This is a genomic window from Stenotrophomonas maltophilia (genome assembly GCF_002799245.1).
Taxonomy (GTDB): domain Bacteria; phylum Pseudomonadota; class Gammaproteobacteria; order Xanthomonadales; family Xanthomonadaceae; genus Stenotrophomonas; species Stenotrophomonas maltophilia_S.
The window spans coordinates 169,650-226,601 of the sequence record NZ_NEQV01000007.1 but is presented as its reverse complement, the minus strand read 5'-3'; the positions used below and the strand labels follow the sequence as shown (position 1 = coordinate 226,601).

The window sequence follows — 56,952 nt, the reverse complement described above, 5'->3', positions numbered from 1 at the left end:
CTGCCGGGACGCGCCGCGGGCCAGGTTGGCGAAGTTGGTGGTGATGCGCGTGCCCTCGGCCGGCTGGTAATCCTCGTTGAAGGGGATGCGCGTGATGCTGAAGGTGAAGGTGTCGGTCGTCATGGGCGGCGTTCCGGTTTGCGGGGTCACATCCAAATGCAGGTCGGTGGCATTTGGCATTCAAAGGGCTGCGGTGGCCTCGGCGACGGCGGGCGCGGCACGCTGGGGCAGCGCCAGCAACGGCATTGCCCGCTGCACCGCCAGCCGCGCGCGTTGGATCAGTGCTTCGTTGTGCACGCGTCCCTCGGCGAAATCGCGGTCGGTGGCGTACACGCCCAGGGGCAGGGTGCGGGCCTGGAAGAAGCTGAAGAGCGGCCGCAGCTGGTGGTCGATCACCAGTGCGTGGCGCTCACTGCCGCCGGTAGCGGCCAGCAGGATCGGGGTATCGACCAGTGCATCCTGGTCGATGAAGTCGAAGAAGTGCTTGAACAGGCCGGTGTAGGAGCCGCGGTAGACCGGCGTGGCCACCACCAGCACGTCGGCCTGTTCAACGGCGACCAGCTGCCGCTCGACCGCTTCGGGCAGCTGCGAGCGCCACAGCGCGCCAGCCAGCTGTGGTGCCAGCTGGCCCAGCTCGATCAGGTGCGGTTCGCTGGGCGTGCATTCGCCGATCAGGTCGAGCAGGTGCTCGCACAGGGTGGCGGCGCGTGAGGGGCGCTGCAGTCCGCCGGAAACGGCGACGATACGAAGGGAGCGGGTGGGTGAAAGCATGACCCGATGCTAGTCATGCCTTTCCATGACGTAAAATGGTATTACTTCACCAATCCATGAGCAGGATTCATCGTCATGCTGGAACGCATCCACCTCAGCATCGTGCAGCAGGTCGAGCAGCAGGGGTCGCTCACCGCCGCCGCCGGCGTGCTCAACCTGACCCAGTCGGCCCTGAGTCACAGCATGAAGAAGCTCGAGCAGCAGCTCGGCACCGATGTCTGGCTGCGCGAAGGCCGCAGTCTGCGGCTGACCCAGGCCGGGCAGTACCTGCTGGCCGTCGCCAACCGGGTGCTGCCGCAGCTGGACCTGGCCGAGGAACGGCTGGGCCAGTTCGCCCAGGGCGAGCGTGGTGCGCTGCGCATCGGCATGGAATGCCATCCCTGCTACCAGTGGCTGCTGAAGATCGTCTCGCCCTACCTGGCCGCCTGGCCGGATGTGGATGTGGACGTCAAGCAGAAGTTCCAGTTCGGCGGCATCGGCGCGCTGTTCGGCTACGAGATCGACCTGCTGGTCACGCCCGACCCACTGCTGAAGCCGGGCCTGAAGTTCATCCCCGTGTTCGACTACGAGCAGGTGCTGGTGGTGGCCAAGGGCCACGCCCTGGCCAAGGTAGACCACGTAAAGCCGCGCCAGCTCAGCCAGGAAGTGCTGATCAGCTACCCGGTGCCCTTCGAGCGCCTGGACATCTACAACCAGTTCCTGCTGCCGGCCGGCATCACGCCGCGGCGCCACAAGGCCATTGAAACCACCGACATCATGATGCAGATGGTGGCCAGCGGGCGGGGAGTCGCCGCCATGCCGCGCTGGCTGGTGGAAGAGTACGCCGCGCGCATGGACGTGGTGCCGGTGCGGCTGGGCGCGAAGGGCATCCCCAAGCAGATCTACCTGGGCGCGCGCGAGGCGGATACCGGCATCGACTACCTGCAGGCCTTCATCGAACTGGCCCGCAACAGCTCGCCGCTGGCCGGCACTGTGGGCGGAGCGCGTTGATGTCGGCAGGCACCTCACTTCGGGCGCAAGCCTTCATCAACGCCTTCTCGCTGGAAGTCAGCGCGAAAGCCATGCCGGCACTGCGCGCCGAGGCGGCCCGCATACCACCTGGCACGATCATCTCCATTCCCTACCTGGCCAGCGAGGACGACGACGCGCGACTGGTCGCCGCGCGCACGGTGCGCGGGCTTGGCTTCGAGCCGATGCCGCATCTCTCTGCCCGCCGCATCGCATCGCGCACTGCGCTTGAGCGTTTCATGGGCCGCGCCGCCAGCGAAGCCGGGGTGGAGCGCTGCCTGCTGATCGCTGGCGATCTGGCCACGCCTGCCGGACCGTTTGCCGACAGCGCTTCGATCATCGACACCGGCCTTCTGGAGCAGTCCGGCATCAAGGCCGTCGCCATCGGCGGGCACCCGGAAGGTCACCCGGTGATGGGCAGCGACGAACGCTGGCAGGCACTCCAGCGCAAGTGCCAGGGCATCGAAGCACGCGGCATGGCGCCCTCGATCGTCACCCAGTTCGCGTTCGATGCCGATCTCGTGCTGGCCTGGCTGGAGGCACTGCGCGCGCGTGGCATCACGGTTCCCGTGCTGGTCGGCGTGCCGGGGCCGGCCAGCATCCCCCGGCTGCTGCGTTACGCCGCGATGTGCGGCGTGGGCGCCAGTGCATCGATGCTGGCCCGCTATGGCGTCTCGATCGGCCGGCTGCTCGGCACGGCAGGGCCGGAGGTGTTCGTGGATCGCCTGGTGCAGGGGCTGACAGATGCCCATGGCGAGGTCAGCCCGCACCTGTTCCCGTTCGGCGGCATTGCGCCGTCGCTGGAGTGGGTGGAGCGGTATCGGGCAGGTGTGCGGGCTGCCCGGGTCTGAGTGCCCGCTCATGGCCACGAAAGCCGGGATGTTTACCGCTGCCATGCAGCGCGAATCGACATGAAGCTCCGTGGTGTACGATCGCCATGGCGCAAGGATCGGCAAGATCATAACCACGGAGATTCAGCATGGAAGATCAGGTAGAAGGCTACTTGAACGCGTACATCGAAGGTCATGTCGACCCGGGCACGGCCGTACTTATCACTGGGCCCTGGGGCTGCGGGAAGACTCGATTCATCAAGAACTATTTCGGTCTGACAGCTGCCAAGCAGCCTGAGCGCCCCAAAGCACTGATCGCAAGCTTCTTTGGTGCAGATTCCCATCAGGATCTGATCAATCAGTTTGCCGCTCAGCGGCACCCCAAACTGACGTCTCCAGAAATGCAGGCCATGGGCGCGCTGATGATGCGCGGCCTGCGCTTTGCGGACGGCAAGTTTACCGGGGGCTCCCTCCTGAGCGGCAATGAGGGCAGCGGGCTTCTCAAGTGGCTGGGGGAGCCGGGAAGTCACGTGCTCGTGTTCGACGATTTCGAAAGATCAAGCATGCCCCTGGCCGAAAGATTGGCCGTCGTCAATCGCTATGTCGAGGGCGTGGGACTGAAGGTGATCGTGATCGCCAACGAAAGTGAGCTTGGCGAGGACCCCGTCTACCAGCGCTGGAAGGAAAAAGTAATCGGCAAGACGTTGCGGGTTGGCGCCGAAGCTGAGCAGGTCTTGCGTGAGGTGGCTTCTGAACTTTCAGTCCAATCGCTTCGAGACTGCGTCCTGGGCAATCTGAAATTGCTTGCCGGCGTGCTGAAAGCGCTTGATAGCGTGAACTATCGAAGTGTGCGCGCGCTCATCTTTGATGTGCAACGATTGGTCGTCGCCGCGCCCAGGCTTGAGCGATCGAGCAAAGTCATGCTCTCACTGCTTTCCTTCTCGGTGGCGGTGGGGTCGCTATTGCGTAGTGACACCATTGGCAGGGCGCAGGTGGACCTGGCTGAGACAGTAAAAGCGTTGGGGTCGAATGCCAAGCGCAGCGAGAAAGATCGCAGATTGATCGAAGTGCATGGTCGACTTTCGACGATGGGGGCACTGGACCCCATCATTTCACCTGCAATGATGGCAAGGTTGTGGTGCGATGGTGAAATAGATGATCAGTACCTTGAGCAGGTTCTTTCCACCCACCGCCTGATCGTTGGAGATCAGGCGCAACCCGCATGGCAATGGCTGCGCGAACCAGGGAAGATAGGTGTAGCGCGCTTCCGGGAGCAGAAGAGCAGGCTGCTGGACGAAATCCACAACGGGCGGATCTACGACGCCGGCATTCTGCTGCATGTCGTGGATATTCACCTCCAGTTGTTTGAGCTCGGAGACGGCCTGCTGCCAAGGGAAACCCAGGTGAAAGCCTGGCTGGAAGCCTATCTGAAGACGTACCAGGTGCGTTTGACGGACGAGGACTTGGGAGGCGGGCGGGAGCTGTCCACCATGCAGTACGCTGGCTACATCTATCACTCATCAGGCAAGACGTTCAATGCAGCGGCAGATGTGATCCGCGAGCACATTGCCCGTAAACGCACGGATGAACTCCAGGGCGAGACGCGCAAGTGGATGCAGGATATTTCCGAGGGGCGGCTGGATGCCCTGCAATTCAATGAAAACGAGCAGCCAGGAGAGCAACCATGGCTGCATCTGGTGGATGCCCAGGAATTTGCCGCGCTTCTTCTTGACGACGGCTGTGTACGCTCAAGGCTTCTGGATGCCCTGACGCATCGATATGCGCGTGACGGAAGAGGAGTGCTGGAGAGCGAATGGCCCTGGCTCAAGCGGCTGAAGGAGGTCCTGATGAGTATGGCTGGAGAATTGGCTCCTCCGCACCAGAAGCTGGCCAGCAACGCTTTCACGGGAGCCTTCAACTATATCGAGAGTGAACTGGGGGTCGCCCGGAGGCACCTGGATGAACGCCTTGAGTTTGATAGAAAGATGCTCGCACCGGAAGGAACATGAGTTTCAGGCCGGATGACCGCTGAGGTTGCCTGGAGCTTGGGGGCGCAGGCCCGGCCGATGCCGTGGGTATCCGCACGATCTCCGCATCGGCGGCTACCCCGTAATATCCGACACCTGACAGCTGTCACTGGCTGCAACCCGGGCGGAAGCGAATAGTGAGCGCCAAGGCGAGGGCACCTCGCCACCACTCACCAAGGGGACCGCTCATGAACATGCTCCAGCAACTCGCCTCGCAGACCCCGGTCTGGGTCTGGCTGCTCCTGGCCTTCCTGATCACCCGGGGCATCGCCGCCATGAAGCCGGGTGAGACCTCGCTGCAGAAGCTGGCGATCGTGCCGGCCCTGTTCGCCGTGTGGGGGGCGTGGTCGATCAGTCATCGCTTCGGCGCGTCGCTGGCCGCCTGGAGCGAATGGCTGGCCGGTATCGGCACCGGGGCCGCGCTGGCCTGGCTGCTGCTGAACCGGTTGAAGCTGACGCTGGACCGCAGCACCGGCAAGCTCTGGCGCAGCGCGGACTTCAGCCTGCTGCCGCTGCTGCTGATCACCTTCGTGGTGAAGTACGGCTTCGAAGTCGCATTTGCGGTGTCGCCGTCGCTGGTTGCCCATGCCGGCTTCAGTGCCGCCTACCTGCTGCTGGCGGGCGGGTTCACCGGCATTTTCGTGGGCAAGTACTGCCGGTACCTGGCCTCGCTGCGGATGGATGCGGCAGGCAAGGGGCTGGAAGCCGCAGGCTGATCGCCCGGGTCGTGCCAGCCGCTGGCCGGCTCCGCCAGTCACCGGCAGCCCAGCCCGGCGCTATCATCGGGGCGGCTGCAGAGGGCGGCAGTGCGGCCAACGCAATCCGCAACGATAGTCAGCTGGTCACAGCCAACATGAAGGAGGGGCGCCATTGAAAAGGACTTCACGCCGGATGGCCGCGATCGCCGGGTGGACGCTCGGCGCAGTGGCGATCACGGGGGCGGTCGCCTCCTACTTCATCAGCACCTGGCAGCTGCAGCACGCACCCCTGGTCCCGAACGCGGGCACGGGTGAAGTCCACCCGTACTTCATCCGCGGCACGACAATCTTCCTGGGCAGCGTCGATCTTGCCATCGAAACCTGGCTGCTCCCATCGATGGTGGTACTGGGCCTGCTTGCCAGCGCGCTATTGGCCTACGCTCAGCGCAACCGCACAACTCCCTAGCGCAACGCTCCGCTGGATCGCGGGCCCGCCCGTATATCGTCCAGGCATTCGCCTGGATCGCGCAATCGCGATGTGGGGAACCGTACTTTCAGCTCCTGGCCCTTCTTCTCGAACTCCCACGCGAAAATTCCGCCGTGGGTCGGCAGGCGGATGGTGATGCAGTTGTGCCGGGTCAGGTCGTGCGGTGATTTCGGCTTTGGATGGCGCTGGAAGTAGCCAGGCGAACCGACCACGGCCATGCGCAGGTCAGGCCCAACACGCACGGCAATCATGTCCCTGGCCACCTGCTCGCCCATGCGGATGCCGGCGTCGAAGCCCTCGGCCACGATGTCGGTCAGCCCGTAGTCGACGATCACTTCGATGTTCAGGTCGGGGTTGGCTGGCAGCAACTTGCCCAGCACGGGCTGCATCACGGTCAGTGCAGCGTGTTCTCCTGCGGTGATGCGAAGGCGCCCGGCGGGTTTGTCGCGATACGCATTGAGCTGGGCAAGCTCCGAATCGATCTCCTCGAAACGCGGGGCAATCACCCGCAGCAGTTGTTCTCCGGCCTCGGTGGGCGAAACGCTGCGGGTGGTCCGGGCAAGCAGGCGCACGCCCAGGCGCTCCTCCAGCTGACGCATCGATCGGCTGAGGGCAGGCTGGGACATGCCCAACTGGGCAGCGGCCCGGGTGAAGCTGCGCTCCCGCGCCACCAGGGCGAACAGGGCCAACTGATCGTAGTTCTCGACGCTCATTGATGCGCCCCGGATATAAGCGATACCCGATTATGCCCCTGCAGGAATGTGTTTTGGGGGGCGTAGATTGGCGCCTTGGCACGTCCGCCTGGTTGACCGCTGCACACACTGCCCGATGAGGATTCGGCCAGGCATTCCGCCAGCCCCCCTGTAGCCGAGCCATGCTCGGCTGCTGCATGCCACATCGCGCTTCATCAGGCCCCATGATCCGGGGGGCGGCGCAGTGCTCCAACTCACCGTTCTCGCGGGCACGGCCGATGCGGCCGGCCGAGTCGCTCTGGGCTGCAGGTACTTTTGAGCCCTGTCCTATGGGGAGGGTTGGCATCCCTGTCTAGGATGGCCCCCAGTTCCACGTCTCCGCCCTGCCGGATGTGGCTTCACGATGGAGGATGGTCAATGAAGATGCGCGCAATGCTGGCTACGGCCTTGCTGGCGATGATGCCTGCCGCTTGGGCGCAGGAAGCCCAGGTGACATTCAGTGGCGAAATGATTGGAAGCAGCTGCGCCATCACCGTGAACCGCGGCTCCAGCACGGACGGCACGGTACAGCTGGTCTCGGTGCCCAGTTCGGACCTCCATGCGGCGGGCGAGCGCAGCCGGGCATCAACCTTCTACATCACCGTGGGTTCGGTAGCGAAACCCTGCCTGCAGGAAAAGGTGCAGGTGGAATTTTCCGGCCCGAACATCAATCCGGAAGGGCGCCTTGCCAATACAGGAACCGCCCGCAATGTCGACGTTGTGGTGATGTACAACGAGGGCGGCGGCACCTTCTCGGACATCAATCTGCTGACCAATGCCGGCTCCCCTGTCATCGATGTTCCGGACAGTACCGGGTGGGCGCGAATCAGCCTGGCGGCGGCCATGCATGCCACCGCCGCCGCGCGGGGCGGCAGCGTCAGCACTACCGTGGGTTACACCATCATCTATCCCTGAGTTTCACTTCGGACAGTGTGTCCGGGCGCCGAAAGGCGCCTTTTTTATTTGGCTGTTCGCGCCATGGCCTGCTGATTTCAGCCATGTCCTATGTTTCGCCATTGGCAGCAACCGCACCATTTGCGCAAGGAAGGGCGATGTCCTTCTGGATGCGGCGCGAAGAGCCGATGCAGCAGTAACTCCCTCAACCTCACTAAAGAATCCAACACCATGAAGAAGATCACATTCGCACTGTCGGCCGCCCTGGCAGCCATTGCTGCCTCCGCGTCGGCCCAGGCCCAGGACGGCACCATCACCTTCACCGGCTCGGTGCTGGCGGAAAGCTGTGCCATCAACGTGAACGGCGGTGGTGCCGCAAACGGCACCGTCATCCTGCCGAGTGTATCGACCGGCGGCCTGAATGTTGCCGGCCTGACCTTGGGCGCCACGCCTTTCAGCATCGTCATCGGCACGTCCGACGAGGACGGACAGTGCGATCACGACAACGTGCAGCTCGAGTTCCGCAACAGCGGCCGCGTCAACGCTGCCGGCCGCCTGACCAACGGCACCGGTGAAGACGATGCGACCAACGTGGAAGTGGCCGTGCTGAACGGTGATCGCGAAGTGATCGACCTGAGCAACAACACCAACTCCAAGACGGTCGCCATTACCGACGGTGTGGCCACCATTCCCATGTACGCCCAGTACCACTCCACCGGTGCGGCTACTGCAGGTGATGTCAGCACCAGCGTCCAGTACGCGGTTACCTACCCGTAATCATCGTTTTACCTGTACCGGAATGACCGGAGCCTTGGCCCCGGTCATTCCCGCCCTTTCTCGGAGATAGCCCCCATGTCGCTTCTGATTCGCGCCGCCGCAACTGGCCTGGCACTGCTTTCGGCAGCGCTGTACATCCCTGCTGCCGCCGCACAGGTGACCGTGGAAGGCACCCGGGTGATCTTCCCAGGCAGTCAGAGTGAAGTCAGCCTGCGCCTGCAGAACGGCCCCAAGGGCCCGGTTCTGGTGCAGGTCTGGCTGGACGACGGCGATAGTGATTCGACGCCAGAAACGGCCAGTGCCCCGTTCGTGGTCCGCCCACCGTTGTTCCGCCTGGAAGGCGGCAAAAGCCAGGTGATACGTATTCACTTCACCGGCGCGCCGCTGCCGCAGGACCGTGAATCGCTGTACTGGATCAATGTCCTGGAGATCCCGCCAAAACCGTCGGCGGGCGCCGCGAGCAGCAACTACCTGCAATTGAGCGGAAGGACGCGGCTGAAGGTGCTGTACCGGCCCAAGGGGCTGGACGCGCGTGGTGCGGCCGACGCGCCACGGCAGCTGGAGTGGTCATTGGTGTCGCAGACCGGCAACGGCTACGCGCTGCAGGCATACAACCCAACGCCCTACTACGTGAACTTCAGTTCGGTGGGGCTGCGCAGCGGAGGCACGACCTATTCCCATGGGGGTATCGGTCTGGTGGCGCCTGGAGATACGGCGCAGTTCCCGCTGCAGGGCCTGAGTACCCGGCCTTCCGGTAGCGCCAACGTGCAGTTCCGCTACGTCAACGACCAAAGCGGCGTGCGTGCCATGTCGATGCCGCTGCACACCCCCTGATCTGAACGCGGCCGGCCAACCCGGCACTCGCATGTCCACCTCTTCATGCCACGCCCGAGAGCGGGCGTGCCGGTAAAGCTCGTCCTGGAGTTCCTGTCATGAATCGCCGTGAACGTCATTCCACGCCCATGCATCATCGCTGCCGTCTCAGTGCGGCGGTGGTGGGCGCGTTGCTGTCGACCACGGTATTGGCGGCCCCGAAGGTCGAGTTCAACACGGAATTCATTATCGGCGGCAGTGAGGGCATGGACCTCAGCCGCTTCGAGACAGATGGCGTGCTGCCGGGCACCTACAGCGCCGACGTACGCATCAACAGTACCCTGGTCGGGCGACGTGACGTTGAAATGCGGGTCACCGAAGGAGAGCAGGTTCGCCTGTGCCTGCCGCAGGCTGTGATCGAGCTGATTCCGCTGGACCGTGAAAAGCTCGGCCGCCTGCTGGTGCAGGGTGCCACTGGCGGCGATGGCCAGCGCCTGCGTTCGCTGGATGAGACTCCGCTGTGCTACGACCTGGGCGAGTACGTGCCCGATGCCCGTGCGGAGTTCGATCCCGGCGAGCAGGTGCTGGACATCAGCATTCCCCATGCCTTGCTGAAGAGCGATCCGCGCGGCTGGGTCAGCCGTGACCAGTGGGATGACGGCATCAATGCTCTCATCCTGGGGTACTCGGCTACCCATCAACGCGTGCAGTCACGAGGCAGGTCCAGTGATGGCACCGGCGTGCTCCTCAACGCCGGTGTGAACCTGGGCGCCTGGCGCTTTCGTCACGATGGCTATGCCACCCACGGCAATGACGGCATGCACTACAGCAGCGGGCGCAGTTTCGCCCAGCGCAACCTGCCCGGCTGGAACGCGCAGCTGACCCTGGGCGATGCCAATACCAATGGCGATCTGTTCGACTCGGTGGCCTACCGTGGTGCCAGCGTACAGACCGATCCACGCATGCTGCCGGACTCGGTGCGCGAGTTCGCGCCGGTGGTGCGTGGCGTGGCCCGCACCAATGCACGCGTGACGATTCGCCAGAATGGTCGCGTGCTGCAGGACATCAACGTCGCGCCCGGCCCCTACGAGATCGATGACCTGCTCGGTACCGCCTATGCCGGTGACCTTGACGTGGAAGTGACCGAGGCCGATGGCCAGGTGGAGCGTTTCTCGGTGCCATTCTCGGCGGTGCCGCAGTTGCTGCGGCCGGGCCAGCATCGTTTCACCGCAACTGCGGGCGAGCTGCGCGACGCGCGCCTGCACGACGCCCCGCGGTTTCTGGAGGGCACGCTGCGCAAGGGCATCAACAGCCGCCTGACGGTCTACGGGGGCGTGACCGCAGCCGATGGCTACACTGCGGCCCTGGCTGGCGCGGCTGTCAACACCTCAATGGGCGCCATCTCCGGCGACATCACCCATTCACGCACCCGCCTGCACGGTGAGGTTGCCGGTTTTGGCGACCGCATGAGCGGACAGTCGCTGCGCCTGACCTACAGCAAGAACCTGCTGTCCACCAAGACCAACATCGCGGTGGCGGCCTATCGCTACTCCACTGATGGCTACCTGTCGCTGCGTGATGCGGCACAGCTGCGCGACGATACCTGGCGCGGCCTTGATGGCCAGCGCCTGGCGCGCCAGCGCAGCCGCGCCGATGCCACCTTGAGCCAGCGCCTGGGCAGCACCGGCGGCTCGCTGTTTGTCAGCGCCAGCACCATCGACTACTGGAACCGCGAACAGCGTTCCACCAGCTTCTCTGCCGGTTACAGTGGCAGCTTTGGCGCGGCAAGCTACAGCGTATCGGCCCAGCGCCGTTCGGAGCGCTCGCTGTTCGGCGGCCCATCCCGGCAAAGCAACAGCATCAATCTCAACATCAGCGTGCCGCTGGGGCGGTCGGATGGGCCGCGCATGAACACCAACGTGGACCGTGCCGGCGACGGCCGCAGCACAGCGCGTGCCGGCATCAACGGCGTGTTCGGCGACCGCCGCCAGGGCGACTACAACATCGGTGCCAGCCGCAGCGCGGCAGGCCACACCCAGGTCGGTGCCGGCGCCAGCTACGCGCTGCCAGGTGCCAATGTCAATGCCTCGGTCAGCAGCGGACAGGGGGTGCACCAGCAATCGCTGGGGGCCTCCGGTGGCGTAGTACTGCATGCCGGTGGCGTGGTCTTGTCGCAGCAGCTCAACGATACCATCGGCATCCTGGAAGTACCTGGCGCCGCAGGCGCGCGGGTGCACAACGCGCCGGGCCTGAAAACCAACGCCCGGGGCATGGCCGTGGTGCCGTACCTCACTCCGTACCGTCGCAATGAGATCGGCGTGGACCCGACCGGGCTGCATCGCGATGTGGAGCTGGACGCCGCCTCGGTCAGTACGGTCCCCACCGCTGGCGCGGTGGTGAAGGTGGTGCTCGCAACCACCCATGGCCGCAGTGCGCTGATCGAGGCACCAATGATCAATGGCCGCCCCTTGCCGTTTGGCGTGGACGTTACCAATTCGGCCGGCGAAGCGGTGGGCGTGGTGGGCCAGGCCAGTCGCCTGTGGGTGCGCGGCATCGAAGAGCAGGGCCAGTTGTTCGTGCGCTGGGGCGAAGGCGACGCCCAGCGCTGTGTGATCAACTACGATCTGGCCGATGCCGACCACGAAGGCAGGCTGGCCAGTGAATGTCATTTCGACCCGGCCCCGGCGCTGCTCAGCCGCCGTGCCGCGCGATGAACCTGGAGCACACGATAATGAATGGCATCCTTCACCGGTCCCGCCCATGGCTGGCGCGCTGCGCGCTGCTGGCGCCGCTGGCACTGGCAGCGCAGGTCGCGCAGGCCTGCGGCAACGGGGGGCAGCAATGGCACACGTTTGCGGCCGTCTCCCTGGGCGGCAGCGCCGCTGCGCGAACGGGTGAACTGTTGGGTAGCTGGCATACCACCACCGGGCAGGAAAGCGTGGCGGTGGCCTCGGCTGACGCCTGTGCAGCCGACGCCCCGCCGGTTGTGGCCATCAATGGCGGCCAGTTGGGCACGTTGCCCGCCGTCGACGGCGCCGTCGGCGGAGAACAGGGCATCTACAGCACCGGTGTACCCGGCCTGGGCATGATCGTGCAGGTGCGGGGGGGCGATGGGCGGTGGACGGCCGTGCGTGATGGCCAGAAGATCGTCATGGCAAGCGCCGAAACCAGCCCGGCAGCATCCATGCGCGTGCGCCTGGTGCGTACCGGGGCGGTTGCCCCAGGCCAGTACACGACCACGCGCCGTCCCTTGGGGCAGCGTGAAACCACCGGTGGCAACGAAATCCTGGGGGTGGCGGGCATGCCGGTGGCAGTGATGGCTACGCCCTGCACGATCGACCTGGGCAGCGACGCAACGGTCAATCTGGGCCAGGTGACCGCCGAGGAGTTCGAGAGCATCGGCAGCACCAGTACCGCCAAGGCGTTCAGCTGGACCACCCAGTGCGATCCCTCCACGCCGCAGACGGTGGATGTCACCTACACCTCGTTGACGGCGGTGACCGATGCCCAGCTGGGCCGTGCGGCGGTCAGTGGCGGCGCCCGTGGCATCGAGTTCGAAGTGCGGCGCGGCGTTACCTTGGGCACCCCCGACGGCACGCCGGTGGCCTTTGGCAGCGCATACGATCTCGGCAGCAGCACCGCCAACCCGGGTGAGACCCTGAGCGTGCGCTATGTGCGCACCGGTGCGCTGTCGTCCGGGCGCGCCGATGGCGGCATTACCATCAAGCTTGATTACCGTTGAGGCGGGGCGCGGGTTACTGCGCCGCCCTGGAGAGATCCCATGCGCCTGTTGCTCTGCTGTCTGCTGGCCCTGTTGCTGCCACCGCCCCTGGCACATGCCGGCCTGGACCTGGGCGCCACCCGCCTGATCTACACGGCGGGGCAGGGCAGTGTCGCCCTGCGCGTCAGCAACCCGGATGCGCACCCGGTACTGGTGCAGGCCTGGGTGGACGCGGGCGATGCCGGGGCCCTGCCTGAGACCATCCAGACCCCCTTCGTCGTGACCCCGCCGCTGCAGCGCATTGATGCCGGTCGCGACCGCAACCTGCTGGTACGGGTGGCCGACCCAGCCGCGCTGCCGGACGACCGCGAGGTGATCTACCGGCTGAACATCGTGGAGATTCCGGCGCTGCCGGACACGCAGGGCGCGCGCTTCCAGGTGAACACCCATTCGCGCATCAAGCTGCTGTACCGCCCAGCGGGGCTGCGCGGTCAGCCGGGCGCAGCCCCGGGTCAACTGCGCTGGTCGCTGCAACCCACCGCAGCCGGCGACTGGCAGCTGAAGGTGCACAACCCCGGCCCGTATGGGGTCAACATCGCGTCACTGTCTCTGGAAGACGGTGCACGGCGACTGGATCTGGCCCACGACTATCTGTCGCCCTTGGCCGATACGTTGATTGCCCTGCCGGCAGGCACCGGCATACCTTCGCGTGCCCTGAAGATCGATCTGCAATGGATCGACGATGTCGGCGCCGTGCACCCGCTGACGGCCACTGCCGGCGGCTGAAGCGCCTGCCGGCAGCAATGGATGGGGCCTGCCCTGTTTGCCGCTAATGGCCTGCGCGATGCTTTTTGCCTCGGCCCGAGGCGTGCGTCGCGCGCAAAGACAATCGCATTTTAGGACCTGACCTATGGGGAGGCGATGGCGCGGTTGCGACCATTCCGCCACGGCTGCCATTGCGTGCCGCCGACTCCATCACCCCGCGCGACCGCGTTGTCGCGATCAATCAGGACCGACACCATGAATGCTGTCTACAAACTCATCTGGAATGTTTCCACAGGTACATGGGCGGTAGCCCACGAACTTGCCACGGCGCGGGGCAAGAAAACCTCCGGCCGCAGCCGCCTGGCCGGCGCGCTGGCGGTCGCCCTGAGCCTGCCTGCCGGCAGTGCGCTGGCGGAGAACGAGCCGCTGCTCTGCGGTTTCGGCGAGCAGCTGGCGGCCGACGGCCTGCGCTGCGAGCGCCCGCAGATGGGGGCCATGTCGTCGGGAATCGGGACCATGGCGACGACCGACGAGCTCGCCAGGCTTGTAAAGTTTGGCGGGGTCTACGGTGGCGTCGGTGCCGATGCCAGTGTAAGTGGGGCAGGAGCGGTCGCAGTTGGTCGTGCCGCGACCGCCGCAGCTCAAGGCGCTGCTTTCGGGAGTGGCGCGGCTGCAGGCTGGTACGCCACAGCATTGGGTGATCAAGCTCATGCAACGGCTGACGACTCGGTAGCGATAGGTTTTCAATCGAGGTCGTTGAATGTAGCCTCGATTGCCGTGGGTCGTTCTGCCACCGCAGCAGGTGTCGACGCCATCGCGATGGGTCGTACTGCCACCGCAGCAGGTGCCGACGCCATCGCGATGGGGCGGTCGGCCTCGGCGTCCGTCGCCAACAGCACCGCGCTGGGCTACGGCGCCAGCGCCTCCGGCAGGGACAGCGTTGCTCTGGGCTCTGGCTCCATCGCCACCGTAGCCGGGACCGTTTCGGTCGGCAATGCCACCACCAAGCGCCGCATCATGAACGTCGGCAACGCCGTCGACGACAATGATGCGGTGACTTACAGCCAGCTGAAGGCACATGCCTACGATGCCACCTTCGTGAAGGTCAATGGAACTACCGGTGGCGATTCGTCTGCCGCAGGGGGCCGCGCCATTGCCATTGGCAACGCGGCGTCGGCGGCGGGCCTCAGGGCCATCGCGCTGGGTAACCAGACCGTGGCGCTTGCGGAAAATGCGGTCGCGATGGGCAGCATTGCCAAGGCCTATGGAGACTCGTCGCTTGCCATTGGCCGTGGCGCAGAAACCGGCGTTCTGGGAACGGACGGGACAACGGTTACCGGCGGGGGCAGTGCCATTGCCATGGGCCATAGAGCGAAGGCGCTGGCGGAAAACAGCATTGCGCTGGGCTCGGGGGCGAATACCACTGCAACGGCATTGAACAGCGTGGCCATCGGTTCCGGCTCGACCGCCAGCGCTGCCAACACGGTTTCGGTGGGTGGTACCACCGCCGCATCCCGGCGCCGTATCGTCAACGTCGCTGACGGCACTGCCGCGAATGACGTTGCCACTTATGGCCAGTTGACCACCACGGTGAGCGGCAAGGTTGATACGACGTTTGTGAAGGTCAATGGAACTACCGGTGGCGATTCGTCTGCCGCAGGGGTCCGCGCCATTGCCATTGGCAACGCGGCGTCGGCGGCGGGCCTCAGGGCCATCGCGCTGGGCAATCAGACCGTCGCACTTTCGGAAACCGCAGTGGCGATGGGCAGCCTTGCCAAGGCCTACGGAAATTCGTCGCTCGCCCTTGGCCGTGGCGCAGAAACCGGTGTTCTGGGCACGGACGGAACAACGGTTACGGGCGGTGGCAATGCCATTGCCATGGGCAATGGCGCCAAGGCCCTGGCCGACAACAGTACCGCACTGGGCACCGGCGCCAACACCACGGCCACTGCGCTGAACAGCGTCGCATTGGGCGCAGGCTCGACGGCCACGGCCGCCAACACCGTTTCGGTCGGTGGCACCACTGCCGCAACCCGGCGCCGTATCGTCAACGTCGCAGATGGCACTGCCGCGAGTGACGTTGCCACCGTGGGTCAGCTGAACACTGGGCTGGGTACCAAAGTGGACACTATGTTGGTCAAGGTCAACGGTATTGTTGCATCGACGGCGGCGGGTGCGCGAGCCCTGGCCGTTGGTCATCAGGCCTCCGCTGCAGGGAACAGCGCTGTGGCAATCGGCCAGCAATCCAGTGCTGCGAATGAAGGGTCGGTGGCCTATGGCAGTCTGGCCACATCAACAGCCGACTCGGCGATTGCGCTGGGCCGTAGTGCCGAGGCGTCCGCTGCGAACGCCATTGCCCTGGGCTATGGCGCAGCCGCGAGTGGTGCTGGCAGCATCGCGCTGGGCAGGGGGGCGATTGCAACAGAAGCGAACACCGTTTCGGTCGGTGGCACCACTGCCGCAACCCGGCGCCGTATCGTCAACGTCGCAGATGGCACTGCCGCGAGTGACGTTGCCACCGTGGGTCAGCTGAACACTGGGCTGGGTACCAAAGTGGACACTATGTTGGTCAAGGTCAACGGTATTGTTGCATCGACGGCGGCGGGTGCGCGAGCCCTGGCCGTTGGTCATCAGGCCTCCGCTGCAGGGAACAGCGCTGTGGCAATCGGCCAGCAATCCAGTGCTGCGAATGAAGGGTCGGTGGCCTATGGCAGTCTGGCCACATCAACAGCCGACTCGGCGATTGCGCTGGGCCGTAGTGCCGAGGCGTCCGCTGCGAACGCCATTGCCCTGGGCTATGGCGCAGCCGCGAGTGGTGCTGGCAGCATCGCGCTGGGCAGGGGGGCGATTGCAACAGAAGCGAACACCGTTTCGGTCGGCAACGAAAACACCCGGCGTCGCATCGTCAACGTTGCCGACGGCACCGCCGCCAACGACGTTGCCACCTTTGGCCAGCTGAGCAGCACCAACACCGCACTGGCAACGCTGACCACCAACGTCAATGGCTTGGCGGCGGGCACGGCCGGCCTGCTGCTGCGCGATGCAGACACCGGCAAGCTGACCGTGGCCAAGGACAGTGACGGCGACGAGTTGGACATCAGCGGCTCCGACGGCAGGCGCCGCCTGACCGGCCTGGCCAACGGCAAGGCCAATGACGAGGCAGTGACGGTGGGGCAGCTGAAGGCCGCTGGCGCGCTGGACCCGACCACCGGCGAAATGCTGGCGGTACTGACCTACACGGACCACACCCTGAACCGCGTCAACCTGGGCGGTACCCAGGGCACGGTGATCGGAAACCTGGCCAATGGCCTGATCGGCTCTGGCAGCCGCGAGGCCGTCAACGGCGGGCAGCTGCATGACGTTCGTCAAGCGTTGCAGAGCAGCGTGGATGCATTGGGCAACCGCGTGGACGCCCTGGACGGAGCTGCCGCCAGCACCGCAGGTGTGGTGGCAACATCCAGCACCTCCATCGCGGATGCCGCGGCCGACGTTGGCATGATGGGCGCCCTGTCCACTGAGGGCGATGACGCCATCGCCGCCGTCGCCCAGGTATCCGACAGTGATGTGGCACATGACGCGCAGCCCTCGGCCAGTGATGAATCGGCGGCATCGCCGTCGTTGGCGCAGGCCCCGGCTCCGGCTCCGGCTCCGGCTGCCCCGGTTGCTCCCGCTGCTGCGGACGCACAGGCACAGACCCCAGCCCCGAGCTTGACCGGCACCGGCGAGGCCTCGGTGGCCATTGGCGGTGGTGATGCCAGCGGCAGCGGTGCCGTCGCCATTGGTGAGGGCGCCGTCGCCTCGGGCAGCAACTCGGTGGCCATCGGCAAGGGCTCGAATGCAGATCGTGCGAACGAGTTCTCGGTGGGCGCCGAGGGCAGCGAGCGTGTGGTCAGCAATGTCTCTGCCGGCACCCGCGACACCGACGCGGTGAACGTGAAGCAGTTGAACGACCGCTTTGAGGATGCCCGTGACTACACCGACAGCCGCGTCAATGTGCTGGACCGCCGCATCGACCGGATGGCGGCAATCAGTGCGGCCTATGCCGGCATGGCGCAGAACACCGCCGGCCTGTCCGGTGACAACCGCCTGGGTGCGGGTGTGGGTGCGCAGAATGGCCGTGCGGCACTGGCGGTCGGTTATCAGCGCATCCTCGGCGAGAAGAAGAATGTCTCGGTCTCGCTGGGCGGCGCCTTCAGTGGCAACGAGAAGAGCGTCTCTGCCGGTGCTGGCATGAGCTGGTAAAAGGCGCTGCGCCGGCAACGGGGGTTGCCGGCCGATCGCATCGCATGCAGCCCGCGGTCAGCAATGGCCGCGGGCTTCGTGCATCTGTCCGTCGCGTGGCGAAACATGGATGACGCGTTTTGGGCCCTGTCCTAGGGAACTGCACGCTGGGCCACCGCATGCTGCTGCTCTGGTCCTCCATCGCACCGGGCTCCTCCCGGCTTCCTACTGAATGATGCGCCGCGCTTCCACTTCCGACTCCGTTCATCGCTCGGCACAGCCTGCCGGTGCAGATGCCGAGTGGCCGCTGGTTCAGACGCTGCGCCGCTGCCACCGCCGCCTGCTGTTCACCAGCGCGCTGATCATCAGCATTGCAGGCCTGGCCACGCTGCTGGCCATCGTTGCGCTGCAGGTGGACCATTACCGCAACGTCACCCTGGAAGCCTTCCAGAACACCCGCCAGACCCTGGGCGAAGAGCTTCGGCAGCAGCAGGACAACCACGACCGTTGGGTGAAGATGGCTGACTACTCCTGGAGCCAGCGGACGCTGCGCGCGGATGGCGATGCGTTGCGCACCCGATATCTCGCCGGTGGCGAGCGCCTGGTGCTGGCGGCCGACGAACGCAGCGCCCCGCAGATGATGCTGGGGCTGGGTACACGGAACTGGGATGCCGCACAGCTCGAGCGTTACCTGCAGTTGAGCCTTTCGGTGTCGTTGATCAATCGCCTGACGGCCGTGGACGATGCGGGTGACGAAGCCGCCATCCTGTACTTCTTCGACCCGAGTGGCCATTACCTTTCGCTGGGGCAGGGCATCACCGAGCAGGCGCTGAAACAGGCACTGCGCGTGCAGTCCCGCGACGCCGTGTTTGCCGAGTTGCGCGAGCGGGCGCAGCTGGTACGGCCAGCATCGGAAGAGGATCGCGTGCCGATGTTGCAGGGCATGGGCACGCGTGACCAGACGCGGGTACGTATTGGCCGCCACCCGGTGAACCAGCGCCCGGGCCTGTATTCCACGTTCTACGTGCACGATGGAGAACAACCCATCGCGGCGTTCGTGGCCTTCTCGTCCAGCGAGCACATTCTTGGGCTGCTGCGCGGTGCCGGTGATGCGCAGCGGGTGCTGCTGGGGCCCGACGGCGATCGCCTGCTGGCCACCGGCAACGCAAAGGACGGTGCAGTGGCGCTGGACCTGGCCGGGCTGGACCCGGTGGACCCGGCCAGCGCCCTCCCTGCATCCCGGTTCGTGGACGGCACGTTGCGCCTGGTGGGCGGGGTGCCTGGAACGCCCTGGTTGCTGGTCGAGTCGCACGGTTGGCGTGCGATCGCGGCAGGCGCACTGCCGTGGTTGATGGTCGCAGCGTTGGCCTATGCCATCCTGGCCGCGGGGCTGTGGATGCTGGCGCACCGGCTCGGCAAGCGTTGGCTGGAACCGCTGTACCGGAACATCGCACAGGTGTTCGACAGCGAACGTCGCCTGGCGAACGCAGTCTCGGGGGGTACCACCGGCCTGTATGTGCTTGACGCCGCCACCGGCAGCGTGGTGTTCCAGAACAATGCACTGGCACGCTGCACGGGCGCTACGGCACAGGGGCTTGAAGCGTTGCCCACCCGGCTGTGGCAGGCGTTCCAGCAGCAGGGTGCACGCAACGCCTGCTGCCTGGATACCGAATTCGAACTGGACCTGGTGGGCGGCGAGGGTGGGGCGCAGGGACAGTTGCTGGTCCACGCCCGCATGGGCGCCTTCGACGGCCAGCAGCGGTTGCACCTGGCGCTGACCGACATCACGGCGCGGGGCGCTCGGGAGCGGCAGCAAGCGCAGGCGCTGCGTGATGCCGACGCGCAGAGCCTGGCCAAGTCCAATTTCCTGGCGGCAATGGTGCACGAGATCCGCACGCCGCTGTACGGCATGCTGGGGCACCTGGAGCTGCTGGATCGATCGCGACTGGATTCGGCGCAGCAGAACCGTGCGCACCGGATCCGGGAGTCGGCCGATTCACTGCTGGGCATTGTCAACGATGTACTGGACTTGAGCCGGCTGGAAGCGGGCCAGATGAACCTGTCCACCAGCGGCTTCGACCCGGGCGAACTGGTTGAGCGGGTGGCCATGCTGTACGCCCCGCTTGCGTTGGCCAAAGGCCTGGACCTGGACTATCGCATCCAGGCGGACATGCCAACGCAGTGCCAGGGTGCGGTGGATGCCCTGGAACGCATCCTGCGCAACCTGACCAGCAATGCGGTGAAGTTCACCGCATCGGGTCGCGTGGAGCTGCGTGCGGAGTGGCTTGCAACCCCTGAGGGCAGCCGCCTGAAACTGGAAGTAGCCGATTCGGGCATGGGCCTGGACGCCTGGCAGCAGGCCCGGTTGTTCCAGCCCTTCGTGCAGGCGGATGATTCGATCGGCGAGCGCTTCGGCGGCTCAGGCCTGGGGCTGTCCCTGTGCCGGCAATTGTGTGATGCACTGCGCGGATCAATCGCAGTGGACAGCACCCATGGAGTGGGAAGTGTCTTCACGGTCGAGTTTCCGATGGCGGCGGCGGCAGGCGAGCCCTCCGCCAGCCCGCTGCAGGGCCGGGTGATCGGCATTCTGTCGCCGTCGCGCACATGGCGGGGCGAACTGGAGCGCCGGCTGCTGCGCTGGGGCGCGACCGTCCGCAATCTAAGCGTTGGGGAAGACGTGTCCACGTTGGATCTGGCCGATGTGGATGCCCTGCTGCTGTTCAAGCTGCCGATGATTCAAGATCGCTGGTCAAGGCAACGCTTCAGGCGATCCATGTTGAAGTCCGAACTGTGCACAGGCTCTATGAGCTAACTATGACGGTTCGCATTGAACAACTACCCGAGGGTCAACCGCTCCAGATTCACTATCCGATCGCCGAGGACTACTTCACCGTATTTCGGGAGAACGCCGACCATATTGGGCACGTTCCTGATGTTGAACTACGCACCGCGATCATAGAGTGCTACGCGCTTACCAAATCACTGATTGACACGTATCGCTTCAACAACGAATTGGTGGGACTGCATGAAGCGGCTCATCTGGAATTTATGCGAAATCCCTTGGAGGCCAATCGTGTAGAGCTTCAACAGCGCGTCGAAGCCATGGTCTTGTATACAGACTCAATTCGGGCTTCACATAGGCGTGCGGTTGATAGTTTCCGAAGGCTGGACGTGATGCTCATAGCGGCGCTTGCGAAGCCGGTCGCCTAATGGGGTGTAGGGGCAGAGCCCCTACGGTTGTCTGCCGCACCGAAAACGCCCGGCCTCTAACGCATTGATTTTAGAAGATATGGATGGGGTGAGCTTAGCCTCTTCCTGGCAGCTTCCGTCCACCAAAGATGCCCGATATTTCCGGAAGTCCACCAAAGATGCCCGATATTCCCGGAAGTTCACCAAAGACGCCCGGCATTTCCAGAAGTACATAAATAACGCCCAACAGTTCCGGAAGCCCATAAAACACGCCCACGACTGCCGGGGGTTCATTAGAATTGCCAATTAGCCCACGCGGCGGCAAAGCCTCCCCTTGTGTTGCGTACTCGCATGAAGGCTACTGCCGTTCGCAGTCCGGCACGAGACAGTGCCGTTGCCCCAATGATGGCAAAAATTGCTAAGAACTGCCTGCCTTAGGATTTCTGCTGGATTCTAGCTGTTTTTCGAGGTGTCACCCAGGCGACCCGGACTTCTCTCAAGGAACGGGCGGAACCCTGAAGCTCGATGACCGGATACCCACCTGAAGGCAGTACATCCTTCGGATTCAGCTTGAACACCCTTGCAAGCGTCAACGCCAAGCCTTCCTCATAAGCGGTTGCCAGAACCCACACAAGCGCGTCGACCAAGGCGGATCTTCCCTTAATGCTGTCCAATACCGAAGCGACGATTACGGAAGGGGACCTATCCGGCTTGTCGTTCGCGATACCAAAGGCCGCAGCGGCCAGCTCCAGCGCTGTGCCGCACGCTAACGTTACCATCGGGTCGACAACCGAGAGATTGAGCCAAGTCGCGCCGCTGGCAGAAACACCATAGGGAGCTAGGAACGACTCGTGCCGCTCTACCTCAGTGGGTCCTTGGGTGTCGTAGTGCGTTGAGCGGAAGCTCAGGACAGATAGGCCTTCAAGTCCGACCCTGGCGCATGCCGCTGCAGTGGCCCGCGTCAAAGCATCGTAGGCCATCAATGGGAGCGGAGCGCACATGAGGCCCGAGTTGCCGCCAATCATTGCCCAGCCCCAGAACGCCCCTGGCTCCGGATCGTCAGCGGATGGCTGGAAAGCCTCATACCTTACGTGAGCATTGCCATCGTCCTGGTGGACGGGCGGCATAGGAGTCGTTCTATCAATCAGGCGCGCCAGAGCTGAAGGCCAGCTTTGCGCATCACTGGGGAAGTGAATCACTCGGCCTGCCCGCTGGCGTGATGCCCAATGAAGGTAGTCATCCACCCACTGCGACACTTCACGAGCGGGAAATTGCCTGACGTCCAGTAGCGCTGTGTGGGCGTCGATTGGCTGAAATCCACAAGTACAAGTCCCGAGACCACCGGAGTGGTCAAAACTGGTGCCCAGCGTCCTTCCGCATGCCTCGCAGTGGCTGATGAGCTTCTCGCCATGCCAAGGGCACGCAGAGATGGAAGGAAGGAGAAATAGTGAACAATGGTAGCCGTGAAGTGCGCATGCGGGGCACCGCATATATGGAAGCTCACTACCCGCGAGAAGTCGAAGTGATTGAACTGGAAGCCACGCGGCCGGATTCCATAGATTCTTCGTTGTGACGTCACGGACTTCGATGGCTGACGCAAAAGTATCCTGCACCCGGCCCGGCAGAAGCAAAGGGCGGAGCATGGAGCGCCCAGTCTTACGCCTCACCCCCATGATCATGAGTTGCTCACTTGTTGGCATGCCCAGTGCAACGATCCGCTGCAGCACGCCGTAGCCCGATATGTATGGATAGAACTCATGCTCTGCGCCGACAATCCGAGGCGTAGAAGGATTTACGGCGCGAGAGCTATTCATTGCTTCCCCCTACCTGGTTTGCCGTATTCTGTATCTTCTCAATGATGGCGATTGCCTTGTCGGACATCTTCTCGCGCATGCGAATGAACTCGGTTCGCAGGTACCCGACATGCACAAGCGCAGCACGGACGTCAGATGGAGTGAAGCGTTCGAAACTCTGCTGAAACCAAGCGTTCGTTAGCAGATTCCGCACGGTCGATGTGAAGGAGCACATCGGCCAGCCACTATGTTCGGGAAGTCCCACCTCCCTCCGGAGGGCGGACACAGCATCGCAAATCATCTCCGTTTCAGATTCCAGCCGCCATCCGCGATCAAATGCGTCGGTGGCGAAGTATCTAGAAAATGGCATGTCCTCTGTCGGCCACCATGCTGCGCCGTCGTAGCGCGACAGGGCATGCCTGACCTCATCTCGCGCCGCAAGAGGAAGAAATGGGGCTGAGTCCAGAAACCACCGGCGAACAACATGTGACGGATGGTGCTGCCACATGTCGCCAAGCTCGATGCCCTGCTGGTCACTTTGGTACACAAAGACCAAAAAGAGAGTAAGCCTGTCCTTGCTCATCAAGTTATCAAGATCTTCTAAGCACTGAAACTCAAGATTGGTGAGCCGTTGAGCACTGTCGATGAACAATACGTACCTGCGTACGTCGGCGTGCCCACACGCGGCGCGCATGTGATTGTGTATTCGTGCCCTCAGCTCGTGAGGCCTGGCCGATGACCAGCGCGGCATTCCCAGTTGATGTGAAAGCGCGTGCCAGAAGCTCAGCGGGCTCCTGCATGCATCTGAGGTTGCGACGATTGCCCTGGCCACACCTGCGCGGCGTCCGTCCTCCACGAGCCAGCGCCAGTCGGTTTCGACTAGATAGTCTTGCGCCGTGGATTTGCCAACCCCGCTCTCTGAATAAAGAGAGCACCCATGATGACCCTGCTGAATGTTGTACAGAACGAAATCCGCCATGCGTTCGACAGGCTTCGTGTTGATACGGTAGCCAGACTCAATGAAAAGTGGATGGTCGGGGTCAAGGCGACGGACGGCCATGATGGCCTCCGCAAGGTCCGATCTAGTCATCAAGATTCACCTTGCCTCCCCGGGGGACTCTTACCGGGATGTGAGCTGGCTGGGACCGAATGTCGGGCAGACGGCCGAAGTGCAACTGCTGCAAGCGCGCAAGTTGGTCGACTGCGGGTTGGGACGTGTCTGCAGTAGATCGAAGATGCGCTATGAAGGCTTCAATTGCACACTCCACGCCAGCGATTGAGAAATCACTGCGCTGTTTGGACCAACGACAGATGATCCTTCGCGTCCTCTCGTCATGCGGCGCGCGCGACCAAGGCGCTCGCGCGGTAGCCACTCCGAATGGCACGGTGGCACTTTGAAGTAGCACGATTGAACGAAGATCGCGCCTATTCACGCGCGCAAGAATCCTGGTGCCAATCAGTCCCCATTTATCGTTAAGGGAAGGGGATCGGTAGTCCGCATACAAGTAGGTGACATGGGGCAACTCCCCATTATCCTTGTTGCCTTTTACGGGCAGGCTTACGATTGTCGAAGCCATATCTGCAGCATCCAGGCCACAGGTTTCCGGCGCAAACGCAAACGCTGACTCTTTGCGATTCGTGAGATACGCTAGCGGCGTCATCTGTCCGAGTGCGGAGTGAGGCGTCGCGTTGTAGTTGGCTATGATGACGTCCAGGAGCTCCTCGAGAAGGTGCATCTGGATGGGATGGGCATCCGGAGAGAAGTTGCTGATCCTGATCTTGTTTTCCCCCAGCCGTTTGGCGGGCTCAAAACCGCCGGGGATCTTACGCAGCGCACCACGTTCCAAGCGCGAGAAGAATTGCTCTACAATGGGTCGTGAGCGCGGTGTGTGCGACTTTCCGAAGATCATCACACCTCCCCGAGCCCTGCAGAATGCTGCTTCGAGTGCATGGGCCGAGTGCGCAAGGAAGTTGTCCAGTGCGACAGCGGCCGAGCGCGTGACTATCGGCGTTGCTGCCTGATAGACGGGCATTCCAGCGCCAGGTGCGTAGAAGAGGTCCGGGATCGTCAGGTCCCTGGGAGCCCAGGGTTCCATTGACTTGGACAAGCAGAGCGCTACATCAAGATTGTCATAGCTCTGGCCGACACAGAGAAGCCATCCCGTTACCGCCCTGGATTCAGTCTCTATTTCGATGAGAAGCCATAGCCGTGACACTTTGCGCGTAACACGCGCGCCATTGGGCATATCGATGGAGATCTTGCATTCAACATCGATTTGGTGCGCGTCAAACTCCGTTCTGGCGAACAGGCCCATCCGTACTGCTTGCTCCAAAGCGACAGGAGCGTTCGATGCCGATTGAGGTTCATAAAGGTCCACGTCGGCTACTGCCGACTGCCGCCGCTTGAGCAAAGCAAGCAGCGAGCGCTTCCCCTTGCCAGGATCGTTCAGGGGGAATTTGTCCTCCAGGTTGTGCTGCTTCAGCTCCGCAAGGACTCGTTGGTGCAATTTTACGAACGCGCTTGGAGGGCGGCCCGGCGGCAGATGGGTTGCAAAGCCATCGATCAAGGCTTTAACACTCGGCACAGCTTCGGAGACTTTGTGCCACGCAAATCTTCCTGGAACCAGCGGCAATTCCGCGGGTTCGAAGGAAAGCTCAGTCGAGTAACTGCCCCATGGAATGCATACGCGAAATCCGTGCGGCATGCCATCGTGGGCTATCGTGGGCGCTTTCATTGCCATGCGCTTCAGGCGTTTGTGGCAGATTCCATATCTCCGGGATATAGCGGTGATGGTGGAACGGCCCAGAAGCAAGGCGGTGAGTGCTTCCTTAGCCACGCGGAACTTGGAGAGATGATCTGGTGCAATATCAACCGGATGTGGGGAGTACCACTCGTCGAGTGTCGCCTGATCATAGATTTCGTACCTAGCCATGACGCACCTCCACGAGGGCATCCGGATCCCCTGGGCGATAGTCCACGAGTTGTACGCGGCCGGTGTAGACGAGGCTTGCCACTGCGCAAGCCACTGCGAACCGGGCCTGGCCCGTCTGCAGTTGTAATGCGCTCATGGTGAGGCGCTCAACGTTCTGGAGCATGTCCTCAATCCTCACTTCCAACTGCCTGGCCCCCGCGATCTTTGCATTGGCCCAGACAAGCGGAAGTAGTTCGTAGGCAACAGCGACCTCGCTGGCGCGAGATGCCAGAGAGTTTTCGTGGACAAGTCGCAATACGAGCCCTTGATTCAAGGCCATGTGGATGAGCTCGTCATCTGCGGGAAGCTTGACTAAGCCAACGCTCAGTGAAGCCACCCGTTTTGTAGGGATTACAAACTGGTAGTGCTGGGTGCCATCCCTCCGCCCGACCCAGAAGCTCAACTCAAGGTCGCGCTTCTCGCCTACCGTGATTCGACGCGGCCTCTCAACATACATCTCCACCTGGGGGTCAAATTCGAGCATCAGCGCCTGGCAAAAGTTGACCAGGTCGGCCACCGTTACGGTCCGCCCATTCTTCGGGGACTGAAATACAAAGATTTCGCGGCGGTCGCGCTTGCCGCGTGCTAGCTCGAGAGGGGAATGGGGCAGATGCCCCTCACGGCGGTCTTCGTCCGTCGGTTTGGCGGTCGCGCTTTTTCCTGCGGTCATCATCCTGCTCCTCAGCCGTCGGCTTGCGAACGTCTGCCCGGTCTCGAGATTGGAACAAGGTGCCCATTCAGGTTCGCCTCCGCCATATGAGATGGGGAGGAAATGGGCGCACCCCTCCGCGCGAACGGGAAGTCGCTTGACTTTGTCAAGGAAAAGGGTGAGCCTCAGGGTACAGGCTGAGTTTCACCACCATCTGCTCCAACAGATGTCACTTGCCCCCGCGCCAACGGGGGCAAGTCATTTCCAGGGTTCGGAGATGTTAGTTTCCGGCTCTTGGTACTCTCCTCGGCGCTCGGCGAGCGCATCTTCGGGGACGTCTTGAGTCTGTTCTTGAAACGCTACAAGCCCGGCCCCTTGAGTTTGGGTTGTGGGGCGTCATTCCTGGTTGGGCTTCAGAGCAGCCGCTTCATCTTGCGGGGTGCCAGATACTGCCGGCGGACTGATTGCGGCCCTCAGCCCAACCATCCAGTCGGCGATGTCCATCGCAAAGGCAAATTTGCCGCGGCGGCCGGGCACTTTGAATATCTTCACGGGCAAGGTTCCGCGTGCCTCTGCTTGGCGGAGCGCGTGGCTGGAGCGATAGCCAAGAGCTCGCGGCAAGTTTTCATAGCCGATGAGAGGCCCGAAATGAAAGGTCAATTCTCTTTCGATCTCACGGCGTTCCGGGGCCAGGATTGATTCGTTGGTCCGCTCCGTCATGGCGTGGTCACACCCCGTCGCTTGTGTCCTCCTGATTCTGCCCCTCTAATACGGATGGTGGAAGGAGTAACAAACTCGCGTTTCGTTACCCATCAAAGGTGAATGGGGAGGGGCACGGCCATGGCGCTCAAAGAGATACCCTTTTACGGCGAGGCGCGACTTGCCCGCATGCGTGCAAGCACGAGCATACTTCCCGCCAACCGAGCCGTGCCGTACTGCCTGCGATCACTCAGTGTCGGATTGTGGTTTGAATGCTTGCGAAGCCGAATGGGCCTATCCAGCGCATACGCGCTCGGACAGTCGATATCCCCGGAGCGTCCCGGCTGCCACTCCAATGTGTGGGTGAAATATGCCCATGCGGAACACGTCCCGTCCCAGGCGACGCAGGCAGCAGCCGAGGCGCGCTATCCCGGCTCCCGCATGGTTCTATGTTCACCGGTCTGGGCCGCTCTGAATGTCCACGAGGCACTTGGCGGTTGTGGAGAATCAATACTCATGTCGCTCAGTGCACCTGTGCAACTGGAAGTGTTCAGCGGAGCGAGCTTGCGAGCCGGCATGTTTGTCCGCCGAGACCGTCGGTTACGAGAGATCACCGAGGGCTTGTGCGGGCTGGGCACTCTGGATAGCCTGGCGGCACTAGTGGTGATGTTGAGGGTCGCCCATGAGCAGGGCAGACGGCATGACTGCTTTGCCTTGGGGCGTGCACTGCACGATTGCCTGCTACTGGTGGGGCAGGATAGTCCCATCCAGCTTATTGCCGAAGAGCTGTTCTGGTACTTCAGCCATTTCGTGCTTCCTTTCACAGGGTGCCGGGGTGTTCGGATTGCATCGTCGCGACGCCGCTTGCTCCTGCAGCATGAGGTTCTCTCCCGCCTCGTACTTGAGCTTGAAGACAGCGGGTTCGACTATCTCCCAGGCATGCGTCACCCGCTCTTGCGGGTAGTCCGCAATCAGCAGCATGCTCCGTCTTCGCGCTTCTTCTCGCCCGGCGTCGGACCCTGCAGCGCAACATCGCGGCAGATGGCGCGGTAGCGCTATCAATACAGAGTCTTGTTGAGACGAGGAGGCATCCAGGATGGTGAGCGCAGAGACTAAAGGCTCGACCGATTACGAAATGAGCCGCTTGTGGTGGGCGGCACGGCTGTCGCAGTCGAGTAGAGGCTCAAGATGATTGCCTATCTTGGTTGGGGGTCGCTGGTATGGCAACCCGACGGTCTACCGGTTCGTGGACAGTGGCTGGCAGACGGGCCAACGGTTTGCGTAGAGTTTTTAAGGCAATCCGGCAATGGACGGCTTACGTTGGTCATGCATGCGGCCGCGTCTGCTGTCACCTCCTTCTGGGTTGAGGCTGGTACCGACGACGAGGGCGACGCCAAGCGAGCCTTGCGTGAGCGGGAAGCCATTCCCTCAAAGAACATGGAGCGACACTTGGGGGTCTGGACACATGGCTGTCCAGCACCGGCGAGTATTCCTGGGCTCGCTGACTGGGCCGCTGCTCGCGGGATTACCACTGTGCTATGGACGGCGCTGCCACCGAAGTTCAACGGGGAAGATCAACGCGTCCCATCAGTGGAAGAAGCAGTTGCCTACCTCGCAAGCCTCTCAGGGCAAACTGCGACGCTCGCAGAAGAGTACGTCCGGCGAGCCCCGCCCCAGATTGACACCGTCTATCGTCGTGAGTTTGCTGCACGTCTAGGCTGGCATCCCCTTCCGAAAGGGAGCTAACTGCGACGTGCGTGTGATAGCCGATGGCCAAACTCCGGCAATGGCCAGCACCGTTTCTCACCTTGGGCCGACTTGGGCCGGAAGGCCCGGCCCTGTCAGCGCTGCCCGGGGCTCCGGCTCAACAACTGGATGAGCAGAAGCCACTTGTGTGTCACTTTGCCGGCGGAGGCAGCACAACGATGAGTGCCATCCATGGGGCGATTGCCAGAACAGTGGCAATGTACGCGTACTTCAAACAGCTGAATTTTGACGAGAGAATCTTGGAATTGCGCCAACATTGACCCAGGAGGTCTTCCTCGAACTCCATCAGCGTACGCTCCGCGCACTTCTGCAAGAACTCGTGCTCGGCCATGCTCGACACCCGTTCAAAGAAGATGAGCGAATTTGACCCGCCTCGCAGTTCCGGAAAATATCCGTACCACAGGTGCCAGAAGCTAACAGTAAGCGGTGTAAGGAACAAAACGCCCGCAACCGAGATCAGGGCCGTTAGTTCATCAAGTTTCGGCAGCCGCGTCGCGATCATGGCAAGCATGCCCAGGTTGATACCCAGGCCGACCGAGAGTTTTGTGTCTACACGGGAGAAGAAGCCCAAGACCAAATTCAGCTGCTGCCAAGCGGCACTAACGCGGTCGCTTTGATTTGGCGGGTGGCCGCCAGAATTTTGAGGTTCTTGCACGGGGTGAGTTCTCTGTCTTGAGGGATACGGTTTGTGTTCGTTTGATGGCAGATCGAAGACCGCAGATGTCCAGCGTTCCGCAGCAGCGCGCTCCTGCAGCCGCACAATCCTCAAGGAAAGCTGTGTCGGCCAGCGCACATCGGTGCTGTTCCAAGATGAAAGTGACCAGGGCCGCAGCGTGGTCGCCACATGCAGTGATCGCACCGTCAGGATCGCGGCCACATGGGCAGACTGGGGGTCTCCCGACCAAGGTTTCAGTGCGCGTCGACACCCGAGCAAGGAGTAGTTTGCCGTGCCAGAGCTCGAGCCTCCGCTTCTGAGGGCGCGAATCCTTGCGGACCATGAACTGCCCCGCGAGCACATCTGCCTTGAATGCCGGACCCAGTCGTTCGGCTGCCTGCTCAGCATTGGCCTGATGCTGCGCAGCACGACCGTGCGCGCGGCCGTTCTCCGCTCCAGGAAAGACCCGGCGGGCGTTCGCGCCGATCTGGTAGGTCAGGTACTGGTAGACCGTGGCCCACCAATGCCTCGCTGCTGCTTCGTCTTGGATCCGGCTCGGATTGTCTTCTCCCCAGCCGAGGCAGAAGCTACGGTCACCGTTGATATGCCGATCGGGACAGAACCCCGGCAGCATGCCGGGGTCGGCGATCTCGCGCACTGAGACGTGCTCGCCTGCAACGGAGACGAGCAATCTAAATGCGTACTCGGCTCCGCCGGCCCGAACCACTGTGATCCCAACCAGCCCCCCGACAGGGTCTACGATCAACGTGGCACCGTAGTCCGGTGCCACGCGCTGCAGCAGCTCCAAAGGCCTTGGCGTCACGTCGCGGCCACATGAGGACGGATCGGCTGCGCGAGCGCAGGAGCCACTGCGGGTGCCACTTCAGCGTAGTGTGCCTCCAGTGTTGCCTTCGCCACGCGGTCCCCGGATGCGGCGAGTTCCTCCACCGCTGCGGCATAGTCTAGGTTCGCCGCCTTTCGCTTGTCGGTAAAGACGGTCCGTATCGCGGCGCTGGCGGCCTTGTAGGCATTTTCACCAATGGCCGTCTCCACACCGTCGCAGAGTCGTTGTTGGGCTTCAGATTCCAACACCGCTCGCCCCGTGGCACACCGCAGAAGGCTCCCCTTCATGCCCAGGCGGGAAATGGCAAGGGGGCCAAGTTCGAAGCCAATGGCCAATCCCAGCTCTGCCACTTCCGCGCCTTCGGCGCTCAGTTGCTCCAGGGCAGTGGAGAAACTGCTGCGCAATGCACCCGCGCACTGGGCAGCGGTGCTGACCGTGTCCTGCGCATCTGTCGTCTGTGACGTGCCCTCCAGCAGCACCCCATGAAGGCAGTCGCCAATAAAACGGACACGACGCCCTCCAAAATCCTCGTGTACGACCGCATCCAGCTCAGAGCGCAATACGTGCAGTGTTCGAACCAGATGTTCGGGATCCTCCTCTAAGTGCTTGTCCACGAAGTCGGTGAATCCGTCAATGTCGGCATAGATCGAAACGCCATCAAATCGCCTTGAGTTCGCCGCGCTGAGCAGGGAGAAGTCCAGATCAGAAAGCGGAGGCGTCGGTCGACTGAACTTGAATTCGCCGATAGGGAGCTCGGCCTGTTCATCTTTCCAGAGTTCGATGATGCGCGACTTGGAAATGCCGAGTGCAGCGGCCTCGACGCATGCGGAAATCTGAGCATCGGTCAGCGAAGTGGTGCGGTCCTTGTTGCCGGTCAAGGTAGGCAGTTCAAGCACGGCACGTGCGCCGTGCGTCAGGTAGATGCCTTCAGCCCCTCCATGCCCGGCACACTTGGCCGCCTGATTGGCTGGGGAGCCTAAGAAAAGAGGTTCTCGGCTGGCGCGACGACCATTGTTGACGGCCAACGCCATCCCGCTGTCAATGCCGACACGAACCTGGGCATTGGGGATGTGCGCGTCCGAGTCGCCCGTTTCAGCCAGCACATCGATGGCGAGCTGGGCGATCGCAACCGCGCGCTCGATCCGGGCGCGTTCGTTGGCATCGCCGTACGGCTTGGTCACAACCGCATGCAGCCGCTGGTTGTGAAAGTCCACACGGATGGCATCACTTTCAACGAGGATGCGATGGACGGCGCGGTAGTGCTGATTCAGGAATCGAAGGGCCCGCTTGTGGCAGGTTTCGCCTTCGATGTCAGTGCAGCTAAGCATGTCCGCCAGATTGACGATGTCGATGTAGACATGCGCCCCTTGGACGCGATAGGCGCGATTGACTGGAATATCCACCAGCGAGGTTTCCCGCTTGTAATCGCGGATGTCCACGTCGCGGACTTCGGCGTAACGGGTGGCAATGCGCTTCTTGGTGCGATCTTTTTTCCAGCTGTGTCCCATCGTGCTACTCCCTGCGCCCAAGAGGAGGCCAGGCCGGGCGGGTCGCGTCGCCTACGGCGTGGCTGGCAGCCGGATTCATTCCAGCTCCTTTGGGCGTATATTGGGACCCAGTTCACACTTTCAAGGGGGCAGTATGGGGACTGGGATCGTCGAGCGCCTCGCGGCGGATGATGGCAGGCGACTGATCGCCGCCTTGGCTGAGTTCCGCCTGCTGGCCGGCTTGGACGCGGCCGCAGCCCAGCTGGCACAGGCCGGGGAATTGCTCGACGTGGGGACAGGGCAGGCCTTTATCACTCAGGGCGCCCCAGAGACCGACGTTTTCTTCATTGTCTCCGGCTCCGTGGACGTGCTGGTCAACGGCAAAGTGGTTAATACCCGAAGGGCTGGGGACCACGTCGGCGAAATGGCAGCCATCGAACCGGCGCAACTGCGGGCGGCAACTGTTACTGCACGCGAGCCGACCGTAGTGCTAAAGGTGCCGGAAATCGATTTCAGCAGGATTGCGGATTCACACCCCGTCATCTGGCGGCGGCTGGCCGCGACCCTTTCGCGCCGTCTAAAAGAGCGCAATCACATGATTACCCAACCTCGCGGACAGGTCCGGGTCTTTGTGATGTCGTCGGTGGAGGCGCTCCCTGTCACGCGGTTGCTGGTACAGCACTTCGAGCACGACCCGTTCCTGACGGTGGTATGGGACCACGGGGTGTTCCGCGCCGCCAACTACACACTTGACGAGCTCGAGCGCCAGCTGGAACAGGCAGACTTTGCCATTGCCGTGGCCCACGCGGATGACATGGTCATCAGCCGCGGTGACGAGTGGCCTGTCATGCGCGACAACGTCGTCTTTGAACTGGGTATGTTCATTGGATTCCTGGGGCGTCGGCGCGCCTTCTTGATGGAGCCGCGCGAAGACAAGCTGAAGCTTCCCAGTGATCTCACGGGGCTCACGACCGTCCCCTACCGATACACCCCTGGCCCGGACGCCCGGGCTTTGATTGCACCGGCATGCGAACAAATTCGCTCCCGCATTCTCGAAGCTGGGCCGAGGGACTGACGGTGGCACTGCTGGAAGAGATGACGGCCGCCGTGCAGGCGATAGCACAAACCCGATGGTCTACACGGAGAGGTCAAGTTGTACCCGATCCAGAAGATCTGCGATTGGGCAATGACGCAGTGGAGTTTGATCGTGCCACTGTTTTGTACGCGGACCTGAACGGCTCAACGAATATGGTCGACACCGAAGCCTGGCAGTTGAGTGCAGAGATCTACAAAGCGTTCCTGCACTGTGCAGCGACGATCATCAGGAAAGAGGGCGGCAAGATCACCTCCTACGACGGAGATCGTGTCATGGGCATCTGGGTGGGTGACCGGCAAGCCACGCCGGCGGCTAAGGCCGGGTTGAAAATCAACTATGCGGTCAAGATGATCGTCATGCCAGCGTTGAAACAGCAGTACCCCGACTGGACAGGTACCGTGAGGCATGTCGTCGGAATCGACAGCAGCCCAATCCGAGCTGCTCGCACGGGTATTCGAGGCGGCAACGACATCGTCTGGGTTGGACGCGCGGCCAATCATGCGGCCAAGCTCACGGACCTGGACCTTGCCCCGTCAACCTGGATTACCGATGAGGTGTTCATCCGGTTGGCTGATGAGTTGAAGTACGGTGGAACGCCGCCGACTCTGATGTGGGAGGCGTTCCGCTGGAACCGGCAGGGTGGTCGCCGCATTCACGGATCAGACTGGGCTTGGCGCGTCTAAAGCGCCCTCTGCGGACCCGGCATTCGCAGGGCCAGCATGGCAGGGAAAGGGCGCACTGTTAGAGGCCGATTTCATGGCGCGGGAGTCAGGCAGCCGAGTCCTGCCCTCCGATGAGTGCGCGCCGGGAGAGGAACCCGCTGCCATTGCGGAGCTCTGGCAGAGGTTCATCTACGCACCGGCCCCTAGCGCCGCATTGATCTCAGCGAAGGCCTTCTCAAAGCGCTCCAGCGTTTCATTGATGGCCGTAGTTTCCGCGGCCAGCACGTGCTGATTCTGGATGAGCCAGTTGGCGGGAGTGAAATGATCCAGGGGCGGAACGGAAGCCCCCATGACATTAAACAGTGCTTCGGCCTGTTTGACCTGGCGCGTCAGGGCACCGTCTTGGCTGAACTGCCGGGCGGAAATTTGCCCTTTTCCCTTCAGACCGTAGGCACCGTTGAGGATGTCGGCGAAGACGGCGGGTGCGAAGAAGTCCTCAATGTCGCTCTCCGCCTTTCCGGTGAAATCCGTGGCTACCAAGACGCCGGAAGTCTTCATGATCTGAGACTCCCTCAGCCGCTGCACCTTGCCTTTATCGCCATTGCCGTAGTCACACAAGGCGACCATGTGGATGCCCTTGCCAGAGAAGAGCGAGGCGAACGATTGCACTTTGTCTATGCCGCCTGTGGGGCAGATCACCCACCGGCTGTCCAAGCCTTGGCGCTTGCGTTGCTTGAGCGCGTGCGATGCCGCCTGAAGATAGAGCACATCCGAAGGTCCTTCGACCAACAGGGTATGCGCTCCCACAAACAGGCTTTGGGTAACCTCGTAACCGAGATGGGCCTGAAGGGGGAACAGCGTGTCCTGATCGACGCTCAGGACGTCCGCGGAGACCTGTGTGCCCTTAACGGTGGGGCGGCGACGCTGGTCGTAGGTGACAACGTCCTCGACGACGCGAACGTCCGCAAGACGATCGGCCGGCACCATAAAGGGCGAGTGGGTGCTGTAGATGACCTGGGGGTCGGGGAGTAGACGCTCAATGATGTAGCGGAGCAGATCAGCTTGCGCCTTTCCATGTAGCGTCAATCCAGGCTCATCCAGAAGGATGATCGCACCGGGGTTCCTCTTTCGCATCTGCTTGAACTGCGACAGGAAGGAGAAGAACCAGACGAATCCGGCGCTGCGCTCAGACAGGGGCACCGAAACCTTGTGGTTGTCATTCCGAATGCGGATTTTGGCAACAGTCCCGCTATTGAAGGGGGCGGGATCCTCGGAGAGGCCTTGGGCAAGCGCTATCTCTACACTGAGCGCGTCGTTCTGACTCCAAAACTCGAAGATCTCATCGGTAATTTCATTGGAGGCGGCTTGGCAACGTGCGTTGAGCTCTTCCAGGCGTGTGCTGGACTGCAATTCGCTGACCGACGTCCCGGCGTACTCGAGGAAGTCGAGGAAAATCTGGTCACCCGGGGAGATCGTCGCGCCGCTTTGGGTGTCACGAGACAGCTTGTCCAGCGATATCTCCCCGGACATGCGATCAAAGTGAGAGGTATAGAAGAACGCCGGCATCCTTTTCTGCAGGATATCGATGGCCGCCAGCACTGGTTTCCCCTTGCGGAAGCCGCTGATGGACCGCTTGACCGCCTGCAATTGGTCAGACGGCTCGGGGTGCGCATCTATCTCGACCACGAGTCGATCCAGCAATATCTTGGAAAACTTCTCCCGCTCCTCGCCTGCCACACCGTGCTGGTCGAGCAGAAACGCGCGCACCACGTTGGGATCGACGTGAATGCTCCAAGTGCTGTGGCCACTGTAATCTGTCGTTACGTCAACGGTCGTACTACTTAACGCGCCGGCACCCAGGACGTCGGCGACCGCCTTTTGGTCTTCGTGGCTGAGCTCCCAGGTCAGGGTGGCAACCGGTGCGGGTTCGTCGTCGTGGCGTTCCTCATACCGCGTGAGGAAGCGGCGGGGGTAATCGTGCACCGTGTCGTAAGCAAACTGGTCGGCGATGGGACGGGTACCAAACAACGCCGTCAGAATTGCAGTCTTGCCCGCCTCGTTCTTACCGACCAAGCAGGTCAGCTCTCCGACATCGAACGTTCCGGAATCCTCTGCAGAACGGAAGTTTCGGATCCGTGCCTTGACTAGCTTCATGCTGCCCCCTGATTCCTGCCGTGGATGGTGCGCGTCTTGTGCAGGATAGGGCCCGAGCGGGGCACATTCAACGCGCACTGCTGGCCGCTCGGGCCGGAGGCTCAGTCCTCATCCATCAGGCGCGCGGCGGGGTTGCTGCCGACGCCGCCCTGCTGGAAATATCCGATCACGCTGGCCACGGAGCGGTGATCGGTCATCGCCATCAGCGCCGGCAGGGCCACCCCACGCCGCGCACCTTCGGTAACAAAGCCCGAGCGCAGGCTGTGGCCGGCAAAGTCCCCGTCCAGACCGGCCAACCGCGCCCGGTCCTTAACGATGGCGGCGACCGCCTTGCCGCTGAGCGCGCCGCCCAATGACCGTGGCCAGACGCGCCGGAACAGGGGGCCGTCGGTAATCTCGGCCATGTCCAGCCAGTCCTGCAGTGCGGTGGCTGCCTCTCCCAGGATGGGCTTGTCGGGGCTGCTGCCAACCACTGGCCCGGACTGCAAGGTTTTTCCGTGATCCAAGCGATAGGTGTAGCCGCCTTCGGGCAGTCGGGTGAGGTGATTCACCGTCGCCTCGGCGACTTCGCTGCGGCGGCGCCCGCCGCTAGCAAAGGCAAAGTAGAGCAGGGCGCGATCGCGCTTCCCCTTGAGCGAGGTGTCGCAGGTGGCCGCCATTGCGCGCAGATCTGCGGCTGACAGCGCGGTCTTCTTGGCCGGGCGCTCGCCTCGTTTGTGAGAAGCCCTGCGCCCCTTGGACAGTAGGGTCCTCACGGCGCGATCCTCGCAAGGGTTGTCTTGGCGGGCCTGCTTGTGGGCCGCCGACAAGACCGCCACCCGGTGGACCAGGCTGGAGAACGCCAGCGGCCCAGGCTTCTTCTTCAGGCCCGCATGCACCAAGGCACTATCCAAGTCTGCAGGCAGATCCCAACGAAGCCCCAAATCGCCTGAGCGCCCCATGTGATCCACGATGAACTGAACCACTGCCGCCGGGGGGACGGGTAGGGCGATGGGCCTGCCATAGCGCCCTTCGAACCAGCCCGCCCAATAGCGCAGGGCGCCGGCGTAGCTGCGAATGGTGTTAGGCGCTTCGGCCTCCTGCAGGATGTCTCGCACCGCTTCTGCGGCGGAAGTGGCCAGCCGCTCCGGAACCAGCCCCGAAACGAGTTCCCCTGACGCAGCAGTGATATTATTCATATGTACTATGTATTGTGCACTATGATTAGGTTGAGCTACATCTGATAAATATGCCTTATCAGACATGGCCTGCCAATTCTCACCGTTCCGCAGAAGGACACCCAATGGCCAAGGGCATCAGCGAACTGGATGTGCACCAGGCAGCGGACGACATCATCGCCGCCGGCGAACGTCCCACCGTCGAGCGAATCCGAGCCCACTTGGGCACCGGCTCGCCCAACACCGTCACGCGTTGGCTGGAGACCTGGTGGCAGACCGTAGGCTTTCGCCTGCGCCAGCGCGCCATTGAGGCGGCGGTTCCAGGCATCCCAGAGCGGGTAGCTCACCTGAGCCAGCGTTTGTGGCAGGCCGCGCTGCAGGATGCCGGCGAGCTCGCTCAGACCCAGCTGGAGTCGACAAGGCACGCACTGGAGGAACGCGAGCGCCTGCTGGAGGAGGACCGGGTGGCCCTGACGCTGGCGATTGAGGCCAGCCAGAAGCGCGAAAGGGAGGCTCAGGTCCAGACTCAGGCCGCCGCCACCACCGCGGAGCAGTTGGCGGCACAGGTCTCCCAGATGACGGCACAAGTACAAGACCTGCTGCGCCAACGCGATGGAGCCTATGGACGGGCGGAGCGACTCGAGCAGGAACTGGATGCCGTACGCCGCAGTCTGGGCGAGGCCGCGGCCGCTCACGAAGAAGAGAGGAGGGCGCTCCAGGCGCACGTCAGGGCAGTGGAGGATCGTGCCCATACGGAGGTTGACCGGCATCGCCAGGCGTTGCGGTCAGCCGAGCAGGAGTGGGGGCGGGAGCGCATGGCCTTGGCCACCTCATTGCGAGAGAGCGAGCAACAAGCCATTGCTGCTGCCAACCGCGAGCAACAGGCATTGCGCCGACTGGAAGGCGTGAACGCGCGGGCTGATGGCTTGGAGGCGCAGCTGACGTCACTGAAGGAAACCACTCGGCAAGTTACCGAGGCACTCCGACAAGGGAGAGCGAACACGGCAACGCCAAGCAGGCAAAGCAAGCCACGCCGCACCGCGCCCAGAAGAGTGGGCGAGCCGACACAAGAACCCAATAGCAGGAAATCTAAGACTTGAGGCCATCCATTCGATCAAGGCTTCTTTCCCCGAAAGACTTGGAGGACGTACACGCCCCCCCCAAAGTTCATCCTCGACCGCGCCCGAGAGCACGGCGCGACAGGCCCCGTACGAACGGTAGAAACCAGCACGCCGGAGGAGGAACGCCATGAAGCAGGGAAGAACTGACAGAGATTGGGCGGTGGTCGCTGTGATGACCTTTGCCGCAGGAGCCGTCTTGACTTGGGCACTCATGAGCAAGCCGAGTCCCAAATCCGCCACGTTAGCGCTTGACTGGCCGGCGTGGGTGCAAGCGATCGGCAGCATCGCAGCCATCATCGCCGCGGGACTGATCCCCCTTTGGCACGCCAGAGTCAGGAGACGGGAGGTCACACAGTCCCTCATAGAGCTGATTTCCTATGCGCGATTTCCAGCGACACTGATGCTGGCGCAGTTCGAGGGAGGATTCGGCGGCCCCCGGCTGATCTTGGCGCATCTGATCCAGCTTCATAAGGCTTTCGATTCAGTCAACTATGTTGACGTGCCGAACCGATCCTTGGCGATTGCGCTGCAGCAATCAGCAACGGCTGTGAGTGCACTTAAGGAGATCCAGGAACTCTTTCTGAGAAAAGAAGAGATGAAAAAGGGGCGGGGGAGCGAGATCGTTAAAAAGTACCTGCTCATGCTCGATAGAGCCGTCGAAGAAGCAATCAAGGCAACCGGTCAGCGGCCTCGAGACTTCAACTACGACACAATCGTGCTGCCTAATGAATAGCCCATGCAAATGCTGTTCGTTACAACTACGCGGTAATAGTCACAAACCTCTCTCTAGTAATCCACTGCCGAGGGCTATCCGGCAAATCGTGCGGAGTCGGAGGGAGTAGCTGGCGTCTGAACGGGGGAACTCGCCTGGCGATGTAGCAGGGGCCTGGTGCACTGGACTGTAACAGAGCAGTTTCACTGTCACCGCGCCTTGTTACGGTAAAGAACCTCCGTTACATTCGCTGCTATGAACGACCTCGACGCCGCAGCCCGCTATCTTCAGGGTCTACTACCCGACATGGTCGGTGAGCTCGAGCCCTGGCCCAGCTCCAAGACGCGCGGCTTACCCCACTTCCTCGCCACCCTATTCGGCCTGGCCGAGCTTGACCTGCTCGGCCACAGGGTGCTGCTGGCCACCGTCCCGGCGCAGACGGAACCGTTGCCACCTTTGCGGCTGATCGCGCAGGTGCATCGATTGGCGGAAAAGGCCGGCTTGAGGGTCATTCTCGTGCTCTCCGGCGTTTCGCCCTACATTCGCTCCAAGCTCATCGAGTCTCGGGTGGATTTCGTTGTGCCTGGTAGCCAACTGTTCGCTCCGAGCTTCCTGATGAGCTTACGCGAGCGCGATTCGTCTCCAAGGGTGCTCACATCCGCTGGGGAGCGGTTGAGCCATCCGGCACAAGCGGTTCTGATCGCGGCCCTGTTGCGGCCCGACTTGGAGGAGCGCGGCATCCCTGGCAGCGTCCCGTGGGTGCCGCTCGACCTGGCGCGCGAGGCAGGCTACTCACGCATGACTGCCTCGCGGGTCGCCCGTGAACTGGTGGCGGCTAACCTCGTCAGCGCCCAGCGCGAGGGGCGGGAGACGAAGCTACGGTTCTTGAAAGCGCGCCGCTCCTTGTGGGCGGTCGCGCTGCCGCGGCTGCGCTCGCCGGTGCTGCGCACCACTTGCATCGGCAAAAGTGGCTTGGACATGCTGCTGGCCGATCATTGTCGTGCTGCGGGAGAAACCGGCCTGTCCGTTCTCACCGAACTGGCGGCGCCATCGCGTCCGATCGCTGCGATCGGACGAGACTGCTTCCGTCGGCATCCGGAGCCGGAATGGTTTCCCGTGGCCGGCGAGGGCTATGCAGACGTGCAGCATTGGGCGTACTCCACCCGCCTGGGTGGCGCGGGCACCGTCGTGGACCCGTTGTCGCTGTACCTGTCCTTGCAGGGACAGGGCGACCCGAGGCTGAACGGCGCGCTGCGGGACCTGCTCGATGAGGTCTTCGTCTGATCGCAGGCGCGCGGGAGCTCGGCGAGTGGTGCCTGAACTCCGGTACCAGTCCGCGGTCATCGGGGCCGTTGCGCTGGCCGTCGTAACGCAGGAAGCGAAGCGGCAAGTGGGGCCACGAAGGATCTGGAACGTGGTGCTGAGCGTGGAGGCGCTGACGCTTGCGTTCGGCCAGCGGTTCTCGGGGGGATATCGAGGCAGCGGCTACGAGGTGCGCCAGCCCTCGGACCGACACTCAACGTTCTATCGCTTCCGGCGGCCTGCGCCCAGAAACTGCAGGAGTGGCCGACGGGTCGTTTCGACCTGATCGTCTGCAGCGGGATGGACGACTAACCCGGGCCGGATGCCCTGCTCGAACTGCGTGACGGTGCGCATGGGGCGACGAAGGACGGTAGCCTGCTGGTGGCTTGCCAATGGCTGCCCATCCTTCAAGTAGCAATGCCTTGGGCGCATGCGCTGGCTAGGATTGTGCCGCGCTGAATCTGCTTCTGGCCGGCAGACGATCACCCTCGAAGTCGCAGGGCTAGGACAACTGATCTCAATCATGGAGGGATAGATGTGGCCTAACCCTTAACAACTCCGTGAGGGCGGCTTACATCGCATCCACAGTGATGCCATGAAGGATCATTGAAGCATGCTGGGACGCAAGTTTGTCCAGCGCAGGTGCATGCGGACTCGAGGTCCCGAACAGCTCGTGGAACAGCACACCCATTACGATCGGAGCCATGATTGAAAAGGCCATGAGATTTGAGTCGCCGGCGCGGACGGTCCCCTTGGCCTGCGCCCGCTCGACAGCGCTTGCCACCAGCCGGATCATGCGAGATGCAACTTCGTCATGCCAGATCCTCGCAAGCTCAGGAAACATTCGGCTCTCCGATAGCACCATTCGCAATGCTGCAGACAAGCGGGCATCGCCACCTGATGAGACCGCTCGCTGGAGGAGCGTCGGGATTAGCTCCTCAATCGACCCGTCGAAGGTCGCCTGTGCCGTCTCAAGGCCTTCCAGATTTGTGGAGATCAACTGGCGCGCTGCGGCTCGAAACAGCTCTTCCTTGGTTTCAAAGTAGAGGTAGATCGTGCCCTTCGCGACTCGTGCGCGCTTCGCGATATCAGAGAGCTTTGCGGCAGCAAAGCCGTTCTCAAGGAAAACATCTACCGCAGCGTCTACAATCTCGAGCGGCCGCGCCTCCTTGCGACGACTCCACTTAGGTTGCATCTCGCTCACGTGCTCAATCTCTTGCCCATGCGGGAATCCCAATAGCGCTGCAGCTCGTCTAGGGACTGCGTTGGCTGTGCCAATCCCACCCAAGTGTCAGGCCGCAGAACGTAGACAGCGTCCTGCTGACGTCCAGCGCGGCCATGTTCTTCGTGCCAGGTAAACTCGCGAAGAGCCATGCCGCGGCTGTCGCACCAGCCCTTTAGTTCAGTACTGGCTCGTCCATAGACATGGACCTGCCAGCCGATTTGCTCTGAGATCGCGTAGTTGTCCTCACCACGCGTCTTCACCCAGGGCAGGCGATCGCCGCCTTCAATCTTTCCAGCCTTGCCCTGGCTCAAGGGGCTATGCGATCTACAGCATCATCATGATCAACGTTGTCTTCCACGTGATCCCGCTGATTCTCGGGGTCGGCTACGGCGCGGGAACGCTAACTGCGATCATCATCTTCATCCCCCTCTGCGCTTGGATGATCTACACATCCTTTGGCGCGGGTCGTATGAGCTATCGAGCACTAGCCCTTTTGGTTGGTGCGGGAGTGTTGTTCCATGCCCTACTCACTATTCCGATGATTCTCCTGCTGCAAGGTGCAATCTCAGAGACGTCCGTAGTCATGATTCAGGTAGCCAACCCCTTTGTGCTGATGGTCATCTTGTCGGCGGCGGAGCGCTCGCGCTTGAGCATGCCGGCAAGGCAGCGTCGGCCAAGTGCCTCTCGCTAGCTCGAGTCTTCTTCGGCGCCTAGTCAGACCTCCCATCCCGTCTCGCTCACGCAGCCGCTTCGGTGACCCCTGGCGGACAAGGCGGAGCAACTTTAATGGTGCCTGTCCCCGCCTGTGTTGAGGCGGGGTAGCAGCTTGCAATGGCGTTAGGGATTCTCGATGGGAGCCAGATCATTTGCCCCTATTGCTCGATGGAGGAGGGGGCTGGCTCGCTCCTATTGAGCCGACGCCTTGCCCGGGCCTTTGTATCTGCTCAGCCAATAGCTGTAAGGCGTGGGTAGCACGCTGGCTGGGAGCTCCTGGCCAAGCGCAATGGCCATTTGGTACGGATAGTGCGGATTGGATAGGTGGGCCCGCCCGATCATCACTAGGTCAACCTGACAGTCCGCTACAACGCGCTCGGCAGTCTGTGGATCATCGATGCACCAACCTGTGGCCACCGGAAGCCCAGTTTCATTAGCAAATCGCTCAGCAAGGGGTGCCAGGAACGCCTGTGTACCCCATGGGACGCGGCCACCAAGAGCACTGAAGCCAATGCTCACGTTGAGCAGATCAAGCCCCAACTCTCGCATTTCTTTGCCAATCTCAATGGAGTCGACCAGTGCTTGGCCATCGCGCGAGTTGTACTCCACAACTCCAAAGCGCGCGGTCAGCGGCAGATGCTCGGGCCAAACCTTACGGACGGCCGCCAATGTCTCCAGCAGGAAGCGTGCTCTGTTCTCCGCACTGCCACCGTAGCGATCCTCCCGCTTGTTGCTGTCGGGGCTGAAGAAGCTCTGCGCCAGATAGCCATGAGCGAAGTGAAGCTCCAGCCATTCAAATCCTGCAGCAAGCGCACGCTTGGCTGCAGCGACGAAATCCGCTTGAACGCGATGAATGTCCTCAACCGTCATCTCGTTGGGAACTCTATCGAGCGAGCCGCCAAAGGCGATCGGCGAGGGACCAAGGATCGCCCATCCTGCGGGATCATCGGCTGCGATGTGGTCATCGCCTTGCCATGGCCGATTTGCACTAGCCTTGCGCCCTGCGTGGCCGATCTGGATGCCAGCTACGGCACCGCCTTGCTTGATGGCAGAAGCGATGGCTGCCATTCCTGGAATTTGCTCATCACCCCACAGGCCAGCACATCCCGGGGTGATGCGTCCTTCCGGAGACACGGCGGTAGCCTCGACAATCACGAGCCCAGCGCCTCCGCGCGCAAGCGCGGCATAGTGGCTGAGATGCCAATCGTTGATACGGCCGTCCTCCGCACTGTACTGGCACATGGGCGGCACCGCGATACGATTCTTAAGAGTGACACCTTTGAGCTCGAATGGGCTAAACAGGGCAGACATAAACGGGGCTTTGGGGAGAGCAAGAGGAGCAAGCACGGGGATTTACTCCGGCTTAGGACGTTGACTTGGCGGCTCGAGCTGCTTCCACCAGGCCGTCCAGCCAATCCTGGTGACCATTGATCATTGGATTCGGCTTGGCCAGACGCAGGGCTTCTGCAGGCTGTCCCTTCTGCGTCTCCTGCGTGAGGATCCGCACTCGGCCACCATCAAGGTCTTCGACAATCCACGCATGATGAACGTCAAGTCGATCGGCAGACCCGGGCTCACCGGCCCAGCCATGCCAAGCGATCCGGCCCGGACCCTCGGAGGTAGGAGCCTCATGCTCGACGCATTGAGCCTCCACGGGGAAGCCAAAGGTTTCAAAGTAGAATCGATCCCCGTTTCGCAACAGAGGGCCGGCGCCATCGTGGAAGCGCACATTGGCTGAATTTCCGTAGTAGGTCGGCCACAGACGTGGCTCTTCAAGCAACGGCCAAACATCAGCTGCGGCAAGGCCGAGGACGATCAGCTCATTCGAGACAAAGTTTTCGGTGTAACCAGGAAGGTAGCCTTCCGGCCAACGAATGCCGTTCATTTTCATCATATGCTCCTTAGGGCTAGCGGCGCGGCTCGCCGATGAATCGTTAAAATTACGTTCGCCAGCTTCTAACTTGCAGACCTCTGACTTCTACAGCCGAGACACTTGCTCCGTACCGTCGTGTCTCAGTTTGGCGAGGACTGCCTGGCAGTCGAAAGCTGGCTGAGGGTGTGCGTGGAGCTAGACGTACGCGCCAGCTGAATACGTAAGCTCGTAGCTGTGGCTGTAGATCTCCAGGATGTTGCCCAGCGGATCCTCCATGTAAACCATCCGATAGGGCTTCTCCCCTGGGAAGTACTCTCGAACCGGCATTCGCTGCTTTCCACCAGCTGCCACAATCCGAGCGGCCAGGCCTTCAACGTCCGGATCCTGAATACAGAAGTGGAAGACGCCCGACTTCCAGTACTCGAAGTTGTTCGCGGGACGCTCGGCGTTATTGAACTGGAAGATTTCGACTCCAACCCGGTCACCAGTGGATAGATGTGCAATGCGGAAGCTGCCCCATCCAGGCCCAAACACATCCGTGCACATCACGCCAATTGCGCTTTCGTCTTCAGCAATCCTGGTCGGCGGCATGACGAGGTACCAGCCCAAGACTTCTGTATAGAAGGAAACCGCGGCATCGAGATCGGTAACAGACAGGCCGATGTGGGAGAAGGCGCGAGGGTAGGGAGGGGGTAGGGCAGGCACGGCACACCACTGAAGAGAGGGGTAGCCGCAAGATTAGACCCTGCAACTCAACCATGATCTGATCCATTTTTATCAGATTGATAAAATATTCTTATGCTGAATGAGCATTGGCTCCGATCCTTTCGGGCTATCGCAGAGGTCGGGAGCTTTACCAGGGCCGCAGGCCAGCTGCAGCTCACCCAGGCTGCGGTCAGTCAGCATGTACGTCATCTTGAGCAACAGCTGGGTGCCCTGTTTCTGCGCAGACCACGATTTATTGAGCTGACGCCGGCGGGAATGGCTCTATTGCAGTACTGCCAAGAGATGGATTCGGCCGATCGCCGGCTTCAAGCCAAGCTCGCGAGCGCGGACAGCGATCAGGGGGAGTTTGCGCTGATAACCCCCGGGAGTGTTGGCCTTGCTCTTTACCCGGTGTTGCTGGACTTCCAGCGCACCCATCCCGGCTTGATCATTCGTCATCGCTTCTCGCCGGACCCAGAAATCCTATCGGCGGTACTGGAGAAGAAGTACGAGGTGGGTCTACTTGCACTTCGGCCGGATGACCCTCGGCTGCGGGCTGAGCCCTTCACCGAGGAGGCGCTTGAGCTGGTAGTTCCGAGAGGTGCCTGCGCGGACAGCTGGGCGGATCTTCAAAAGTTGGGTTTCGTTGATCATCCAGATGGCCAGGCTATGGCCACCCGCCTTCTCGCCCGCAAGTTCCCAGGAAATCCAGGCGTACGCGCGCTTCCTATACACGGCTTCACCAATCAGGTTGCGCTCATCCTTGAGCCGGTATCGCTCGGGCTGGGATTCACTGTCATTCCGCGACACGCCCGTGAATCCTTCGCTCGGCAAGACGCAATTGAGGTGGTTGACTGTGGATCTCCGGTGGTTGACACCCTCTGGATGATCCATCGATCCGAATGGCCACTGTCTGGGCCAGCTAAATGGTTGACCCAACAGCTTCGAGGCCTGCCTCGATTCAGCGGGAGGAGGGCTCCACCTCTCGCTGGAGCGGACTGAGGCCCCTTCTATACTGGTCTGGGGTCCGGCCAGAGTGTCGCTTGAACATCTCACTGAAAGACGTTGAGTTTGCATAGCCCAGATCGTCTGCAATCTGCGTAATTGATCGGTCTGAACCCAAGGCATCAATTGCCCTCAGAAAACGAAGCCGACTGCGCCACTCTCCGAACCCCATCCCTAGCTCGCGCTTTGCCAAGCGCTCAAGTGATCGAACACTAATGTGGTGGCGCTCTGCGACCTCAAGTGCCGACGGAGAGTCCTGAAGGGAGGTCTCGGCATAGCTCAGAATCCGCTTTAGCACGTCACCGCTGGCCAGCGGCAGGAAGCTCGACATCACCGGCGCGGCCAGAATCAGGTCAAGGGCGACCGCGGAGAGTCGCCGGTCTTCTGGCTTAACGGCCTCGCCGATGTCACGACGGGCCAGTTCGTCCAAGATCTCCCTAAGCAACGAGCTAACCGCTAACGCAGTCGGAATGCTGGGCATCTGCGCCGACGCGCCGACCGAAAGGTATGCGGATCGATAAGCAACCGCACCACGGTTTCGGGATGAGTGGTGAACACCAGGCGGAATCCATATCGCATAGTGGGTAGGGGACACCATCCAGTCCTCGCCTACCTGTAACTCCATGACACCCTGCGCAACATAGTTGAACTGCCCCCACGGATGCACACGAGCATCCCAGTCGGAGGGAGGCAAAGTCCCTTGCCGAACGTAGATGTCTCCAGGGATGGAGCTGAACGAGGGGACGGGGTCCATTGCCATGTCGCATTCAAGATGAAGATTGGCGCAAATTATGGATGTAACGAAATTCCGCCAAGTCTACGCTACTGGCTGTTGATATCCAGTATCTGAGGATGCCATGTACTACCTGCTCCCCCTCCTGGCCTGCCTTCTCTGGGGCGCCAACACCATCGTTACAAAGCTCGCTGCAGGGACCGTCGGCCCGGTCGATATTAGCTTCTGGCGATGGCTTGCTGCGGCCATCATCTTGCTCCCATTCGCCCTGCCGCGCCTGAAGTCGAACCTAGCGGTCCTGAAAGCCAATTGGGCACGCTTCCTCGTGCTCGGTGCTTTGGGCGGTGTCATGTTCCAATGCCTGGCGTACTACGCCGCACATTTCACTTCTGCGACCAACATGGGCGTTATCCAGGCACTCATCCCGTTGATCGCTCTTGCCTTGTCGCGCATCTTCATGGGTCACGCAGTCCGCGGTGGCGCAGTGATTGGTTCGATCATCTCCTTGGTTGGGGTGATAGCGGTAGTGTCCCATGGTGACTTTGAAGCCTTGGTTTCCCATGGAATCAACAAAGGTGACGCCCTGATGCTGCTGGGCGCTTTGGCTTTTGCCACCTACAATTTGCTGATGCACAAGTGGCGCATTCCCGTAACGCTGATCGAATCCCTGTTTCTTCAAGCCATGTCTGCAACGATCCTGCTGCTACCTCTTTTCCTTGTCGCAGGCACTGGCGTCCAGGGTGGCGCAGCCATCGGCTGCATTGCATTCGCAGCAATCGGCGCTTCGATCATGGCACCGTTGGCATGGATGACCGGCCTGCATCGGCTGGGCTCTGCTCGCGTGGCCGGGTTCTTCAATCTCGTCCCGATCGTCACTGCATTGCTTGCGGTGGTGGTCCTCAAAGAGTCTCTGAGCACCTGGGTCGTGGGTGGCGGTTTGATGGCAGTATTTGGTGTGGTACTGGCGGAGTACGCAGCTCGCAAGAAGCCTGACGAGGTCATGGTCGTGGATGACACCTCGACCAAGCGCTGAAAGACAATTGCATAGCTGCAGTTCAAATGAAAACGGGCCGCTTGAGGCCCGTTCTCCTTGTTCGGGGAACGCTTCTTCGGCTAGCCAGGTTCAAAGGGCCCTCTCCTCAAGGTGAAGTTGCATCTAGACAGCGCTCTTCAGCTGAGTTGGGCACATGCCGGTTAGTCGGCGAAACATTGCAATAAAAGGGGAGGGGCCGCTATAGCCCAGCCGCTTGGCAACATCACCAACTTTGCAGTCGCTCTGGAGGAGAGGGAGGGACGCAGCAAGCTTCAGCCTCTGGCGCCACTCACAACATCCCAGGCCAGTAGCGGCAACCCAGCGTCTTGCAGGAGTCCGAGAGGATACGCCAGCAACTTCTGCCCATTGAACTAGTGACTGGCCACTTCCTGGATCGGCTTGTAGCGCATCGATGATGGGGGCTAACAAGCGCGAAAACGCCAAGAATGCGCGGCCAAAGCTTCTGTTCCGGTAACTCAGCGAATGACCGGGGATCACCCCAAAGCGGAAAGGCTAACAGTAGGAACCGGGGATGCTTCGCGGCCCAGCTGCGCATCTTGCGCTGCCGCCGCCAAGCGATAGCCTTTGCGTCTCGAAGCTTGTGTAGGGCGCAATCCTCCACGTCAGACAGTCGCGCCGAAAGGGTATAGGCCCCGCGACAAGCCCATCGGAGGCATTTAGGGGTTCGCTTTAGCGACCTGTGGAGCTGCTGTGGAGTGGGCCGGAGAAATGTCTTCACATCAACAACTGTAAAGACGTCGCTTCACCCGGATCTACACGAGGGTTCAGACCCCACGGTTCCACAAAACAGCCTAAAGTTTCGACCCGGCACGCCGAGGCCGATCTACGTCACGGATTTCCGGCAGGGCGTGCCCCTTCCATCCGGTTGGCCGTCTGTCACTGGCGTGTGCGCCTGGTCCCGACCGGCCGGCAAGAAGCGCGAACCTACCGCTACACCCTAAGGGGCTTTAGTCTTTGATTCGCTTCTCAAAGTTTGTGATCAACTTGCCCAGCGAAAGGCCTGTCAGGCGGGCGATATCTCTCAGCTCCACCACATCAACCCTTCTCTTGCCTGTTTCGACGTCGCTGATGAATGACTGGCTGCGGCCCAGCATGCTGGACACCTGGGCCTGGGTCAGACCGGCAGCTAGCCGCGCCTCGCGAACAGCCTCAATGAGGGCAGCGTACTCTTTTCGATGGATGGACTTCGACACGACCGCGCCTTGGCTGAGCGGCCTAGAAAGCTATATCCAGTTCTCCGATATCTAAAAACCAGATATTCTGTCTTCTTCATTGACAGGGGGACGCATGAGCGAACAGCCATACCGCTTCATCACCGCGGCCAGAAGCAGAGCAACACTGATCCTGGCAGCATCAGCACTGCTAGCTGCCTGCAGCGGTCCGACAGACAAGAAGATGGTTACGAATGGAACCCAGCAGCAATACCGGCAGTCAATTGACGCTATCGACGCGGAACTCAATGCCCACGAAAGAGCGGCCTTCAACTGGGCAGTCGCTGGGATGAACCTTGAAGAGGGTCGGCAGGGAATCATTACGTACAGGGCCAAAAGCTGCCTAAGCGACTGAATTTCAAAGTTGATTGCTCGTCTCTCGATCAGGTTCTCCCCATCTATGGGGTCTGTTCAAGCACCTTGGCTGTGTAGCTCAGCGGCGCCACTTCCCTTTCAAGATCCAGGTGGTAGTCGCCGAAGCGATTGATGTGGCTGGTCCGATAAGGCGACAGGCCGGCCAGGATCTCGGGCGTCAGTTCAATCCCCTCCTTCCTCATCTCGGCCAAGGTCCGGCTCATGCCTTCCACGTTGTGGAGGATGATCATGTTGGCCACCAGCTGGCTGTACTTGATGATCTTGCGCTGCTCGTGTTGGACGTTCTCAGCAATGATCCCCTGGCTGCCAAAGAACACCCATTTCACGAAGCCGTTGTATTCCTCGCTCTTGTTGGTGGCAGCATGGATCGTTTTGCGGATCTCATTGTCATCAATGTAGCGCAGCAAGAACAGCGTTCGAACGGCCTTGCCAAGTTCCCGGAAGGCGAAGTACAGCTTGTTCTTCCGGCTGTAGGTGCCCAGCCGGCGCAGGATCGAGGACGCGGTGATCTTGCCCAATCGGATTGAGATCACCACCCGCAGCATGTCGTGGAGATGGGTGGCGATCAGTTGCCAGTCGATGCTGTCCCCGAACAGTGCCTGGATGTTCTTATAAGCCCTACCCGGTTCGGGCCGAAAGAATGTCAGGTCCTTGATGTTCCGGATCCGGGGCATCAGCTGGATGCCCAGCATGTGGGCCAGGCCGAAGACCGGATAGCTTTGGGCCTGCGTGTCGCCATGGACGATCTCAGGCTGGATGTCGGAAGTGTTGGCCAACAGACCGTCGAGGATGTAGATGCCCTCGTGCACGCCACAGGGAATGAAGTGGCTGAACGGCGCTACGTATTTGTCGGACACGTGGCAGTAGCCGATGCCACCGTAGCCGCCGTAGCGGATGTGATACTCCGACAGCAGGTTGTCCTCGTAGACGCTCCACTTCGTGCCATCAGCTGATGCGCTCTTGCCGCTGCCCCAATAGCCAGGCAGGTCGAATCTGTTGTAGGTATTGATGACCTCCACGATGGCCTTCTCAAGCACATCCTCGGTCACGTATTTCAGGTTGAGCCAAGCGACTTGGCGCCGGCTGAAGCCCTTGATCGACCGCGCCGTCTGCGTCGGCCCCAGGTTGCAGCCATAGCAGAATAGCGTGGTGATCACACGTCGGGGCAGATCTTCGACCTGGCTCTCGGTGCCGGCGATCGGGCGGAAGAAACGGTGCAGATCCAGCCATTGGCTGGCATCGATCAGGACATCGACGATGCTGGATTCTGGAAGCCGTTCGGCGATGAGGCGATCCACCGTGGTAATCGCGCTGGAGACTTCGGCGCGTTGCCCCTTCCGCAGCACCAGGCGCCCATCCAGGATGTCCGCATGTACGTTCTCCGGGAAACGCGCGTCGACCTCATCGGCCAGGGAGGTCAGTTGTGCACGTAATCCCGCCACGAAAGACTCGGCGTCGGTGGGCAGGCCTGACACCTGGCCGTAGGCTTCCAGTTCCTGGGCCAAGGTGGCTTCATCGACCAGCTGCTCACGGTAGTCATCAAACCGTTCGCTGCTGGGAATGAAGAGATCTCCGGACTTCAGTTCGTCCTTGACCTGCACCAGCACGGCCAGCTCGAAGTACTTACGGTGCATCCAGCCGGCGCCGGCTGCACTGGCCCGCTTGCCGAACACGTGCTGACACCAGAGCTTGGACATCCAGTCAAAGTCCTTTTCCGGGTCCAAACCGAGGGAGGCGACCTCGATCAGCTCACGGCGCTGGTTGCGCAGCGAGAGCACCGCTGCGATCAGCGGCTCCATGCCGGCGTCGTGGCTGGTCGCCCGAAGTTTCATCAGCTCCAGCCCATTGAACAGCAGCGGCCTGACCGCGCCATAGGGCTGCAGCATGAAAGGCAGGTAGTTCTTCCCGGCGTAGGCCATATGTTCTTCGCATTCGGCCAGCAAGGTCGACACTTCCGCTTCCAGGCTGTTGTCGATGGCATCCACGCGCTGACTATCGCTGCCGTCTAGCTGATAGGCCTGCAGGATTTCCTTGAGCTGGCCGATGAGGAAGTCGGCCCGTTTGGCATGTTCGAGCTGGTAGGCCAGCAATTTCTGCTGGGCCGTGTTCTCCAGCCCGCGCACCTGCTTGATGAACAACTCGGCTGCATCATCCAGTGTCTTGGCATGCTGGGCGCGAATGAAGATGGTGGCCAGCGCATAGCGCTTGTCCGGAGCCAGTTCGGCCAGCTCGCTGGCGTCATAGGCCCGAGCCATTGCACGGAACTGCTTGAGCTTGGGCACCGGCACATCGATGGGAGGCAGCTGGTCGGCCAACTGCTGCAGCATGCGGATGTGCTGCAGGTAGAACCGAACTTCCTTGTTGGTGGGCCGGCCGGGCTCGCGCTTGAGTGATTGCCAGCCGGTGAACCTGGACCCTTCCGGTGCGCGCAGCAGTTCGTCGATGAGCGTGCGCGTGGCAGGCGTCAGCGCGTGGCTGATGCTGCGGTAGTAGCCCAGATTGACCCGCTCACGGGCGCCGATGGCGGCCAGCTCCAGAGTGCGGAAACCGGGCAGTTCGTAGCGATGGTGCACCAGCTCTTCGAGCAGGACGTTCACGATGTCCGGGATGGTGTGCTTGGTCTGGGCTGCTCCGGTGGCCACTGTGTCCAGCCAAGCCAAGCCCGATTTATCCAGGGGACGTACCCCGATGAATTGCCGAAGCTGCGGCATATGCCGGCGCTGGCTGCCGGAAGCGTCGTAGCGTTCGAGCTGGTCGGTGTCCAATACGCGCCCGAGTCGGGCGGCCTTGGCGATGTGCTTCCGGATCCGCTCGGGTACGTCGGCCAACAGCGTGAAGTAGCCCAAGCGTTGGAAGAGCTTGAGATGAATCAGTACCGCCAGCTGCGGACCCGGCTGGGTGGTCAGCTGCTTGGCGAATGCAATCTCAGCGGCGGTCGGGGTATAGATCTCCTCCAGTTCCTTGGCGGTGGGATCAGGCTTCAGTCGCGGGTAGGCGGTCTCGTGAAGGGTAGCCATTGGATCCGGAGGGTGTGAGGGGGATCAGTCCCAGTGCCGGCCGTCGTCTGTACTGAGCGACGCTTCCAGGAAGCACTGGTGCGTATCGGCCATGCGGTGCATGTCATCGAGCAACGTGGCCAGGATTTCATCCAGATCCCTTTCGGGATCGGTGGGAGCAGTCAACTGGTACTCGCTGCTGGCGGTGTTCAGGCGCACAGCCTGGAACGGGGCCAAGCAGATCTCTTCAATTCGGCCTCGGGCCTTGGCCGCGCCGCGGCCCGTGCGGGCAAACGGGGTCAGCACCATGCGCAGGCGCAGCTGCAGGGCCGATTTGCCCTCCGGCGCCGGCAGTGCCATCGCCGGTACCGGCACGGTTGGACTGGGCAGGCTTGCTTCAATGCGGTCCCGGGCAAACGGGTCACGCCCGTCCAGGTAACGCATGGCCGACTGCACATCGCGCCAGCCCACGTACTCCATCAAGGCCTTCATGTCCCAGCCTTGGTCGTTGGCCCAGCTGGCAAAGCCGCGGCGCAACGAATGGCTGCTGTGGAGCCCCGCATCGGCAAAGCCTGCACTGGTCAGCAACTCGCGCAGCAGGCGCACCAAGCTGTTGGGATGCAGGCCTTCGGCGCTCACCTGGCCCCATTGGTTGACTGCCCGAAACACCGGCCCTTCTTGCAGGTCGGCCGCCTGCAGCCACGCCTGGGTCGCCTCCACCGGACATAACCGCGACAGCGCCGGCACCTTGTAGGTGACGCCGGCTGCTTGGCGATCACCCTTGCTGCGTGGCAAGAAGCAGGTCATCCCCTGTCCCGGCACCAGCGTGAGATGGGCCACGTCCAGACGCAGCAGTTCATCGCCACGGAATCCCCGCCAGAACCCGAGCAGCACCAGCGCTCGGTCTCGTTGATGGCGCAGCGCCGCCGGCCCATCGCCCCGGGCATGTGCCGCAGCGATCGCCGCGGCCAGCCAGTCATCGAGCTCGACCAGCCGCCGAATCTGGAGCGGCGCGGCTTGCTTGACCTGGCCCGGGTGCAGGGTCTGGATGCCTTTGAGCACCTTGCGCACCAGCGGCGATCGGGTCGGGTCGACAAAGCCGTGGTCGCGGTGCCAAGAGGCGATGGCCGCCAGACGTTGGCGGAGGGTGCTGGTCGCCAAGGTCTGCGCATAAGCGGCCAGGTACCGGGCCACGCTGTCAGGTGTCGCTGGGAGGTGGCCTTGCCATTCAACCTCGAAGTGCCGCAGCGCCGACGCATAGCTGCGCACCGTGTTCTGGCGCGTGGCCGCATCGAGGTAGCGGTCCAGTTCGGTCACTGGCGCGTGGCCTCCACCGAGGTCGTCTGGCGCAGCGTCGACAGGATGGTGCATTCCGCCCGCTGCCCGCCATGGCAACTGGCAATCACCCGTTCCAGCTCGCTGGCCATGCGCTGCAGGTCGGCCATGCGGGCGCGCACGTCGGCCAGATGGCTGCGGGCCAACCGGTCCACGTCCCCGCACGAAAGCTCCTCATCGCCGGCCAGCTGCAGCAGGCTGCGGACCTCCTCCAGGCTGAAGCCCAGGTCCCGGCCACGCGCAATGAAGCGCAGCCGCTCGATGTCGGCCGGGCCATAGACCCGGTAGCCGTTGCCCGTGCGCCCCGGGCGCGGCAGCAACCCGATCCGCTCGTAATAGCGAATCGTCTCCAAGTGGCATCCGCTGGCGTCGGCAGCCTCACTGATTTTCATTCGTAGTACGCTTGACTCCGTAGTAGCTACGGACTTTACGCTGAACCCGTATCCGCCGCCACTCCGGCCGCGGCGCTGCATGTGACGACCATGCCACTGCCCATCGCCTTGATTCGCTACTGCCTGATTGCCTTGCTGATCGGCTGGGTTCTGCCCGCTTCTGCTCAGGCGGAGCCTGCCGCAGCAGACCTGCGCCAAACCTGGCAGATGCTCGATTACATCGCGGTCGACTACCCCGGCGCGGTCCAGGCCGGTCGCGTAATTGCCCCCAACGAATACGCCGAAATGAGCGAGTTTGCCGGCGCCGTGCGCAGTCAGCTGGCAGCATTGCCCAGTGGCCAGAACCAGCAGGAGCTGACGGCCCAGGCCGACCGCCTGGTCCAGGCGGTGGCAGAGAAGGCCGACCCGGCGCAAGTGGCAACGTTGGCGCGCGGGCTCGGCACGACGCTGTTGGCCCGCTACCCGATCGGCGCTGTTCCGGCGAGCGCGCCGAAGACCTCCCAGGCCGCGTCCATCTACAGCCAGCAGTGCGCGGCCTGTCACGGCCCCACAGGTCACGGTGATGGCCCCGCCGCGCAAGCGTTAAGTCCGCCGCCGATCGCGTTCACCGATGCCACTCGCGCCGCGCAGCGAACGCCGCTGTCGTTGTACGAGGTCATTTCCCAGGGTGTGCCGGGTACCGGCATGGTCAGCTTCTCTGGGCTGTCAGAAAGTGATCGCTGGGCGTTGGCATTCTATGTGGGCAGCTTGGGGTACTCCTCGCAAGCCAAGGCTCAAGGTGAGGCGTTATGGCGCACCAGTGCCGAGGCCCATACGCACATTCCCTCGCTCGAAGCGCTGACACGCACGCGAGAGGCCGATCTTGCCACCACGATGCCCGCCGATCAGGCAAACGCGATCATCGCCTACCTGCGTTCGCAGCCACAGGTAGTAAACGAAGCGGTACCAGGAGCCGATCGCTTTGCGGTGGCGCGGCAGCGACTGGCCGCCAGCCAGCGCGCTTACGCTGATGAGGACCTGGCTCAAGCCAAAAAGCTTGCGCTCTCGTCCTATCTGGATGGTGTAGAGCCGCTTGAACCCACGCTGGCCACGCGCAATCCGTCATTGCTGCGAGAGATCGAGACGGCCATGGCAGGCTACCGCGCGCAGCTGGATCAGCATGCGCCCGCGGCTGACGTTGCCGGGCAGGCAGCGCAAATTGCCCAGCTGTTTGATCGCGCGGACGTGGCGCTGCAGGACACCCGAATAGGCGCCAGCACCGCGTTTCTAGGCAGCTTTACCATCTTGGTACGCGAAGGACTGGAAGCGCTGCTGATCGTGATTGGTATCGTGGCGTTCTTGCGTAAAGCCGAGCGGTCTGATGTGTTGCCGTATGTGCATGCGGCTTGGATCTGCGCGTTGTTGGCAGGCGCAGCTACCTGGGCGGTGGCCACTTACTTTGTTGATATCAGCGGTGCGAACCGGGAAGTCACTGAGGGCGTCTCGGCCTTGTTCGCTGCCGCTGTCCTGCTCAGCGTAGGCATCTGGATGCACCAAAAGAGCCTTGCAGGGCGGTGGCAGGAGTACCTGCACGCCAAGCTGACGACTGCGCTGACACGGCGCTCGGCTGTTTTCCTGTTCATGCTGGCCTTTGTCGCGGTGTACCGCGAGGTGTTTGAGACGATCTTGTTCTACATCGCGATGTGGAGCGATCAGGCGTCCACCGCCATCCTCGCAGGCCTGGCGGCGGGAATCGCGGTGTTGGCTGCGGTGGCGTACTGGATGCTGCGCATGAGCAGGCGGCTGCCGATTGGCCGGTTCTTTTCGATCAGCTCGATTCTCATCGCGGTGATGGCGGTCATCCTGATCGGTAAAGGCGTGGCCGCGTTGCAGGAAGCGGGCTGGATCTCTCAAACACCGCTCGCGTTGCCGCGCATCGAGTGGATCGGCCTGTATCCCACCTGGCAGTCGCTGCTGGCGCAGGTATTGGTAGGCACCGCCGCCATCGTGGGGTTCCTCGCCAATGCCCGTTCCGGTGTGCGTAGACAGCCAGGCGCAAACAAGCAATGAAACAACACAGCAGAGGACCAAGACATGAGTGATTGCGGGTGCCACCACGAAGCCAAGAACAAGGAGGAGCGACGCATCCTCTGGATCGCCTTGGTCCTGAATGCAGCGATGGCCGTGATCGGCGGCATTGCCGGCTGGATTGCCCATTCCACCGGGCTGCTGGCTGACGCGCTGGACATGCTGTCTGACGCCACCGCCTATGCCATTGGCCTGGTCGCTATCGGGCGCACGGCGCGCTTCAAGGCCAACGCCGCGTGGGTCAGTGGCAGCGTGCTGCTGGTGCTGGGCGTAGGCGTGCTGGTCGAAGTCGGCCGCCGGGTGATGTACGGCGCCGAGCCGGTCAGCGGTTGGATGATCGGTACCGCTCTGGTCTCGCTGGCCGTGAACCTGAAGGTGCTCCGTATGCTCGCCCCCTTGAAGTCTGGCGAAGTGCATCTGCGAGCGACCTGGCTGTTTACCCGCGCCGATGTGGTGGCCAACGTTGGGGTGATTCTGGCCGGCCTGTTGGTGTGGTGGCTGGCCAGCCCCTACCCGGATTTCGTGATCGGCGCCCTGATCGGCCTGTATGTGATCAAGGAGGCTTTCGAGATCTTGGGTGATGCTCGCCGGGCGCGTGCCGACGCGCGCAAAACGCCTGCATGACAGCGCTTGGCCGGCTGAGCTGTGGCCTGCGCTGGCTGCTGCTGGCGCACTTGGCCGTGGGCCTTGTGACGCAGCCGGTGCTGGCAGTGGTTGGCGAGCTCCATGCTCAAACCCATCTGGCCGCGGCCGACCATGACCCGGCAGTGGCATCACCAGCTTCCGAGCGTGGCGTAGACGCCGCGCTGCACCGGCTACAGCAGCTGGTGCTGTGCTGTAGCCAGGCCGCGCCGGCTCCAGAAATAGTGTTGGCCATTGCTCATATCGGCCGGCATTGGCCGTCGGCGACAGCCCATGCGGACAGATATCGGCATGAGCACCTGCTCGCGCCGTTCCGGCCGCCGATCGCAGGGTGATGCGCGCCGGCGTGCGCCGGATCCCTGTTGGCTATCGAAAATTCTGGAGTACTTCATGCATGTGCGATTGGCGGCCCTGGCCGCGTGGCTACTGTTGAGCGCGGCGGCAACGCCGGCGACAGCAGAAGAGCTGATGACCTTGGACGACGCGTTTGCACGCGTGGCCCAAACCCACCCCGAGCTGCGCCTGGTCGATGCGCGAGCCACGGTGCTCGCTGCCGAGCGCGACCAGGCCGTGCAGCGGCCACCGTGGACGTTGGGGGCGGAGGTTGAAAATGCGCTGGGCAC

At 62.3% G+C, this 56,952-nt stretch carries 52 protein-coding genes (2 of these 52 running past the window's edge); 27 read left to right on the top strand and 25 right to left on the bottom strand.

Going from position 1 to position 56,952, the window contains the following annotated elements:
• A protein-coding gene (locus tag B9Y64_RS19480; RefSeq protein WP_100442058.1) for a DUF1852 domain-containing protein crosses the window boundary here: on the bottom strand, positions 1–123 show its 5' portion. It extends 855 nt beyond the left edge of the window; the window shows 123 of its 978 coding nt (coding positions 1–123); it begins with the start codon at positions 121–123; the stop codon falls past the left edge of the window.
• A gap of 57 nt (positions 124–180) precedes the next feature.
• A complete protein-coding gene (gene msuE / locus B9Y64_RS19475; protein WP_100442057.1) occupies positions 181–771 on the bottom strand; it encodes an FMN reductase in 591 nt (196 codons plus the stop codon).
• 75 nt (positions 772–846) lie between these two features.
• Between msuE and B9Y64_RS19470 the strand changes: the two genes are divergently transcribed.
• The 5 genes from B9Y64_RS19470 to B9Y64_RS19450 all read left to right on the top strand — a co-directional run bounded on the left by B9Y64_RS19470 (position 847) and on the right by B9Y64_RS19450 (position 5,800).
• Positions 847–1,761, top strand: a complete 915-nt coding sequence (locus B9Y64_RS19470) for a LysR family transcriptional regulator (RefSeq protein WP_100442056.1) — start codon at positions 847–849, stop codon at positions 1,759–1,761.
• Entirely contained in the window at positions 1,761–2,630 is an 870-nt protein-coding gene (locus B9Y64_RS19465) for a methylenetetrahydrofolate reductase (RefSeq protein WP_100442055.1), read from the top strand. Before B9Y64_RS19470 ends, B9Y64_RS19465 begins: the two co-directional genes overlap by 1 nt.
• A gap of 128 nt (positions 2,631–2,758) precedes the next feature.
• Positions 2,759–4,618: a P-loop NTPase fold protein gene (locus tag B9Y64_RS19460; protein WP_100442054.1), complete on the top strand. Its 1,860-nt coding sequence runs from the start codon at positions 2,759–2,761 to the stop codon at positions 4,616–4,618.
• Between the two features lie 206 nt (positions 4,619–4,824).
• The gene (locus tag B9Y64_RS19455) at positions 4,825–5,352 is read left to right on the top strand and encodes a DUF6622 family protein (protein WP_100442053.1); all 528 of its coding nucleotides are present in this window, start codon (positions 4,825–4,827) and stop codon (positions 5,350–5,352) included.
• 175 nt (positions 5,353–5,527) lie between these two features.
• On the top strand, positions 5,528–5,800 hold the full coding sequence (locus B9Y64_RS19450) for a hypothetical protein (RefSeq protein WP_100442052.1): 273 nt from the start codon (positions 5,528–5,530) through the stop codon (positions 5,798–5,800).
• Here B9Y64_RS19450 and B9Y64_RS19445 read toward each other — a convergent pair.
• Complete coding sequence (locus B9Y64_RS19445; RefSeq protein ID WP_238379942.1) at positions 5,797–6,510, bottom strand: LysR family transcriptional regulator; 714 nt, start codon at positions 6,508–6,510, stop codon at positions 5,797–5,799. The genes B9Y64_RS19450 and B9Y64_RS19445 overlap by 4 nt on opposite strands.
• A gap of 420 nt (positions 6,511–6,930) precedes the next feature.
• Between B9Y64_RS19445 and B9Y64_RS19440 the strand changes: the two genes are divergently transcribed.
• The 9 genes from B9Y64_RS19440 (at position 6,931) to B9Y64_RS19400 (ending at position 20,953) form a co-directional block, all read left to right on the top strand.
• A complete protein-coding gene (locus tag B9Y64_RS19440; protein WP_100442050.1) occupies positions 6,931–7,467 on the top strand; it encodes a fimbrial protein in 537 nt (178 codons plus the stop codon).
• 210 nt (positions 7,468–7,677) lie between these two features.
• Positions 7,678–8,223: a fimbrial protein gene (locus B9Y64_RS19435; RefSeq protein ID WP_157804541.1), complete on the top strand. Its 546-nt coding sequence runs from the start codon at positions 7,678–7,680 to the stop codon at positions 8,221–8,223.
• Between the two features lie 75 nt (positions 8,224–8,298).
• Positions 8,299–9,057, top strand: coding sequence for a fimbrial biogenesis chaperone (locus B9Y64_RS19430; protein WP_100442048.1), 759 nt, complete (start codon positions 8,299–8,301; stop codon positions 9,055–9,057).
• Between the two features lie 98 nt (positions 9,058–9,155).
• Positions 9,156–11,750, top strand: coding sequence for a fimbria/pilus outer membrane usher protein (locus B9Y64_RS19425; protein WP_100442047.1), 2,595 nt, complete (start codon positions 9,156–9,158; stop codon positions 11,748–11,750).
• 17 nt (positions 11,751–11,767) lie between these two features.
• Positions 11,768–12,778, top strand: coding sequence for a fimbrial protein (locus B9Y64_RS19420; protein WP_157804540.1), 1,011 nt, complete (start codon positions 11,768–11,770; stop codon positions 12,776–12,778).
• 39 nt (positions 12,779–12,817) lie between these two features.
• On the top strand, positions 12,818–13,543 hold the full coding sequence (locus B9Y64_RS19415) for a fimbrial biogenesis chaperone (protein WP_100442045.1): 726 nt from the start codon (positions 12,818–12,820) through the stop codon (positions 13,541–13,543).
• Positions 13,544–13,777: 234 nt separating this feature from the next.
• Complete coding sequence (locus B9Y64_RS19410; protein WP_162292386.1) at positions 13,778–17,764, top strand: ESPR-type extended signal peptide-containing protein; 3,987 nt, start codon at positions 13,778–13,780, stop codon at positions 17,762–17,764.
• A 214-nt stretch (positions 17,765–17,978) separates the two neighbouring features.
• Complete coding sequence (locus B9Y64_RS19405; protein WP_162292385.1) at positions 17,979–20,555, top strand: sensor histidine kinase; 2,577 nt, start codon at positions 17,979–17,981, stop codon at positions 20,553–20,555.
• A gap of 2 nt (positions 20,556–20,557) precedes the next feature.
• Positions 20,558–20,953 (top strand): hypothetical protein, encoded by a 396-nt coding sequence (locus tag B9Y64_RS19400; protein WP_100442042.1) that lies wholly within the window; start codon positions 20,558–20,560, stop codon positions 20,951–20,953.
• A 413-nt stretch (positions 20,954–21,366) separates the two neighbouring features.
• Here the strand turns inward: B9Y64_RS19400 and B9Y64_RS19395 are convergent, their stop codons facing one another.
• The 9 genes from B9Y64_RS19395 to B9Y64_RS19355 form a co-directional block, all read right to left on the bottom strand.
• Complete coding sequence (locus B9Y64_RS19395; protein WP_126412179.1) at positions 21,367–21,912, bottom strand: hypothetical protein; 546 nt, start codon at positions 21,910–21,912, stop codon at positions 21,367–21,369.
• Positions 21,913–22,738: 826 nt separating this feature from the next.
• Entirely contained in the window at positions 22,739–23,785 is a 1,047-nt protein-coding gene (locus tag B9Y64_RS19390; RefSeq protein ID WP_072167141.1) for an ATP-binding protein, read from the bottom strand.
• 22 nt (positions 23,786–23,807) lie between these two features.
• Positions 23,808–25,658 carry a hypothetical protein gene (locus tag B9Y64_RS19385; protein WP_024956856.1) on the bottom strand — a complete coding sequence of 617 codons (1,851 nt, stop codon included), beginning with the start codon at positions 25,656–25,658 and terminating at the stop codon, positions 23,808–23,810.
• Positions 25,651–26,367 carry a hypothetical protein gene (locus B9Y64_RS19380; protein WP_049401583.1) on the bottom strand — a complete coding sequence of 239 codons (717 nt, stop codon included), beginning with the start codon at positions 26,365–26,367 and terminating at the stop codon, positions 25,651–25,653. The genes B9Y64_RS19385 and B9Y64_RS19380 overlap by 8 nt, the downstream gene beginning before the upstream one ends.
• Before the next feature lie 375 nt (positions 26,368–26,742).
• The gene (locus tag B9Y64_RS19375) at positions 26,743–27,066 is read right to left on the bottom strand and encodes a hypothetical protein (protein WP_024956858.1); all 324 of its coding nucleotides are present in this window, start codon (positions 27,064–27,066) and stop codon (positions 26,743–26,745) included.
• 720 nt (positions 27,067–27,786) lie between these two features.
• Positions 27,787–28,026, bottom strand: a complete 240-nt coding sequence (locus B9Y64_RS22075) for a hypothetical protein (protein WP_126412177.1) — start codon at positions 28,024–28,026, stop codon at positions 27,787–27,789.
• A gap of 916 nt (positions 28,027–28,942) precedes the next feature.
• Positions 28,943–29,314, bottom strand: a complete 372-nt coding sequence (locus B9Y64_RS22615; protein ID WP_242015730.1) for a Pycsar system effector family protein — start codon at positions 29,312–29,314, stop codon at positions 28,943–28,945.
• Between the two features lie 97 nt (positions 29,315–29,411).
• A complete protein-coding gene (locus B9Y64_RS22610; protein WP_369332838.1) occupies positions 29,412–30,194 on the bottom strand; it encodes an E2 domain-containing protein in 783 nt (260 codons plus the stop codon).
• A 92-nt stretch (positions 30,195–30,286) separates the two neighbouring features.
• On the bottom strand, positions 30,287–31,819 hold the full coding sequence (locus tag B9Y64_RS19355; protein WP_043033494.1) for an adenylate/guanylate cyclase domain-containing protein: 1,533 nt from the start codon (positions 31,817–31,819) through the stop codon (positions 30,287–30,289).
• Between the two features lie 133 nt (positions 31,820–31,952).
• Between B9Y64_RS19355 and B9Y64_RS19350 the strand changes: the two genes are divergently transcribed.
• Together B9Y64_RS19350 and B9Y64_RS19345 are read left to right on the top strand one after the other, a co-directional pair.
• On the top strand, positions 31,953–32,873 hold the full coding sequence (locus B9Y64_RS19350) for a TIR domain-containing protein (protein WP_088428977.1): 921 nt from the start codon (positions 31,953–31,955) through the stop codon (positions 32,871–32,873).
• A gap of 2 nt (positions 32,874–32,875) precedes the next feature.
• Positions 32,876–33,577 carry an adenylate/guanylate cyclase domain-containing protein gene (locus B9Y64_RS19345; RefSeq protein WP_024956864.1) on the top strand — a complete coding sequence of 234 codons (702 nt, stop codon included), beginning with the start codon at positions 32,876–32,878 and terminating at the stop codon, positions 33,575–33,577.
• A gap of 168 nt (positions 33,578–33,745) precedes the next feature.
• On the opposite strand, the gene B9Y64_RS19340 is transcribed toward B9Y64_RS19345, so the two are convergent.
• Entirely contained in the window at positions 33,746–35,710 is a 1,965-nt protein-coding gene (locus tag B9Y64_RS19340) for an AAA family ATPase (protein ID WP_049402765.1), read from the bottom strand.
• Positions 35,711–35,811: 101 nt separating this feature from the next.
• Positions 35,812–36,888, bottom strand: coding sequence for a site-specific integrase (locus B9Y64_RS19335; RefSeq protein ID WP_049401586.1), 1,077 nt, complete (start codon positions 36,886–36,888; stop codon positions 35,812–35,814).
• A gap of 104 nt (positions 36,889–36,992) precedes the next feature.
• Between B9Y64_RS19335 and B9Y64_RS19330 the strand changes: the two genes are divergently transcribed.
• The 3 genes from B9Y64_RS19330 to B9Y64_RS19320 all read left to right on the top strand — a co-directional run bounded on the left by B9Y64_RS19330 (position 36,993) and on the right by B9Y64_RS19320 (position 39,984).
• A complete protein-coding gene (locus B9Y64_RS19330) occupies positions 36,993–37,967 on the top strand; it encodes a DNA-binding protein (RefSeq protein ID WP_049402764.1) in 975 nt (324 codons plus the stop codon).
• A 148-nt stretch (positions 37,968–38,115) separates the two neighbouring features.
• Positions 38,116–38,721, top strand: coding sequence for a hypothetical protein (locus tag B9Y64_RS19325; RefSeq protein WP_100442041.1), 606 nt, complete (start codon positions 38,116–38,118; stop codon positions 38,719–38,721).
• A gap of 234 nt (positions 38,722–38,955) precedes the next feature.
• Entirely contained in the window at positions 38,956–39,984 is a 1,029-nt protein-coding gene (locus B9Y64_RS19320; RefSeq protein ID WP_049402763.1) for a hypothetical protein, read from the top strand.
• Between the two features lie 589 nt (positions 39,985–40,573).
• Here B9Y64_RS19320 and B9Y64_RS19315 read toward each other — a convergent pair.
• Both B9Y64_RS19315 and B9Y64_RS19310 read right to left on the bottom strand, forming a co-directional pair.
• Positions 40,574–41,197 carry a TetR/AcrR family transcriptional regulator gene (locus tag B9Y64_RS19315; RefSeq protein ID WP_043033616.1) on the bottom strand — a complete coding sequence of 208 codons (624 nt, stop codon included), beginning with the start codon at positions 41,195–41,197 and terminating at the stop codon, positions 40,574–40,576.
• 5 nt (positions 41,198–41,202) lie between these two features.
• Positions 41,203–41,538, bottom strand: a complete 336-nt coding sequence (locus B9Y64_RS19310; protein WP_043033500.1) for a hypothetical protein — start codon at positions 41,536–41,538, stop codon at positions 41,203–41,205.
• A 26-nt stretch (positions 41,539–41,564) separates the two neighbouring features.
• Between B9Y64_RS19310 and B9Y64_RS19305 the strand changes: the two genes are divergently transcribed.
• Positions 41,565–41,918 (top strand): hypothetical protein, encoded by a 354-nt coding sequence (locus tag B9Y64_RS19305; protein WP_043033501.1) that lies wholly within the window; start codon positions 41,565–41,567, stop codon positions 41,916–41,918.
• A gap of 215 nt (positions 41,919–42,133) precedes the next feature.
• On the opposite strand, the gene B9Y64_RS19300 is transcribed toward B9Y64_RS19305, so the two are convergent.
• From B9Y64_RS19300 to B9Y64_RS19290, 3 genes are all read right to left on the bottom strand, one after another.
• Entirely contained in the window at positions 42,134–43,252 is a 1,119-nt protein-coding gene (locus tag B9Y64_RS19300; protein WP_049402762.1) for an NADH:flavin oxidoreductase/NADH oxidase, read from the bottom strand.
• A 52-nt stretch (positions 43,253–43,304) separates the two neighbouring features.
• Entirely contained in the window at positions 43,305–43,832 is a 528-nt protein-coding gene (locus B9Y64_RS19295; protein WP_223224789.1) for an SRPBCC domain-containing protein, read from the bottom strand.
• A gap of 177 nt (positions 43,833–44,009) precedes the next feature.
• Positions 44,010–44,519: a lactoylglutathione lyase family protein gene (locus B9Y64_RS19290; RefSeq protein WP_033836000.1), complete on the bottom strand. Its 510-nt coding sequence runs from the start codon at positions 44,517–44,519 to the stop codon at positions 44,010–44,012.
• A 93-nt stretch (positions 44,520–44,612) separates the two neighbouring features.
• Here B9Y64_RS19290 and B9Y64_RS22605 point away from each other — a divergent pair, with 93 nt between their 5' ends.
• Entirely contained in the window at positions 44,613–45,521 is a 909-nt protein-coding gene (locus B9Y64_RS22605) for a LysR family transcriptional regulator (RefSeq protein ID WP_033835999.1), read from the top strand.
• Here the strand turns inward: B9Y64_RS22605 and B9Y64_RS19280 are convergent.
• Positions 45,481–46,284: an AraC family transcriptional regulator gene (locus tag B9Y64_RS19280; RefSeq protein WP_043033503.1), complete on the bottom strand. Its 804-nt coding sequence runs from the start codon at positions 46,282–46,284 to the stop codon at positions 45,481–45,483. The genes B9Y64_RS22605 and B9Y64_RS19280 overlap by 41 nt on opposite strands.
• A 97-nt stretch (positions 46,285–46,381) precedes the next feature.
• Here B9Y64_RS19280 and B9Y64_RS19275 point away from each other — a divergent pair, with 97 nt between their 5' ends.
• On the top strand, positions 46,382–47,290 hold the full coding sequence (locus B9Y64_RS19275) for a DMT family transporter (protein ID WP_043033504.1): 909 nt from the start codon (positions 46,382–46,384) through the stop codon (positions 47,288–47,290).
• Positions 47,291–47,413: 123 nt separating this feature from the next.
• Here B9Y64_RS19275 and B9Y64_RS22600 read toward each other — a convergent pair whose 3' ends face one another.
• Both B9Y64_RS22600 and B9Y64_RS19265 read right to left on the bottom strand, forming a co-directional pair.
• Positions 47,414–47,788 carry a helix-turn-helix domain-containing protein gene (locus B9Y64_RS22600; protein WP_080334755.1) on the bottom strand — a complete coding sequence of 125 codons (375 nt, stop codon included), beginning with the start codon at positions 47,786–47,788 and terminating at the stop codon, positions 47,414–47,416.
• 470 nt (positions 47,789–48,258) lie between these two features.
• Positions 48,259–48,504 carry a helix-turn-helix domain-containing protein gene (locus B9Y64_RS19265; protein ID WP_043033505.1) on the bottom strand — a complete coding sequence of 82 codons (246 nt, stop codon included), beginning with the start codon at positions 48,502–48,504 and terminating at the stop codon, positions 48,259–48,261.
• A 94-nt stretch (positions 48,505–48,598) separates the two neighbouring features.
• Between B9Y64_RS19265 and B9Y64_RS22065 the strand changes: the two genes are divergently transcribed.
• A complete protein-coding gene (locus B9Y64_RS22065) occupies positions 48,599–48,877 on the top strand; it encodes a hypothetical protein (RefSeq protein ID WP_033835997.1) in 279 nt (92 codons plus the stop codon).
• 43 nt (positions 48,878–48,920) lie between these two features.
• Here the strand turns inward: B9Y64_RS22065 and B9Y64_RS19260 are convergent, their stop codons facing one another.
• The 3 genes from B9Y64_RS19260 to B9Y64_RS19250 are packed head-to-tail and all read right to left on the bottom strand — an operon-like array spanning position 48,921 to position 53,620.
• Positions 48,921–51,914 carry a Tn3 family transposase gene (locus B9Y64_RS19260; RefSeq protein ID WP_043033507.1) on the bottom strand — a complete coding sequence of 998 codons (2,994 nt, stop codon included), beginning with the start codon at positions 51,912–51,914 and terminating at the stop codon, positions 48,921–48,923.
• 24 nt (positions 51,915–51,938) lie between these two features.
• A complete protein-coding gene (locus tag B9Y64_RS19255; RefSeq protein ID WP_005413373.1) occupies positions 51,939–53,210 on the bottom strand; it encodes a site-specific integrase in 1,272 nt (423 codons plus the stop codon).
• On the bottom strand, positions 53,207–53,620 hold the full coding sequence (locus B9Y64_RS19250; protein WP_012480230.1) for a MerR family transcriptional regulator: 414 nt from the start codon (positions 53,618–53,620) through the stop codon (positions 53,207–53,209). Before B9Y64_RS19250 ends, B9Y64_RS19255 begins: the two co-directional genes overlap by 4 nt.
• Before the next feature lie 90 nt (positions 53,621–53,710).
• Here B9Y64_RS19250 and B9Y64_RS19245 point away from each other — a divergent pair, with 90 nt between their 5' ends.
• The 4 genes in view from B9Y64_RS19245 to B9Y64_RS19230 are tightly spaced (at most 55 nt apart) and all read left to right on the top strand, a layout consistent with a single transcriptional unit that may run on beyond the window.
• Positions 53,711–55,669 (top strand): cytochrome c/FTR1 family iron permease, encoded by a 1,959-nt coding sequence (locus tag B9Y64_RS19245; protein WP_100442040.1) that lies wholly within the window; start codon positions 53,711–53,713, stop codon positions 55,667–55,669.
• 24 nt (positions 55,670–55,693) lie between these two features.
• Complete coding sequence (locus tag B9Y64_RS19240) at positions 55,694–56,311, top strand: cation transporter (RefSeq protein WP_005413376.1); 618 nt, start codon at positions 55,694–55,696, stop codon at positions 56,309–56,311.
• A complete protein-coding gene (locus B9Y64_RS19235) occupies positions 56,308–56,664 on the top strand; it encodes a hypothetical protein (protein ID WP_012480228.1) in 357 nt (118 codons plus the stop codon). Before B9Y64_RS19240 ends, B9Y64_RS19235 begins: the two co-directional genes overlap by 4 nt.
• Before the next feature lie 55 nt (positions 56,665–56,719).
• Positions 56,720–56,952, top strand: the start of a protein-coding gene (locus tag B9Y64_RS19230) for a TolC family protein (RefSeq protein ID WP_043033510.1). It continues 1,045 nt past the right edge of the window; 233 of the gene's 1,278 nt are visible here — the first part of the coding sequence; its start codon is at positions 56,720–56,722; its stop codon lies beyond the right edge, outside the window.

Coding starts and splice junctions, on each gene's coding strand:
- B9Y64_RS22065 (WP_033835997.1), top strand. CDS start 48,599: ATGAGCGAACAGCCATACCGCTTCATCACCGCGGCCAGAAGCAGAGCA.
- B9Y64_RS19340 (WP_049402765.1), bottom strand. CDS start 35,710: ATGAAGCTAGTCAAGGCACGGATCCGAAACTTCCGTTCTGCAGAGGAT.
- B9Y64_RS19250 (WP_012480230.1), bottom strand. CDS start 53,620: ATGAAAATCAGTGAGGCTGCCGACGCCAGCGGATGCCACTTGGAGACG.
- B9Y64_RS19415 (WP_100442045.1), top strand. CDS start 12,818: ATGCGCCTGTTGCTCTGCTGTCTGCTGGCCCTGTTGCTGCCACCGCCC.
- B9Y64_RS19245 (WP_100442040.1), top strand. CDS start 53,711: ATGCCACTGCCCATCGCCTTGATTCGCTACTGCCTGATTGCCTTGCTG.
- B9Y64_RS19440 (WP_100442050.1), top strand. CDS start 6,931: ATGAAGATGCGCGCAATGCTGGCTACGGCCTTGCTGGCGATGATGCCT.
- B9Y64_RS19355 (WP_043033494.1), bottom strand. CDS start 31,819: ATGGGACACAGCTGGAAAAAAGATCGCACCAAGAAGCGCATTGCCACC.
- B9Y64_RS19300 (WP_049402762.1), bottom strand. CDS start 43,252: ATGTCTGCCCTGTTTAGCCCATTCGAGCTCAAAGGTGTCACTCTTAAG.
- B9Y64_RS19405 (WP_162292385.1), top strand. CDS start 17,979: ATGCGCCGCGCTTCCACTTCCGACTCCGTTCATCGCTCGGCACAGCCT.
- B9Y64_RS19335 (WP_049401586.1), bottom strand. CDS start 36,888: ATGAATAATATCACTGCTGCGTCAGGGGAACTCGTTTCGGGGCTGGTT.
- B9Y64_RS19240 (WP_005413376.1), top strand. CDS start 55,694: ATGAGTGATTGCGGGTGCCACCACGAAGCCAAGAACAAGGAGGAGCGA.
- B9Y64_RS19460 (WP_100442054.1), top strand. CDS start 2,759: ATGGAAGATCAGGTAGAAGGCTACTTGAACGCGTACATCGAAGGTCAT.
- B9Y64_RS22075 (WP_126412177.1), bottom strand. CDS start 28,026: ATGCTGCTGATTGCGGACTACCCGCAAGAGCGGGTGACGCATGCCTGG.
- B9Y64_RS19390 (WP_072167141.1), bottom strand. CDS start 23,785: ATGGCCGTCCGTCGCCTTGACCCCGACCATCCACTTTTCATTGAGTCT.
- B9Y64_RS22615 (WP_242015730.1), bottom strand. CDS start 29,314: ATGATCGCGACGCGGCTGCCGAAACTTGATGAACTAACGGCCCTGATC.
- B9Y64_RS19450 (WP_100442052.1), top strand. CDS start 5,528: ATGGCCGCGATCGCCGGGTGGACGCTCGGCGCAGTGGCGATCACGGGG.
- B9Y64_RS19380 (WP_049401583.1), bottom strand. CDS start 26,367: ATGACCGCAGGAAAAAGCGCGACCGCCAAACCGACGGACGAAGACCGC.
- B9Y64_RS19325 (WP_100442041.1), top strand. CDS start 38,116: ATGAAGCAGGGAAGAACTGACAGAGATTGGGCGGTGGTCGCTGTGATG.
- B9Y64_RS19330 (WP_049402764.1), top strand. CDS start 36,993: ATGGCCAAGGGCATCAGCGAACTGGATGTGCACCAGGCAGCGGACGAC.
- B9Y64_RS19385 (WP_024956856.1), bottom strand. CDS start 25,658: ATGGCTAGGTACGAAATCTATGATCAGGCGACACTCGACGAGTGGTAC.
- B9Y64_RS19425 (WP_100442047.1), top strand. CDS start 9,156: ATGAATCGCCGTGAACGTCATTCCACGCCCATGCATCATCGCTGCCGT.
- B9Y64_RS19465 (WP_100442055.1), top strand. CDS start 1,761: ATGTCGGCAGGCACCTCACTTCGGGCGCAAGCCTTCATCAACGCCTTC.
- B9Y64_RS19420 (WP_157804540.1), top strand. CDS start 11,768: ATGAATGGCATCCTTCACCGGTCCCGCCCATGGCTGGCGCGCTGCGCG.
- B9Y64_RS19350 (WP_088428977.1), top strand. CDS start 31,953: ATGGGGACTGGGATCGTCGAGCGCCTCGCGGCGGATGATGGCAGGCGA.
- B9Y64_RS19395 (WP_126412179.1), bottom strand. CDS start 21,912: ATGGCCTACGATGCTTTGACGCGGGCCACTGCAGCGGCATGCGCCAGG.
- B9Y64_RS19375 (WP_024956858.1), bottom strand. CDS start 27,066: ATGACGGAGCGGACCAACGAATCAATCCTGGCCCCGGAACGCCGTGAG.
- B9Y64_RS19305 (WP_043033501.1), top strand. CDS start 41,565: ATGATCAACGTTGTCTTCCACGTGATCCCGCTGATTCTCGGGGTCGGC.
- B9Y64_RS19235 (WP_012480228.1), top strand. CDS start 56,308: ATGACAGCGCTTGGCCGGCTGAGCTGTGGCCTGCGCTGGCTGCTGCTG.
- B9Y64_RS19455 (WP_100442053.1), top strand. CDS start 4,825: ATGAACATGCTCCAGCAACTCGCCTCGCAGACCCCGGTCTGGGTCTGG.
- B9Y64_RS19410 (WP_162292386.1), top strand. CDS start 13,778: ATGAATGCTGTCTACAAACTCATCTGGAATGTTTCCACAGGTACATGG.
- msuE (WP_100442057.1), bottom strand. CDS start 771: ATGCTTTCACCCACCCGCTCCCTTCGTATCGTCGCCGTTTCCGGCGGA.
- B9Y64_RS19430 (WP_100442048.1), top strand. CDS start 8,299: ATGTCGCTTCTGATTCGCGCCGCCGCAACTGGCCTGGCACTGCTTTCG.
- B9Y64_RS19435 (WP_157804541.1), top strand. CDS start 7,678: ATGAAGAAGATCACATTCGCACTGTCGGCCGCCCTGGCAGCCATTGCT.
- B9Y64_RS19275 (WP_043033504.1), top strand. CDS start 46,382: ATGTACTACCTGCTCCCCCTCCTGGCCTGCCTTCTCTGGGGCGCCAAC.
- B9Y64_RS19260 (WP_043033507.1), bottom strand. CDS start 51,914: ATGGCTACCCTTCACGAGACCGCCTACCCGCGACTGAAGCCTGATCCC.
- B9Y64_RS19400 (WP_100442042.1), top strand. CDS start 20,558: ATGACGGTTCGCATTGAACAACTACCCGAGGGTCAACCGCTCCAGATT.
- B9Y64_RS19280 (WP_043033503.1), bottom strand. CDS start 46,284: ATGGCAATGGACCCCGTCCCCTCGTTCAGCTCCATCCCTGGAGACATC.
- B9Y64_RS19320 (WP_049402763.1), top strand. CDS start 38,956: ATGAACGACCTCGACGCCGCAGCCCGCTATCTTCAGGGTCTACTACCC.
- B9Y64_RS22605 (WP_033835999.1), top strand. CDS start 44,613: ATGCTGAATGAGCATTGGCTCCGATCCTTTCGGGCTATCGCAGAGGTC.
- B9Y64_RS19470 (WP_100442056.1), top strand. CDS start 847: ATGCTGGAACGCATCCACCTCAGCATCGTGCAGCAGGTCGAGCAGCAG.
- B9Y64_RS19315 (WP_043033616.1), bottom strand. CDS start 41,197: ATGCAACCTAAGTGGAGTCGTCGCAAGGAGGCGCGGCCGCTCGAGATT.
- B9Y64_RS19295 (WP_223224789.1), bottom strand. CDS start 43,832: ATGAAAATGAACGGCATTCGTTGGCCGGAAGGCTACCTTCCTGGTTAC.